This window comes from Streptomyces sp. NPDC005195, from assembly GCF_040608315.1.
Taxonomy (GTDB): Bacteria; Actinomycetota; Actinomycetes; order Streptomycetales; family Streptomycetaceae; genus Streptomyces; species Streptomyces kaempferi.
Genome location: NZ_JBEXHZ010000012.1, coordinates 115,344 through 171,480 on the forward strand (window position 1 = coordinate 115,344; position 56,137 = coordinate 171,480).

Consider the following 56,137-nt stretch of genomic DNA (forward strand, 5'->3'; position numbering starts at 1 on the left):
CCACCGTCTCGCTCGTCGGCAGGCCGACCACCGCTCCGTGACCGCCCGGGATGAACACCGCGAGATAGTCCGAGTCGTCCCCGAGACCGTGGGCGACGACCTCGGAGAGCCTCCTGGGCTGCTTGAGCCGCGGTTTCAGGGCCGCGTACGTGGCCATCACCGCTTCGTCCTCGCGCGGCATGGCCCACAGTTCGAGCTTCGCGGGGTAGCCCGCCACGGTGGCGACATCGACGTCGAAGCCCGCTTCCATCATATGGTGAAGCGGGAGAAGCATCTCGACCGGATGGTTTCCGGTGGAGAACATCTTCCCGTTCTCCACCAGTACGTAGCGTTCCCCGGCCGCGATCATGAGCACCTTCCACTTTCCCTCCGTGTAGGCGCCCTTGTGTCGCACTCCGTCGAAATCGGTCTTCGGCGACGTGTACTTGCTCAGTGAATAAGGTGAAGGGAAGAACGCGTTCTCCTCCGCCGGATCCGGCGTGGGGTCCCTGCTCAGATCTCCTACGGCGTGAGACATGCGAACACCTTCTTTTCAGCCCGGCTCGTCGGTGACCACGAAGGGGGTGCGCGACCGGAGAAAATGGCGTGACTGCGACGTCGAGTTGAGTCACCCCATGCTACTGCGACCGGCACGTCCCGGCAGGTTGTGGCCGAAGCCCGAGGTGAATGCCCGAAGTGAATGCCGGAGGTGAATGCCGGAGGTGAATGCCCGAGGTGGATGCCGTAGGTGAATGGCGAAGTGAATGTCCGAGCTGCAAAGTGTCTATGGTGAATGTCGAAGGCGGGAGTCTTTTTCGCTCTTTCCCGAACCGCCGCTCGACCGCTCAGTCCGGCGACGCGGCGACCCGTACGCGATCGCTGTCCTTCTCGGAGAGGAACAGGGCCAGTTCCCTTCCCTCCTCGACGACGCCGGCGAGCTCGGCGCGGGAGAGACGGCGCAGCGGGGTGACGACCACGGCGCGGATGTCGGCGCCGGCCTTCCAGGTCGCGGCGACCCGCCCGTCGACCAGTACGACACGTTCACCGGCGACCGAAAGACCGCGGTGGGCGTCGTCGATGATCCGGCCGCGGTCGTGGTAGCCGAGGATCGCGTTGTCGAACGCCGGCAGGAACCGTACCGGGGCGGGTGTGTCGGGGTCGGGGCGGGGCGCACCGGGGAGGTCCAGCAGCTCCCGGCCGCGCTCGTCGCGGAAGGCGACCAGTTCCCCGCGGACCGCGGCCACCGCGGCCGGCAGCCCGGCCAGACCGCACCAGGCGCGCAGATCGGCCGAGGCCGCGGGACCGAAGGCGGCCAGGTAGCGGCGTACCAGTGCCTGGCCGACCGGATCGGCGCCGTCACCGGCGGGCGGGTCGATCTCCCGGCCCAGCCAGGAGGAGAGCGGGAGGTTGCGCACCCCCGCCTTGGTCCGCCACAGCCCCCGGGGCGGCAACTGCGCCATCGGGACGAGCGCGGCGACCAGCATCTCGCCCAGCGCCCGCTGCCCCGGTTCCGGCCAGCGTCCGGCGAGCGTCCGCGCGAGCTCGGCCATCGACCGGGGTTCGCCGTCGGCCATCACCGCCCGCCCCGCCGCGGCGAGTTCGTCGAGGTCCGTACCGCCGAGCTCGCGACGGTAGGTCCCGAGCACCCGCTGCCGCAGCATGGTGTCGTGGCGCCCCCGCCATGCGAGGGCGTCTTCGGCGGTGACGAGGTGAACGGTGCGGCGCATGAGGTGGGTCCGCACCACGCTCCGCCGGACCAGCAGGTCCGAGAGCACCACCGGGTCGAACGCCCGCAGCCGCGACCAGAGCCCGACGAAGGGTTCCTGCGGTTCCTGGGCCTGGAGGCCGCAGAGATGCGCTACGGCGTCGAGAACCGGCATGCCGGCGCGATCGAGCAGCAACTGCCGGGCGAGCGTGGCCCGGTTGAGAGCCCGGCTGTCGAGCACGGTCATCGCCACTCCTTTCGGTTCTGTGTGTTCCGTGCGCCGGCCGGACCGCCGGACACCGCCGCTCCGTGCGAGTACTGCTGGAGGGCGCAGGAGATGCCCGTTGGTCCAGGCGTTGCCCGTCGGTCCGGACGCCCCCCGACCGCGCCGGTGACGGCTGCCACCGGCGCGGATGTGCCCCTTCGTCAGGGTCGTCCGACCCGCGGCGCCCGGCGAAGCCGATGGCCCGGTCCGCCAGGGATCCGGCGCCGGTCAGGTCGACTTCTGTCCGTCGAGCGTCTCGCGCAGGATGTCCGCGTGCCCGGCGTGCTGGGCGGTCTCGGCGATGACGTGCGTCAGCACCCGGCGCACACTCCACACCGCTCCCGGCTCGTTCCAGGGCGCCTCCGGCAGCGGATGCGTCACCGACAGGTCGGGTACGGAGGCGACGGTCTTCTCGGTCCGGGCGGCGACCTCCTCGTAGTTCTGGACGATCCCGGCCAGCGTCTCGCCGGGCAGCATCAGGAAGTTGTTCTGGTGGTCGATCGCCCACCGCGGGAACTCACGGGCGGTTCCGGCCGCGAAGTCGGCCCAGGTGACCCCCTCGGGCAGGTCGAAACACATCGCCGAGGGGCCCTCGACCGCGAACCGCATCCACGCGTCCTCGATGGACGCGACGTGCTTGATCAGGCCGCCCAGGCACAGCGTGCTGACCGTCGGCCGTTCACCGGCCTGCCCGTCGTCGAGACCGCGTGTCGTGTTCGTCAAGGCGGAGCGCACGCTCGCGAGTTCGGCGAGCAGGTCGGTCCGCTCGCCGTCGAGGGGCGCGGAGGAGGTGGTCGTGACGTTCACAGTGATCGGGTCCTTCCGGTCGTTCTCGTTGTCCGGCACAGGACCACAGTCCCAGGGGAAGCGGTCAGGTCGTGTCCTCTACTCGGGGCAACATGGGCGGCATGCCGAAGACCTCAGCGCGACTGCTGACCCTGCTGTCCCTGCTTCAGGCACGCCGCGACTGGCCGGGGCAGACGCTGGCCGAACGGCTGGAGGTCAGCCCGCGCACCGTGCGCCGCGACATCGACCGCCTGCGCGGCCTCGGCTACCCCGTGGCGGCCACGAAGGGTCCTGAGGGGGGCTACCGCCTCGACGCCGGTACGGAACTGCCGCCGCTGCTGTTCGACGACGACCAGGCCGTCGCCCTCGCCGTCGCGCTCCAGACCGTCGGCACGACCGGTGCCGGCGTCGAGGAGGCCGCGGTGCGCGCGCTGAACACCGTCCGGCAGGTCATGCCCGCCCGGCTGCGCCGGCGCGTCGACGCCCTCCGGGTCACCGCCGTCGAGGGCAGGGGAACCGGTCCGGACACGTCGGCCGACGCCCGGGTGCTCGCGACGCTCGGCGCGGCCGTCCAGAGCCGCGAGGTGCTGCGCTTCGACTACACCGTCGCCGCCGCACCGGGAACGGCCGGGGCCGACCCCGGCGCGGCCCGCCCCCGCCGGGCGGAGCCCCACCACCTGGTCACCCGGGGCGGACGCTGGTACCTCGTCGCGTGGGACCTCGACCGGAACGACTGGCGTACCTTCCGCGTCGACCGGATCACCCCGCGCACCCCCACCGGGCCCCGGTTCACCCCGCGTGAGCTGCCCGGAGGGGAGGTGGCGGCCTTCGTCGCGGGCAGGTTCCAGGGCTCGGACGGTTCCGCCGGCCCGCCCTGCACCGGCGAGGTGATCCTCGACCTGCCCGCGTCCGTCGTGTCCACGTACACCCGCGACGGAGTCGTCGAGGAACTCGGCCCGGACCGCTGCCGACTCGTCCTGGGCGCGTGGTCGTGGCCCGGACTGGCCGCCGCCCTCTGCGGGTTCGACACCGGCATCGAGGTCGTCGGGCCGGCCGGGCTCCGGGACGCCTTCGCGCTCCTGGCCCGCCGCTGTGCCGCCGCCGCGGCGAACGGATCCGCCGGGCCCGCCACGCCGCCGGCGAACCGGTGACCGACGCGCACAGCGACCGACGGGATCAGACGGGACCAAGGCGCGGCGGGACGCCGGTCCACGGCACGACGGGCACGACGCAGCGCACATGACCCGGCCCAGGTGCCGCTACTCGTCGGGCTCCTCCCGCAGGAGTGCGTCCAGGTCCGCGTCGAATCCCTCGGTGCTCGGGAACATCCGGTCCAGGGCCTCGGGCGGCACGTCCTTGTGGCCGTCGGTGCCGAGCAGCGGCTGTTCGGTCCAGATGCACTTACCCGTCGGCGTGTACCGCGTGCCCCAGCGCTGGGAGAGCGCGGTGATCAGTTGCAGGCCGCGCCCGCCTTCGTCGGTGTCGGTCGCGCGGCGGATCCGGGGCATCGTCAGACTGCCGTCGAAGACCTCGCAGATCAGCCCGGCGCTGCGGAGCAGACGCAGACGCAGCGGGCCCTTGGCATGGCGTACGACGTTGCCCACCAGCTCGCTGGCGAGGAGCTCCGTGGTGGGTGTCAGGCTGTCCAGCCCCCAGCGGGTGAGCTGCTCCCGGACGTGACGGCGGGCCTGACCGGCCGCCCGCGGGTCCTCGGGGAGGGGCCAGGAGGCCATGCGGTCGCCGGTCAGGGCGTGCAGGCGGGCCACGAGCACCGCCGCGTCGTCGGCCGCCTGGTGCTCGGCGGGCAGCAGGCCGGTCGTCAGGATGTCGCAGAGACGGTCGAGGTCCGTGTCGGTGCCGTTCTTGCGGACCGTGCGGAGCAGTTCGGCGAGCTCCGCCATGCCCTCGTCGATGTCCCGCTTCGCCGACTCGACGAGACCGTCGGTGTAGAGCACGAGCAGGCTCCCCTCGGGCACGGGCAGCTCGACCGTCTCGAAGGGCGGCTCCGCCGCGCCCAGTGGCGGGTCCGTGGCGAGCTCCGGGAAGTGCACGGTGCCGTCGGGGTGGACCAGCGCGGGCGGCGGGTGCCCGGCGCGGGCGATGGAGCAGATCTGGGTGGTGGAGTCGTAGAGCGCGTACAGGCAGGTGACGTACGAGCCCTCGCCCATGCCGCCGACGATGTCGTTGAGGCGGCTCATGATCTCGTCGGGGGGCAGTTCGAGGTCGGCCAGGGTGTGCACGGCGGTGCGCAGCCGTCCCATGGTGGCCGCCTCGGGAAGGCCGTGGCCCATGACGTCGCCGACGACGAGGGCGACCTGGCCGCCGGAGAGCGGGATGACGTCGTACCAGTCGCCGCCCACGTCCATGCCCTGTCCGGCGGGGAGGTAGCGGGCGGCGGCCGTGCACGCGGGCAGGCTGGGGAGGTCCTGGGGGAGGAGGCTGCGCTGGAGTTCGCGGGAGCGGGTGTGCTCGGCGTCGTAGAGGCGGGCCCGCTCCAGGGCCTGGGCGACAAGCGCGCTGATGGTCGCCAGCAGGGTGCGTTCCTCGTCGGTGAGGAGCCGCGGACGGTCGAAGGACAGGACACACACGCCGAAGGTGTGACCGGAAGCCGTCAGCGGCAGGAACGCCCACGCCTCCTTGTCGGTGCGGTCGGCCCGGTGGGCCAGCGAGGGCGCGTGCGCGGTCAGCTCCTGCACCGAGGCCAGGAACAGGGGCCGGCCGGACGCGATCGCGTCCCAGGACGGGTCGCCGGGCGTCCGCGGGCGGTTGTCGAGGAGGTCGAGGAAGTCGGCCGTGTACCCGACCGCTCCGACGTTGCGGAGCAGGCCGTTCTCGACGGCCTGGACGAGCAGGCCGGCGGCCGCGAAGGGGGGCAGGACCCGCCGGGCGACGGCGTCCACCACATCGCGTGAGGTCGTCGCCTTGGCGAGTGCGGCGGTCAGCTCGCCAATCCGGGCCGACCGGGCGGACGCGGCGAGCTCGGCGGCCAGGCGTTCCTCCTCCATGCGCCGTCTCTCGGTGACATCGGTGAAGTAGAGGGTGCGGCCGTCGGGCCCCGGGACGAGGCGCACCTGGTAGCGGCGCCCGTTGTCCACCATGCGCAGGTCGAAGCTGGCGGGTTTCTCCTCGGCGGCGGCCTCGCGGCACTGGCGCTCCAGTCCGGGGACCTGTTCTGCGGCGGGCAGGTCCCACAGGACGCGTCCGAACAGCTCCTCCTCGGAGAAGCCCAGCGTGCGTTCGGCCTCCAGGTTGGCGAAGGTGATCCGCCACTCGTCGTCCACCGCCAGGAAGCCGTCGCTCATGTGGCGCAGGGCCCGGCTGAGCGCGTCACGGGCGGAGCGGGACTCGTCGCTGGTCCATCCCAGGCCGCCCATCCGGAGCGGTTCGCCGTTCTCGTCGTACGTGGCGCCGGCGCGGGTCTGGGTCCAGCCCCAGGTGCCGTCCCGTTTGCGCACCCGGTACTCGGCCTCGAACACGCCGTGGTCCCGGATCGCCCGCTCCGCCGCCGCGAGGGTCGGTGCCAGATCGTCGGGGTGGACGATCCGCATCCAGTTCTCGATCCTGCCGGTGAAGTCCGCCGGCAGGGTGCCGTAGAGCTCCAGGGCCTCCTCGTCCCAGATCAGATCGCCGGTCCGGATGTCCCAGTCCCACGCTCCGACGCTGACCTCCTTCAGCGCCTCCCGCAGACGCTCCCTGTTCAGCTCCGGGTGCGAGGGTCCGGACGGCGGCGGTGCCTGTACCATGCGCTCCTCGGCCCAGCTGACGACGGCCCTGAGGAACTCCCACTGCTCGGCGGTGGGCTCCCCGGCGTCGCCCATCAGCACGGTCAGCGCGCCGATGCCGCGGTCCGTGCCGAACAGCGGCACGGCGGCCAGGCCGGTGCCGGGCCAGACGGCCTCGGCGGGCTCCGTCGGGGGGCTGCCGGGCCCGGCGGGACCGGCGGGCGGCACGGCGGTGGGCAGGGGCACCCACACGCCACTGCCCCGCTGCAGGGCGCGGGCCGGGGCGAGCGGACCCTCCTGGTCGACGATCTCCCAGGCCTGGATGAGGGCGGGCGGGAGACCGGCTGACGACACCATGCGCAGCATCGACATGGGGCCACGCAGATGGATCGTTCCGCCCAGGGCGCCCAGCTCTCCCAGCGCGTGCTGGAGCGCCAACCGGAAGATGTCACTCTCCGTGACTCCGGGGGCCACTGTACGCAGCAGAGCCAGCCGTGCGTTCATGGTGGAAACCCTATCGTCCACGTTTCGCCCGAAACCGTGCCTCGCAGGATTCTCACGCCGCGTCGCCGTACGCGCCACCCGAGCCTCAACGGCGCGGCGACCGGAACGAGTTCGTTCCGGTCGCCGAGGGCCTCGGAACGCTGTACGCGGGTGGCGCCGTCGGCGTACCGGACCCGCGTCCCCGCCCCGTTCCCCCGAGGGCGCGAGCCGGGCGCGGAACGCCGGAACGGGGCGGCAGGGGGAACGGGGCGGCAGGGGGCGCTGATCTCCGGCGGACAGTGGCATGATCGCGCGCGGCATGCGACGGTGGCGCGATGACGACGAACGACTACGACCGCGTACGCCTCGGTATCGAGGCCATGACCGCCTATGTCTCCGGCGACAACCTCATGACGAAGTACATGATGGAGCGCGCCGAGTCGGACGGGAACCTCGACCAGGTCGCCGACGGTGTGACGGGACTGTGCGCTCTGCTTCTGCGTCAACTCGCCGAGATGACGGGCAAGCAGGAACTGGAGATCCTCCAGGAGATCGCCCGGGGCCTCAATCGCACCGAGCAGCGCGAGCAGTAGCCACCCGCCGGCCCGCTCGGGGGCGGCCGTCGGACGTGGTGCGGCGGCGGCCCCCGTTCGCGGTGCGCCGGTCCGTCCGGGACGTTCCCCGGCTCATTCGGAGGCCGGGAAGTCCACGCCGCGGGAGACGGCCTCGCGTGCGCGGATGCCGGCGAGAGTCGCGTCGAGCCGCTCGACCACGGCGTCGTATCCGGCGCCGCCCAGGACGAGGTGGTGCGGCGGCTCCTTCTCGTCGAGGGCCTCGACGACGGCACGGACACCGAGGACGGGATCGCCCGGCTGGTTCCCGTTCTCGGTGATCATGAAGTCCCGTACGGACTCCACCATCGGCCGGTAGGCGTCCACGGTCTCGGCCACCGGCTCGTCCGCGAAACCGGCGTAGGCCCGGGTGCGGAAGGCGCCCGGCTCCACGGCGAGGACCCGGATGCCCAGCGGCGCGACCTCTTCGCGCAGCACCTCGGTGAGCCCTTCGAGCGCGAACTTGGTGGCGGTGTAGTGGCCGAAGCCGGTGACTCCCCTCAGGCCCGCCACGGAGGACATGTTGACGATCCATCCGCTGCGCCGGGCACGCATGCCGGGCAGAACGGCGCGCAGGACGGCCACGACGGCGAAGAAGTTCAGTTCGAAGGTGCGCCGGACGGCGTCGTCGGTCATGCCCTCGACGGACCCGTACCAGCCCCGTCCTGCGTTGTTGACCAGGACGTCGATGCCGCCGAAGCGCGCCTCCGCCGCCGTGACGGCGTCCTCGATCTGCTGGGCGTCGGTGACGTCCAGCGGCAGGACCAGCACCCTGTCGCCGTGGGGTACGGCCCACTCCCTGAGCAGTTCCGGCCTGCGTGCTGTGAGGACGACGTTGTCGCCGCGTTCCAGGGCCGCGTCCGCGTAGGCCGAACCGAAACCGCCAGGGGTACCCCCGGTGATGAACCACGTCTTCATGGCCTGCTTCCCTCGGCTTCCTTCTCGTTCCTTCTGCTGCGTTCTTCGTCGTACTGCTTGGTTCCGGCTCGTTCCGGCGCGTTCGTTCTCACGCGTTCGGCGTGGTGAGCACGCATTCGCGCGCGGGTCGGCGGCGGACGTGGTGGCTCAGGCCTCGATGACGAGCCGCTCGACGAGTCCGTCGCGCAGGGTGAACCGGAAGTGCAGGTCGACGACCCCGCCGGGGAAGTCGCCTTCCAGTCGCTGGGTGACCGTGTACTCCCGGTCGGAGGTCTCGTGGACCGCGACGGGTTCGATCGTGTAGCTGTACTCGCCGGCGGTGCGGTTCATCCACCGTTCGATGGCGTCGATGCCGCTGTGGGTCGCCCCGTCGTCGGTCACCGTCGCGTCCGGGGTGAAGTTCGCGAGCTCCGCCGCGGTGTCGTGCAGACGATGGGCGGCCAGATAGCGGGTGACGGCCTGGGGGAGGGCGTCGAGTGTGACGGGTCGCATGGGAGGTTCCTCGGGGTTCGGGTGGGCGTGGCTGCCGTTGGACACGGCGCGTCGCGCGTCGAGTCACTGCTAAATCAGAAGTGACTGACTTCGACTGTAGCAGTTACTACTGCTAAGGTAGGCCCCTGTAGGCGTCGGAACGGAAGGGGGCGCGCGTGCCGGCCCGAATTCGCCTGGAAGACCGCGAGTGCCCGCTGTCCCGGACCGTCCAGCACGTGGGCGAGTGGTGGACGCTGCTGATCCTGCACGACGCGTTCGACGGCTTCACCAGGTTCGACCAGTTCCAGGAGAACCTCGGTATCTCGTCCAGCATGCTGACGAGCAGGCTCAAATCCCTGGTGGCCGAAGGACTCTTCGAGCGTCGCCTGTACCAGACCCACCCGGACCGCTACGAGTACGTCCTCACGGAGTACGGCCGCTCACTGCGCTCGGTCGTCGTCGCCCTCGCCGCCTGGGGCAACTCCCGGCTCGACGCGGACGAGCGGGCCATGATCCTGGTCGACGCACGGACGGGCGCCGAGGTGGATCCCGTGGTCGTCGACCGGACGACGGGTCGGCGTGTCGACACGGACGAGTTCGTCTTCACGGCCGGCCCGGCCGCGAGCGAGGCCATGCGGACCCGCTACGCGGATCCGGTGAACGGCGCCTGAGCGTCCCCGTCGGTCACCTTCACCTCTCCGGTGAAGCCCTGGTCAGGACTGCGTGAGCAGGGTGAACTCCGCGCGGCCGCGGACTTCACCGTTGACCTGGAGTTCCAGGGCGTGCGCACCCGGATGGAAGACCCGGGTGGTGATCCTCCGGAACGAGTGCCGACGACTGAGGGAGACGCGTTCGCCTGCCTCCAGTGTCCTGGTGGTGAGCTTGAAGACCTTGGGCGCGGTGCTGCCGTTCGCCTTCTGGTAGTGGATCACGTAGTCGATCACCAGCTTGGCGGGCGCCGCCCCCTCGTTGGCGACGTCGAACGCGAAAGTGATCTCGTCGCCCACGGTCACCCGGTCCTCGCCCAGCTGCGGGCCGAAGACGGCGACCTCCGTCGCGGGCTCGAAGCCCATCAGGGCCAGCGCCCCGGGATGCCCCTTCTTCACTGCCGTGCGCAGCGCGTGTCGTACGACTCGGGGCGTGTGCTCGTCCGGCGCCGCGCTCCACCCGGCCGCGATCTCGACGGCGAGGTCGGGTACGGCGTGGCTGATGTCGTTCACGTGGTTGGCCACGGAGCGCCGCACGTACTCGGACGGATCGCGGTAGAGCGCGTCGAGGAGGGGACGGGTGACTTCGGGGCTGTCCAGGAGTGCGGGTACGCGGACCGCCCACGGCAGCCGGGGCCGCGTTCCCTCGCTCGCCAGGCGCCGCACGTGCTCGTCCGGATGGCCGGTCCACCGCCGGACGACACGGAGACTCCGCTCGAGATCGGCTCTGAGCATCCGCCGGATCGCGAACTCCGCGGTCAGCCGGGGGGTCAGGTCCGCCAGCAGGCGCAGCGCCGCCTCGAAGGCGTCCGGATCGTCGTCCTCGAGGGCGCGCGTGACGACGGCTTCCGTCACCGGCCAGATCATCCACCCGGTGAACCCGGGATCGGTGAGCGCGGTGCGAACGACGGCCTGTGTCGCGGCGTAACCCTCGGGGAGGTGCGCCGTCAGGACATCTCGCAGCAGATCGCTGCGTTCACGCAGGGCCAGTCCGTCGAGCCTCGCCCCGCACTCGCGTACGGCCTGCCCGTCGTGTGGCCGGCCGGCCCTGTCGAGGCAGTCGGCGAGACCGGCCACCGCCGCCGCTCCCAGCAGTTCCTCGGCCAGCGGCACGTGACGCTCCTTGGTCTCCGCGCACGCGGAACTCGGTGGGACGTTTCGGGAGGAGCTCCTGGTGCGGGGTGCGGGGTGCGGACCGTGCCGGTGCGCGGCCTCCGAGCCGGTTACTTCTAGATTAGCAGTAACCGGTGACGGGGGCCGGGCCGAGGCCCGCACCGTGACAGGCCGGTGGGCCACCAGCACCTCACCAACTGCGTGAACCAGCCCGTCACCGCCCGCGGCGGGACGCGATCAGGCAGGCTGCCACAGCTCGACCCGATTGCCCTCGGGATCGGTGACCCAGCCGAACCGGCCGACACCTTCCATGTCCTGCGTCTCGTCGGCCACGTCCGCTCCCTCGGCCCGCAACTGCGCGAGCATCGCGTCCAGGTCGCGGACGCGGAAGTTGAGCATGGCCTGCTGGGCGCGGGACCCGAAGTAGTCCGTCCCGGACTCGAACGTCGCGAACACCGTCGGCCCGTCTCCCTGACGCCACAGGCCGTGCTCGTCGGCGTCCAGGCCCAGACAGTCGCGATACCAGGCGCTCAGGGCCGCCGGGTCCGCGGCCCTCATGAAGTACCCACCGATTCCCAGCACACGTTCCATGCCGCCATCTTGCCAGGGCGCCGATCCGGCGGGCCGGCCACCACACCCATGTCCGCCCTTCACCCCACCGTCGGTCTCCCCCTCCCCCTCTCCCGAGGGCGGGGACTCGTCAGTGGTGTCGTCACGGCGTGCCGCGCGGACTCTCCTTCAGGGGGTGGGAGCGACGCAGAGGGTGGGATCGACGGCGCCGGGAGCGGGCCGCCGACGGCTCCCCTTTCATCGGGTCCCATCGGGTCCCATCGGATCTCGTCGGGTCTCATCGGTGTTCATCGGTGTTCATCGGGATTTCCCCGGGGCCCGACGCCATGCGCCGCCATTCGGGTGAAGCGCGCGTTACTCCAACGGTGCGGGAGGCCAATGAGGAGCGGCTTGTCGTACGGTGCCGTGGTGTCCAAGCGGCCGATTCGGAGTGGCAGCCTGACGGCCGACGAATGAGACTGAAGCCCGCGGTTTCGTGATCACGTAAGAGAGTACGGTCTCGTGGCTCGGAAACGGCTCGGCCGGGCCATTCGCCGGAGCGTGAGGACACCGGACCGGCCGCCCGCGGCAATCGGGAGCCGAAATGTCTTCTCAGGAGGTCGAATGGTGGAGCAGTCCTCCGAGGTCTTCATAGTCGGACCGGACGAAGCAGCCGCCGCCAGGCCGAGCGGTGCCGACCCGACGACGGCCGAGACCGAGAGGAAACTCGCGGAAGTACTGGCGGGCGTCGTCTCCGCTGAACACGTTCCGGTCGACAGCCACTTCTTCGACGACCTCGGTGCCAACTCGCTGGTCATGGCCCAGTTCTGTGCACGGGTCAGGAAGCGGCCGGATCTGCCGTCCGCGTCGATGAAGGACATCTACCGGTACCCCACGATCCGAAGCCTCGCGACGGCTCTCGCGGAGGTCGTCCCCGCCCCCGCCGACGCGTCGCTCCCCGCGGCGCCGTCCGTACCGGCACCGTCGCCGACCCCGGTGCCGCGGCCGAGCACGTCGCGCTACGTCCTGTGCGGGACCGCGCAATTGCTGATTTTCCTCGGATACTCCTTCTTCAGTGGCCTGGTCGCCGCCCGCGGCTACGAATGGATCGCCGCCGGATCGGGCCTGGCCGACGTCTACACGCGGTCGTTCCTGTTCGGCGGCCTCGGATTCCTCGCGCTGTGCGGATTCCCGATCGTCGCCAAATGGATTCTCATCGGCCGCTGGAAGCCGCGTGAATTCCCCGTCTGGGGTCTGACCTATCTGCGTTTCTGGCTCGTCAAGGTGCTGCTCCACGCCAATCCGATGATCTTCTTTGTTGGTAATCCGCTGTACGTGCTGTATCTGCGCGCACTCGGCGCGCGCATCGGCAGCGGGGTCACGATCCTCTCCCGCTCGGTCCCCGTCTGCACCGACCTGCTCACGATCGGCTCCGGGACGGTGATCCGCAAGGACTCGTTCTTCCTCTGCTACCGGGCGCACTCGGGGCGGATCGAGACCGGCCGGGTCACCCTCGGCCGGGATGTGTTCGTCGGCGAGAAGACCGTCCTCGACATCGACACGGCGATGGGCGACGGAGCCCAGCTCGGCCACTCGTCCGCCCTGTACCGCGGCCAGGTCGTCCCGGACGGTGAGCGCCGGCACGGCTCCCCTGCGGAACCCACGCGGATCGACCACGTGCGAGTCGCGCCGGCGGCCTGCGGCACCCCGAGCCGGGCCTGGTTCGGGATCGCGAGCCTGCTCCAGCTGTTCTTCCTGTACCTCCCGCTGGCCGTCGGCGGGCTGTACATGCTGTTCACCCAGATCCCGGCGCTCGGCCGAAGGCTGGACTCGGCCACGCCCGCGATCACGTCGTCGGGCTTCCTCGTCGACGCCCTGATCCTGTCCGTCGCGCTGTTCTTCGGCTTCGTGGTCCTGGGCCTCGTCGCCCTGTTCACCCTGCCGCGCCTGCTGAGTCTGGCCATCGAGCCCGACCGGGTCTATCCGCTGTACGGCTTCCACTACGCGCTGCACCGGGCGACGACGACCTTGACGAACATCAGGTTCTTCGCCTGGCTCTTCGGCGACAGCTCGTACATCGTGCCCTACCTGCGCGGCCTCGGTTACGACCTTTCGGAGGTCGAGCAGACCGGGTCGAACTTCGGCTCGGAGATGCAGCACGAGACCCCGCTCCTGGCGACCGTCGGCAGCGGGACGATGATCGCCGACGGTCTCTCGCTCATCAACGCGGACTTCTCGAGCACGTCCTTCCGGGTGTCCCGGGCCACGATCGGGCCGCGCAACTTCCTCGGCAACAACATCGCCTATCCCGCCGGAGGCCGGACGGGGGAGAACTGCCTGCTCGCCACGAAGGTGATGGTTCCCCTGGACGGCGAGGTCCGTACGGGTGTCGGACTGCTCGGTTCACCGTGTTTCGAGATCCCCCGCTCGGTGGAGCGCGACTCCCGGTTCGACCACCTCAGGACCGGTGGGGAACTGCACCGCAACCTCGCCGCGAAGAACCGCTACAACCTCCGCACGATGGCGCTCTTCCTGTTCCTGCGCTGGCTGCACACCCTGGCGCTCACGGCGTTCGCTCTCGCCTCCGTCAGCCTGTACGGAGTCCTCGGGCACCTCGTGATCGGCGCGTACGTGGCCATCACCCTGACGTTCACCGCCCTGTACTTCGCCCTGGTGGAACGTTGCGTCGCCCGGTTCCGCGGGCTGAGCCCGCGACTGTGCTCCATCTACGACCCGTACTTCTGGTGGCACGAACGCCTGTGGAAAGTGCCGGACCACTACCTCAACATGTTCAACGGGACCCCCTTCAAGAACGTGATCTGGCGGCTGCTGGGCGTGCGTATCGGACGACGGGTCTTCGACGACGGCTGCTATCTGACGGAGCGGACGCTCGCCGCGATCGGGGACGACTGCACGCTCAGCGCCGGCAGCAAGATCCAGTGCCACTCGCAGGAGGACGGCACGTTCAAGTCCGACCGCACCACCCTCGGCGCCGGCTGCACCCTCGGGGTCGGCTCCCATGTGCACTACGGCGTGACGATGGGTGACGGCGCCGTGCTGGCACCCGACTCCTTCCTCATGAAGGGCGAGGAGGTCCCCTCGTCCGCGCACTGGGGAGGAAACCCCGCCGTGGAGACCACGACCGCCCCGTCGCACCCCGACGGCACCGGTGCGGCGGCGGGAACGTACTCGGCCGGCAGCGACGCGGCTACGGCGAGTTGAGGAAGGCCATTCGATGGGAGCGAACGTGGAGGCGGACCGGGAGTACTGGAGCCGTGTACTGGCCGCCGGGGGGTTCACCCCGGCCCCACGGTGGTCGCGCGAGCCGGTCACCGGTGTGGCCGAGTACGAGGCGGTGGTGCCGGGCGACGTGATGGAGGCGGTGCGCGGCCTGGCGCGCGATGTGGGCGCGCCGGTGAGTTCGGTGCTGCTGGCCGCGCACGCGAAGGTACTGGCCGCGCTGTCCGGCGAGCGGGACGTGGTGACGGGATACACCGCCGCGGGGACGGACGCCGGTCCGCTGCCCTGCCGGCTGACCGTCGCCCCGCAGTCGTGGCGCCGGCTCCTGGTGAGCGTCCGTGGGGCCGAGGCCGACCTGCTGGCGCACCGGGACTTCGCCGTGGAGGCGCTGCGCCGGGAGTCGGGGACGACCGGGCCGCCGTACGAGATCACGTTCGACCCCGCCGGGACCTCCGGCGTACTGCCCGAGGACGTGGTGCTGGACGTCGGCTGGTGCGAGCGCGGCGCGGACCCGGTGCTGCGGCTGCGGTACCGCACCGAGGTGCTGGACGCCGAGTGCGCGGCCCGGATCGCCGGCCACCACCTCACCGCGCTCACACTGATGGCCGCCGACGCGGACGCCGATCACGCGCGGCAGAGTCTGCTGTCGCCCGAGGAGGTGCGGTACCAGCTCCAGGCCCTGGCCGGACCGCGCCGGCCGCTGCCCGAAGGACGGGTGCACGAGCTGTTCGAGCAGCGGGTGCGCATGCACCCGGAGACGGTGGCGGCGGTCCACGGCGAGCGGGCGTGGACGTACGGGGAGCTCAACGCGCGCGCGAACCGGCTCGCGCGGGCCCTGCTGGCGCGCGGACTGGACCGCGAGGAGCCGGTGGCCGTCGTCACCGAACGCAACCTCGACTGGCTGGCCGCCGTGCTGGCGGTGTTCAAGGCCGGCGGCGTCTATCTGCCGATCGAGCCCCACTTCCCCGCGGGACGCATCGAGGCGACCCTGTCGCGTGCCGGATGCCGGCTCGTGCTGACCGAGTCCGGCTCCACCGGCACGCTCGACCGGGCGCTGGGCGCGCTTCCGGGCGTCGCGCGACTGACGGCCGGGACGGCGTACGAGGAACAGCACGACGACAGTGACCTCGGGGTGAAGGTGACGGCCGGTCAGCTGGCCTACATCTACTTCACCTCCGGCTCCACCGGCGAGCCCAAGGGCGCGATGTGCGAGCACGCGGGCATGCTCAACCACCTCTACGCCAAGATCGACGACCTCGGGATCGACCAGGACCGGGTGGTGGCGCAGACGGCCCCCCAGTGCTTCGACATCTCGCTGTGGCAACTGCTGGCCGCGCTGCTGGTGGGCGGCCGGACGCTGCTCGTCGGACAGCAGGTGATCGTCGACGTGGAGCGGTTCGTCGACACGCTGGTCCAGGGCCGGGTGGGGGTGGCGCAGGTCGTGCCCTCCTACCTGGAGGTGGTGGTGTCGTACCTGGAACAGCACCCCCGTGAACTGCCCGACCTGACCCGGGTGTCGGTGACCGGAGAGGCACTGAAGCGGGAACTGGTCCAGCGCTGGTTCGCGATCCAGCCGGGGATCGGGCTCGTCAACGCCTACGGGCTGACCGAGACCTCGGACGACACCAACCACGAGATCATGGACGGCGTCCCGGACCGAGTGCTGCTCGGGCGCGCGGTCAACAACGTGCACGTCTACGTCGTCGACGAACACCTGGCACTGGTGCCGCTCGGTGCCCCGGGCCTGATCGCGTTCTCCGGGGTCTGCGTGGGCCGGGGATACGTCAACGACCCCGAGCGGACCCGCGAGGCGTACCGGAAGGATCCCTACCGGTCGGGGGAGCGGCTCTATCTGGGCGGCGACCGGGGACGCTGGCAGCCGGGCGGCTCGCTGGAGTTCCTCGGCCGCCGGGACAACCAGGTCAAGATCCGAGGCTTCCGCATCGAGATCGGCGAGATCGAGAACACCTTGCTGCGGGTGCCCGGTGTCCGGGACGGCGCGGTGGTGGTCGCCGAGTCGGCCGGCGGCACGCACCTGATCGCCTACTACTGCGGCCGGTCCCTTCCCGTGGACGTGCTGCGCGAGGCGCTGGGCGCCGTACTGCCCGCCTACATGATCCCCTCCGCCTTCCACCGGCGGGAGAGCCTGCCCCTGACCGCCAACGGGAAGACCGACACAATGGCCCTGACCGCGCTGGCCGAACTGACCGCGAAGGGTGCCGCCGACGGCCGCGAGGGAGAGAGCGGGAGCGCTCCGCACACCCCGGCCGAACGGAAACTGGCCGGTGTGTGGGCCGAGTTGCTGGGCGTACCCGAGCACAGCGTCGGCCGGCGGGACCACTTCTTCGACGCCGGGGGCACCTCACTGACGGCCGTGAGACTCACCGTCGCCCTGGACCGCGCGGTGTCCCTCAAGGACATCACCTCGCACCCGGTGCTCGCCGACCTCGCCGCGCTCCTCGACGGCGCCGCGGGGCGGCGCCACGAACTGCTGCAGCCGCTCGTGGAATCGGACGGCCCCTCGGAGTGGGCCCTGGTGTGCTTCCCCCACGCGGGCGGCAACGCGGTCAACTTCCGGCCGATGGCCGACGCTCTGGCGGCCACGGGCCACGGACCCTCGGTCTACGCCGTCGACCCGCCCGGTCACGACCCGGCCGCCCACGAGGAGCCGTTCGCGCCGCTGGCACTGGTGGCGCGGCAGGTCGTCGGCGAGATCGTCGGGCGCGGCCTGGCCCGGGTCGTGCTCTGGGGTCACTCCTCGGGCGCCGCTCCCGCGCTGGAGACGGCGCGGCTGCTGCGGGAACGGGGAGTGGACGTGCCCCGGGTGTTCCTGGGCGCCCAGCTCCTGGGCACCGCCGACGACCGGCGTGCGGCCCTCATCGAACTGGCGGGGCGGAGCAACGCCGAGATCGCCGCCGGGCTGAGTTCGGACAGCGGGTACACCGAGCTCGGCGAGCTGGACGCGGTCCAGGCCGAACAGGTCGGTGCCGCCTACCGGAACGACTGCGTGGCCGCCCACCGCTATCTCACCGACGCCCTGGAGAGCCCTCCGGCGGTCAGGCTCTCCATGCCGGTCACCGTGGTCGTCGCCGCCGACGACGACCACACGGCGGGGTTCGCCGACCGGTACCGCGACTGGCAGCTCCTGGCCGAACAGGTGGAACTGCGCGAACTCGCCGACGGCGGCCACTACTTCCCGCGCACCCGGCCGGACGCGGCCGCACAGGCGGTCCTGGACGCCGCCGAACTGCTCACCTCCCCCTCACCCACGTGAGCGGATCTCACCCACCTGAGCGGCCGCACCCCCGTGAGCGGCAACCGAAAGGAATCCCGATGTCGTCCTCGTTCCTGGCAGCCCTGCCCGAGGTGGAACTGCACCCCGGCAAGCCGCCGATCCTGCATGTCGACGCCCCCGGTGACGCGCCCGCCTGGGCGGCCGAGAACCGCGAGGCGCTGCGCGGACAGGTCACGGAGCACGGCGCACTGCTCGTCCGGGGTCTGGGACTGCGGGCGGCGGAGCAGGTCGGCGCCGTCTTCAGGGGACTGGGCGGCGATCCGATGGAGGACAGGGAGGCGTTCGCCCCCCGGCAGGTCCGCGGGCCCGGGCTGTACTCCTCCTCCACCTGGCCTGCCAACCAGCCGATGTGCATGCACCACGAGCTGAGCTACCGGCTGGAGTTCCCCGGCCTGATGCTCTTCGCCTGCCTGAGCGCACCCGGCCAGGGCGGAGCGACCGCGGTGGCCGACGCCGAGCGGGTGCTCGAGGCGCTGCCCGCCGCGCTGACCGAGCGATTCGAGCGCGAGGGCTGGCTGCTCACACGCAGTTACAACGACGAGATCGGCGCGTCCCTGACCGAGTCGTTCGGTACCGACGACCACGCCGCCATCGAGCGCTACTGCCGCGACCACGCCATCGACTTCACCTGGGAGCCCGACGGGTCCCTGCGGACGCGGCAGCGCCGCGACGCCGTCGTGCGGCACCCGCTCACCGGCAGGCGCTGCTGGTTCAACCAGATCGCCTTCCTCAACGAGTTCACGCTGGCCCCCGAGGTGCGCGAGTACCTGGTGGACGTCTACGGGCAGGACGGGCTGCCCTTCAACACCCGCTTCGGAGACGGTTCCCCGATCGGCGAGGACGTCGTCCAGCTCATCAACGCCACCTACGAGGACCACACCCGACGTGAGCCCTGGCAGGCAGGCGACATGCTGCTGGTCGACAACGTACGGGCCGCGCACAGCCGGGAGGCCTTCACCGGGGAACGCGAGGTGCTGGTCGCGATGGCCGAGCCCCAGCGGGCCGCCGACCGCCGCCCCACCCCCGAGGGAGGCCCGCGATGACCGTCCTGCCCTCTCCTCTCACCGAGGCGGCCACTCCCCGGTACACCCCGGCGCCCACCTTCGCGGTGATCTCCGGCGCTCAGGTGCAGCAGGCACTCGGCGGGCGCGAGCGACAACTCGTGGAACTCGTCGAGGCCGCCTACCGGCTGCACGGCGCGGGCGACTCGGTCAACCCGCCCTCGTACTTCCTGCGCTTCCCCGACCGCCCGGCGGACCGGATCATCGCGCTGCCCGCGTCCATCGGCGGCCCGATCCGGGTGGACGGGATGAAATGGATCTCCAGCTTCCCGGGCAACGTCCAGGCGGGCATCCCCCGGGCCTCCGCGGTCCTCGTCCTCAACGACCACGACACCGGCTACGCCTTCGCCTGCCTGGAAAGCTCCGTCATCAGCGCCACCAGGACAGCGGCGTCCGCCGCGCTGGCGGCCGACCGGCTCAGCCGCGGCCGCCCCCGTCCCACCCGGGTCGGATTCGTCGGCACCGGTCTCATCGCCCGCTACATCCACACCTTCCTGGCCGGCACCGGCTGGCTCTTCGACACCGTGGGTGTGCATGACCTGTCGGCCGACAGCGCCGCGGGTTTCTCCGGATATCTGCGGGAGGCCGGAACCACCGGACACGCCCCTCGGATCACGGTGCACGACAGCGCCGAGGAGCTGATCCGCGCCAGCGACCTGGTGGTCTTCGCGACGGTCGCGGGCGAACCCCACGTCACGGACCCGGACTGGTTCTCCCACCATCCCCTGGTGCTGAACGTGTCGCTGCGCGACCTCGCCCCCGAGATCCTGCTCGCCGCCGCCAACATCGTCGACGACGTCGAGCACTGCCTGAAGGCCGACACCTCGCCCCACCTGGCCGAACAGCTCACCGGCGGCCGGGACTTCCTGGACGGCACCCTCGATGACGTCCTGACCGGACGGGTGACCCCGCCGGCCGACCGGACCGTGATCTTCTCGCCCTTCGGACTCGGTGTCCTCGACCTCGCCGTCGGCAAGTACGTCTACGACGAAGTGGCCCGAAAGGGGGACCTCCGGCTCGTCGACGACTTCTTCCACGACCTGCGTCGGTACGGCTGAAGCGGAACCACTTCAGCTCTGGCATCAGGAGGCCCACCGTGCCCGTCATCTCCGCTCCCCACGCCTTCAACGAAAGCCAGCTCTACGTCGACCTCCAGTCGATCTTCGGGCGCTCGCTGTATCTGAAGTGCGAAGGCTTCAACTTCGCCGGCTCCATCAAGTTGAAAGCCGCGAACGAGATGGTGGAGAGCGCCGAGCGCGAAGGGATCCTGAAGCCGGACTCGATCCTGGTGGAGTCGTCGTCCGGGAACCTGGGCGTGGCGCTGAGCATGATCGCCGCGAGCAAGGGCTACCAGTTCCTGTGCGTCACGGACTCCCGGTGCAACCTCTCGACCCGTCTGCTGATGGAGGCGCTCGGCAGCGAGGTGCACGTCATCTCGGAGCTGGACGCCAACGCGGGTTTCCTCGGCGCGCGGATCGACTACGTCCGCGCGCTGTGCGCGTCCGACGACCGTTACGTGTGGCTCAGCCAGTACACCAACCCGGGCAACTGGCAGGCTCACTACCGCACGACGGCGCCGGAGATCGCCAGCCACTTCCCGGGCCTGGACGTTCTGTTCGTCGGGGCGGGTACCACCGGGACCCTGATGGGCTGCGCGCGCTTCTTCCGGAAGTGGCACCGGCCGGTGCGGATCGTCGCCGTCGACAGCGTCGGCTCGGTGGCCTTCGGCGGCAAACCGGGCCGCCGGATGATCCCGGGCCTGGGCATGAGCATGCGGCCGCCCCTGCTCGACGAGTCCCTCGTGGACGAGGTGATCCGGGTCGAGGAGGCGGACACCATCCGTACGTGCCACCGGCTGGCCCGCCGCGGCTTCCTGTTCGGCGGGTCCACCGGGACGGTGGTCAGCGGTGCCATGGACTGGCTGAACCGGCAGGACACGCCCGGTATCACCGCGGTGGCCATCTCTCCCGACCTCGGCGAGCGCTACCTCGACACCATCTACCAGACCAACTGGCTGCAGGATCTCTACGGCGAGAGCATTCTGGACCCCGAGCAGGTGGCCGTCGGCCGACGCACGGAACGGCCCACGCCGGACCCACCCGACACGCCGGAAACGCCGGAAACGCCGCACCGGAGCCGCTGAACGCCGCGTCAGTCCCCGGTCCCCGGCCGCGTGAACCGTCGGGCGCCGGGCCGGGCACAGCCCGCCCGACGGCAGGGAGCCGGCTCGCGGGCCGCGGTCGTGCGACGCGGCGAACCCGAGGCGGAGACACTACTTCGACCGAGCCCACTTCGGCCACGAATTCCGGGCGTTCACCGGGCTCACGCCGACGCGGTACGTCGAAGTCCGGCAGCGGTTCCTGCGCGAACATCCCGGGCACGTGCTGGACAGCGGGCCCCTGCCGGCCGATTGATCTCTTTCAAGAGCGACAGCTCACGACACGCTAATTTGGGGGCACCCCGAAGCAGAGGAGAGCCCCGTGGGCAAGGTGGTCATGTACAGCTCGGTGTCGGTGGACGGCTTCGTCGCGGACGAGAACGACCAGCCCGGACCGTTGTTCGACTGGTTGTCCAGCGGTGACGTCCCGTTGGACGGGAGCGGCGAGCTGAAGGTGTCGCAGACGTCCTACGACTACACCCGGCCTTACTGGGACCAGATCGGGGTGACGGTCGTAGGCCGCCACGTCTTCGACCTGACGGACGGCTGGGACGGGAAGCCCCCGGGCGGGATCGACCACGTGGTCGTCGTGACGCACCGGCCGGAGCCCGAGGGCTGGGACCCCGAGGCGCCGTTTCACTTCGTCGACGGCGTCGAGGCAGCCGTGGCCAAGGCGCAAGGGCTCGCGGGTGACCGCATGGTCGAGGTCGCCGCCGGCGACGTGGGTGGCCAGGTGCTCGCGGCCGGTCTGGTCGACGAGGTGCGCATGGACGTCGTACCCGTGGTGTTCGGGTCCGGCAAGCGCTACTTCGGGTCGGTCCACGCGCAGCACCTGTTGGAGGATCCTGACGTGGTGATCCAGGGCAACCGGGTGCTCCACCTGCGCTATCGGGTGCGCCGTTGACCGATCTGAGCGGGCACGCGAAGAAGTCCACTGCGAACGGTGACACACGATCGCGCCTCCGGCCGCGCTCGCGCATCGCCGTCTCCGGTCGGGCAGCCGACGCCGATCCGCCCCGTACCGTCTCCGCGCCGGTCAGCCGGGCTTCTCGCCGGTCTCGCAGACCTGGCGGGCGATCTCGCGCAGTTTGACGTTGCGGTCCTGTGACGCCTTCTTGAGCACCTTGAAGGCCGCGTTCTCGGGCAGCCCGTAGCGCTCCATGAGAATGCCCATCGCCTCGCCGATCTCGTGACGGGTCTCCAGGGCGTCGCCGAGTTGTTGGTGGGTGCGGGCCGCCGAGAAGGCCACGGCCGCGTGCGAGGCGAGGATCCAGCCGGCCCGCCGGGCGGCCTCGCCGAAAGCGCGGGGCCGGTGGGAGTACAGGTTGAGGGCGCCCAGTTCGTCGTCCTCGGTGAAGAGGAGGAAGCCCATCACGCTCCCCATGCCCAGTTTCCTCAACTCGGAGGCGAAGCGGGACCAGCGTTCGTGCGGCCTGCTCAAGTCCTCGATGACATAGATCTGCTGACGGTCGGTCACGGCGTCGAAGCAGGGGCCCTCCCGCAGGTCCTGCTGGACCCGGTCCGCGCGGCGCACCACGTCGCTCGTCGCCGCCAGGGCGTGCACCTCGCCCCGTCGCACGGTGAGGATTCCGGCGTCGTCGCAGCCGTTGATCAGCACCGTCGCGTGCTCCACTATGCGGTCCAGGGTGTCCTGGACCGAGTCCTGGGCCAGCAGATCGCGCGCCATTTCCGCCAGGGCGACGGCGAACTGTTCCCAGACCTCGCCGGGCTCATGTGACATCTGCCACCTGCTCTGCTGTCGAAGCCGCGTCGTCGCCCACCAGGGCTCCCATTTTGCCACCCGCGCCTCCTCGTCGCGCCCCACGGGCGCCCCCGGAGGGCGGGCCCGCGCACGGCCGACGCTGTCATTTCGCGTTCAAGCAAAGCTGTCCCGGCAAGACCCTGTGTTTCACCCGTGGATCAACGGTGACCCGAAGGGGGACCGAAGTCCGACGAACGACACCACCGTGATCGCAGGAGGTTCCCATGGACAACTGGCGCGAATCGGCGGCATGCCGCACCGTCGACCCCGACCTCTTCTTCCCCATCGGCAGCACGGGCCCCGCGCTTCCGCAGGTCGAGGAGGCGAAGGCCGTCTGCCGGCGGTGCCCCGTCCGTGACGAGTGCCTGCGCTGGGCGCTCGACACGGGCCAGACCATCGGCGTCTGGGGCGGGACGAGCGAGAACGAACGGCGCGCGCTGAAGCGGCGCACGGTCGGCCGCGCCGCCAGGGATGCCGGAACCTAGTCAGTGCCGGCGTACTGAACGAGTGGGACCGGCGCGTGGGCAGGAGCGCACGAAAGGTGGCGTCCGCGTGATGTGGAGCAAGAGGAGAGATCCCGCCGAAGAGTCCGGGGCAGACGTGATGGAAAGTGATCCGAGCGGGGACAAGCGGCCGTCGGACGAGGAGTTGGAGAGCCTCGCCGTCGTCTTTCCCGGTCAGTTGCGCGACGTGACCGACGCCCGCCTCTCGGCGGAGGGCTATCTGCGGGTCCTCGCGCGGGCGTCACCGCCCTCGTCGCCCGAGTACTGGGACGACGTCCTGCTGGTGGTGACGGAGCTGGCCGCCAACACGATCCAGTACGCTCCCGGCCCCTTCGAACTGCGGGTACGCCCCACCGGCGACGGAGTGCAGGTGACACTGCGCGACAGCAGCACCACGCCGCCCGCGCCCCGCCGCATGAACCCGTCCCGGGGCGCGGGCGGCATCGGCTGGCACCTCCTCCACGCGCTCTGTCATCGGGTGAGCGTCGTGATACGCCCCGACGGGAAGGACGTGCACGCCCTCCTGCCCTGGTGACCACCCGGTCCCGGCGCATTCGGGGGGCGAGCGCCCACCTCCGGGCGTACCGCGGGCCGCTCCCCGTACCGTCCCGTCGCTCCCGGCAGGTGTCGGTTTTCCAGTCGGGGGCACACGGAACCGCTGTAGGACAGATCAGTTCCGTACACCTGAACGAGGTGGAGCAGTGAGCCAGGAGCAGGACCGAGCGTCAGCACGGGGCGACGTGACGGACGACGAGGTGCGTGAGCCCTCCGAGGAGGAACGTGCCGCCTGGGCGCGCGTGTGCCGCACGGCCACCGGTATGCGGCACCACGAGGCGAAGGCCGCGCTGGAGGCCGCCCGGGAGACGGTCCGGAGCGACACGCTCACCGACCAGGAGGCGCTGATCGCGGGCGCGGAGGTCGAGGAGTGGGAGCGGATCACCGAGGCGCTCGCCGACCACGCGGGGGCGTACGACCCCGACCACGACCCCTTCGTCCAGGGCGAACTGACCGCTCGCGCGCATCGGACGGCGACGGCGCCCCGCCGTCGGTGAACCGGCTCCGCGAGCGCCGCCTTCGCGTTGTCAGTGCCGTCCGCAACAATGCCGAGCAGCAACGAAGATCGTTTCCGCTCCCCGCGGGACGTGATCGCACCCGTCCGTCGAGAGGCCGCCCGCACATGACGACCGCCCCACACCGCCGCGCCGTGCCGAGCCCGGAACGGAGGCCGCGGACGATGCTCCGAGCTCTCCCGGGCCCCGCCGCTCCCCTCGGCCCCGACGGTGGCGAGGTGCTGCGTCTCATCACCGCGCAGCGTGCTCCCGTCTGCCTCACGGTGCAGGCCAGCGGGCGACGCCGGTACGGCTACTGGCAGCCCATGGATGCGGGCGCCGGGCGTGGAGGGTGTTACGTCGCCCTGCCCACCGACGAGTGCGACGCGTTGCACGCGGCGGGCCGGATCGTGCTGGGGGACGCGGTGGTGGACCCGGGCAAGACCACCTATCCGGTACGTCCCGTCGTGCGGGGCGCGTCCTCCTCTTCGCCCGGTGTGCCCCGGCAGGCCCTCACCGCGTGAGGGCCCCGAGGAAGGGTCACGACGTCGTGGGGCGGCCGCGCACCCACATCGGTACGGCGAACCAGCAGATCAGGTACCAGACGACGATCCCCGTGACGAGCCAGGGCACATAGGCGTCGTGGGTGGCGACCCGCAGGATCAGCAGGAGCGACGCGGTCATCGTCGCGAGCAGCAGCACGAGCCCCGCGAGCGTCATCCGTGACGCCCATACGACCGCCTGCTCCTTCACCCGTCTGCCGGCGACGATCCGGTGCAGGGACACCGGGCCGATCAGCGCTCCGGTGGCGGCGGCTCCGAGAACGACCGTGACGATGTAGATCGTTCTGTCCGCCTGTTCCAATTGCGTGTACCGGGGCGTGAAGACGACCGTGAGCAGAAATCCGAACAGGATCTGCACCCCCGTCTGGGCGACCCGGATCTCTTGGAGGAGGTCACCCCATGTGCGGTCGGCCCTCTCCTCCCCGGTTTCCTCACGCCCTGTGTCGCCCCGTACGCGCTCCGCGTCGCGGCGGGCTTCGTCATGTGCCGACTCCGACAATGTTCCTCCCGGGTGACCCCGGACGACCGGGCGACGGTTTCGGTGGATCCCATGTCCTCGAATACCTGAAAGAAAGGTGCGCGCTTTCGGCTCCGGCCCGTCCGGGCCGCGAACAATTCTCTTTACCGGGGAGAGAGCGGTACGACGGCCGTGATGCGCTTTCCTCCCGCCCGAAGATACGAGATCATGATGTCGCGGGCCAGCAGGCAGATGATCGGCCAGCCATGGCCGCCGATCTGCAGGGTGCCCGGACCGTCGGCGCGCCGTACGGGTGTCGGCACGTCCTCGCTGCGGTCGCTCACGGACAGACGCACCTCGCGCTCGCCCGGTATCACCTCGAACGCCGTGACCCCGCCGCCGTGCAGCATCGCGTTGGTGGTGAGTTCGGAGGCGACGAGCAGGACGTCACCGACGGCTGTCGCGTCGGCCGTCGCTCCGGCTCCGCGGGATCGTCGCGCGCTGTCGAGCGCCTGCCGTACGGCCTCGCGCACCTCGGCTGGACTGCGCGGTCCGGGGGAGTGCGACTCGGGCGGATCGGCCAGTGGGTCGTTGGAGGGCGCCCGGTACTCTCCGCGCATTTCCTCACTCCTTACTCGAAAAGAAGCGGGCCCGCCGCATGAGCGTGCGGCGGGCCCGATGCGGCGCGTGACGCTCAGTGCCGGAAAATGTCCTTCATCTTCTCCTTGGCCTGACGGGTGTCACCCTTCGCCTTTTCCGCCCTGCCTTCGGCGGTCATACGCTCGTTGCCGACGGTGCGGCCGACGGTTTCCTTGGCCTTGCCCTTGGCCTGTTCCGTCTTCGCCTGTGCCTTCTGGTTCTTGGTCACCGCAGATCACGTCCTTACCGCATTGACTGTGCGATCCACTATTACGGCTGACCTGAGAGGGCCGTCCCAAACCCGCCTGACTGGAAATGAGGGACGTTTCCCCTCGAAGAGTCGACTCCCCGGTCGTGACTCGACTCGCGTGCCGCGGCCACGGCGAGTCACGGGCGGCATGTCAGGACGGTTTCCGGACCCGTCGGCGCGGGCCCTCGCGAAGCGCCCCCCGGCCCAAGGTCGGCGCCGCCCTCCAGGCACGGCCCAGTGACCGATCTCTTCCGGCGCGAGCGTCCGTCCCACCATCCCCCCGCATGGGTACGGCCCAGCGCGGCCCCCGCTGCCCTGCCCGCGTCACCGCCCCTTCCCGCGCCGCGCCGCCGGGCCCCGTCATCGCGCGCAACCCTCCACCCCCCTCGGGCGTGACAAGGAGGTGAGGGCAGGGCCCCTCAAGTCACCGATGTGGAGGGGGAAATGCGCGATGCACGCGTCTTCGACGATTTCTACGCCGGCCATGTGCACCGGCTCACGGGGCAGATGTACGCGATGACCGGCAGCCTCGCCGAGGCCGAGGATCTGGTGCAGGAGGCCTTCGCCCGGGCCTGGCAGAACTGGGAGAAGGTGTCCGGCTACGCGGACCCGGCGGCCTGGGTGCGTTCGGTGGCCTGCCGCATCAGGGTCAGCGTCTGGCGGAAGGCGGTCAACCGGGTCACGGCCCACCGCCGTCACGGCGTGTCCGACGATGTCCCCGGCGTCGGCCCCGACTATGTCGCGATCGTCGGGGCGTTGCGGCGCATCCCGTATGAGCAGCGCCGGGCGATCGTGCTGCATCACCTGGTCGGGTTGTCGGTCGAGGAGACCGCGCGTGAGACCGGAGTCGCAGCGGGCACGGTCAAGGCCCGGCTGTCGCGCGGGCGTCAGCTGATGGCTCCCTATCTGTCCGACATCGCGGGTGACGGTCCGCGCGTGGCCGGCCGCCGGCCCCGATCGCGGCCGGCGGCCGCGGCACCTCGCGACGCATCCGCGGCCGCGGCTGATGCCGTCGGTTCAGCCGACCGGGAGGTGCACCACCATGACTGAGGACTTCGAGGCCGTTCTCCGCCGAGGATCCGAGGAGCTTGCCGCGCGGACCAGCGCCCGTCCCGCCGCCGTGGTCCGGGCTCGCGGTGACGAGCTGCGTCGCCGTCACCGGTTGGCTGTCGCGGCACTGACCGTCGCCCTGGTCGCCTCGGTGGCCGGCGGAACCTTCGCCGTCACCGCGTACTCCCGCCGGGCGTCTCCGCCGGCGGCGGTCGTCACTCCGGCCACACCTGCCCCGACTCCGTCGACGTCCGCGTCGCCGTGCCGTTCCCTGGTGGTGCCGCAGGAGGTCAAGGACGCGGTGACCCTGGCGTATCGGCGAGCGCAGCCCGGGCTGACGCACTTCGCCCCGGTCAAGGGCACGTTCTATTACGGCGAGTGCGACGGCGTCTTCTACGCGGGGACCTCCTTCACCCCGACGGCCGGTGCCACCGAAGGCGAGCTGGTCCAACTCCAGGACGCCGGGGGCGCGGAGAAGTACTTCACCAAGGCCGAGGACGGCGCGTGGACCTTTGTGGCCAGTGACGGGCTCCCGCGCGATCCCCGGGGCTGTGCCGCCCGCCACGAGATCCCGGCTCGGCTGGCCGAACTCTGGGGCAACTGCCTTGCGCGGCCCTGACCTCCGGTCACCTACGACGGGCCGAGCCTCCCGTGACGAGGCAATCCCTCCGAGGGGCGGGGCTCGCACCGACCCGGTTCGGTCTGTACACCTGGTCGGCGTTCACGGTGTGGCGGTCGCGCCGGGCTCGGTCCTAGGGATGCCGCCGAGGGACGTACGGCGCCAGGCCGAGGGTGGGAACGCCGCCGCACTCCACTCCCTCGGTCACGACGCCGGGCAGTCCCTTGCGCCATCGCTCGGCGATCTTGGCGAGCCGGGCCGCGTCGAGAGGGTTCCGCCCGAGCCCGATCGCGTAGGCCGCCGACGACGGACCCGCCTCGAAGGGGTGGGGCCAGGCGTGGGCATCGGCGGTCCCGGCGTCCTCCAGAGCGGTGAGCAGGGCCCGTACGCGCCCGCGCACGCGACCCTGGATCTCGTCGAACTCCTCCGTCCCGGCGGCACGTACACGCACCACCAGCCATCCGGCGTGCCGGCGGTGCAGAGGTGGGGGAGACAGCAGTTCGGGCAGAGGATCGGTGCCGGTGCGCGCGGCCGTTTCCAGGATGTCCCAGGCGCGGTACAGCTCGTCCGCCAGGAGGTCGAGGAAGCCGGGGCCGACCTGTGTCGTGCAGGAGCGGACCGGCTCGGTGGGGGTCATGACCGACAGCGCGGAACACGGCTGTGTGAAGGCGCCGTCCGTGCGGCCGTGGACGTCGGATTCGTGGCCGACCGGCTCGAGACTGACGGGTTCGAGGCCGACGGGTTCGACACCGGCGGGTTCGAGGCGGACCGGTTCACGCCAGTCCCAGGCGGCCCAGGTCCCGAAGAAGTCCCGGAGAAGTCCGGCCGGGGACAGGACGTCAGCCTCGCGGGTCGTACGGGCGGCGAGCACGGACCAGGCGAGGCCCGGCAGCCCGCCGAACGGTGCCGAGTCGAGACCGCGCGCCTTCGCCCAGGCCTTGACCTCCGCGGCCAGCCGGGCGAACGCGGCGTGCCGGCCGCCGACCGCGCTCCGCACGGCGTCCGCGTCGCTGACCGCGCTGAGGGCGGTCGCGGCCGGCGCGCCCAGATCGGCGCGGTGGTCCACCGCCTCGGCGGGAGCCAGGGAGCCGGTGGCGATCACGCCCAGGTCGACACCGAGTCCGCCGACGCTCAGCCGCAGCCCCGGCACCCGGGCGCCGGTCACCTGCCGTACCCGGGTGGCGTCCGTAAGGGCACTGGTAACCCGTGCCCGGATGTCCGCCATGTCGACGACGCCCGGCAGGGCCGCGACCAGGTCCAGATCGGCTCCGGGCAGCGCGCCGCCCATGCGCCGGGACCCCACGACATGCACGGTTCCTTCGCCGAGGGCGTCGGCCAGGCACCGTGCGGTCCGCTCGGCGCGATCGTCCGGGGGCACGGCGGCGGTGGAGGCGGTGGCCGGGTCGGGCAGCCACCGCACCTCACCCGTGCCCAGCGCGACCGTCGCCCGCGGACACATCGGTTCGTCGCCCCGACGGGAGAGCAGGACGAGGTGCCCGACCCGGGCCGGGACGGCGGAGCCGAGCCGCGCGGCGCAGACGGCGGCGACAGCCCGCGGGTCCCGGACACGGCCCAGGGTCAGATGCGGGGTGAATCCCTCGGCACGGCCCCGGCACCGTGGGAACCGCTGTTCCAGCGCGGCGCGCAACCGTGCCCACGGCTCCGGGCCGGCCCCGGCCGGGTCGAGCCACACCGTGGCGTCGTCCCGGTGCCCGAAGGTGTGCACGCCGTCGAGCCGGATGTCGAAGGGCGGTGACGTGGCCGCCGCCCGGGACAGCAGCGGGACGGCCCGTTCGAACGCGGATTCGGGGACGAAGCCGAAGAGCAGGTTGACGTGCGGCGGCCAGCGACGGGCCTGCGGGTCGTACGCCCGCCGGAGTTCCTGGATCACCGGCCACTGATCCTCGGGCGGCAGCCACGCCACCGCCGTCCGGGAGGTCGGAGCGACGTCGAGGGCGTCGCCGGCGGCGAAGATGTCGGGCGTGTGGTGGGCACCGGCGGAGCCGGGGCCGGAAGCGGAGGCGGGATCCGGCACGGATCCGGCGCCGTCGCGGGCCGTGGTGACGCCCGCGCCGTCCAGGCTCACGACCGCCTCCACGCCGAAGTGGTCGGAGATGTACAGCCCGCCGGGACCGGGGGAGTCGCCCCGCAGGCCCGCGTACGCCGGGCGGAGCGCGCGGCCCCGCAGCAGGATCCGGTCGAGCCGGGAGGAACGGCCGGAGCGCGAGGAGACCGCGGCCAGCGGATTGACGGCGGGGTCGAAGGTGGGGCTCCGGTCGGCGGGCCCGCGCACCTCGGTCCAGGCGTCGCGCAGCCGGAGGGCGGCGGCGGGTCCGGCCGGGCCGTCGTCGCCGTCGTTGAAGTCGCCGAGCAGCATCAGCGGACCGTCCACGTCGGCAAGTCCCTCGGCGATGCGCGCGAGTTCGGCCTCACGGCGGGCCGGGCCGTTGTCGGAGTGGTCGCTGCTGAGGTGCGTGGCGGCGACCACGAGCGGGCCGGACGCCGTCTCCAGGGTGAGGGCGGTGATGCCCTTGTGCGGCCCGAGCGCGTGATGGGCGGCCTCGCGCACGGGCAACCGGCTGAGCAGCAGCAGTCCGGTGTCGTCGACCCGTTTCCCGCGGGGGTCGCTGCCCACCGTGTAGGCGGCGCGGATCCAGGGGGCCCGCAGCAGCAGGTCGAGCAGCCCGGCCTCGACCTCCTGGAGCGCGATGACGTCGGCGTCGGCGTCCTCCAGGGCCGCGAGCAGCAGGGGCCGGCGGCGTTCGGTGTCGATGCGGTCGCTGTCGTAGCGGTCCCACAGCGTGTTCCAGGTCAGCACCCGCACACGGGTGGCGTCCGCCGGCGCCCCCGTACGGTCGGGGGTACGCCACCGTGCCGCCGCGTCGTCCCACACGTGCGGCGTGTCGGCCGTGAAGAATGGGGCCCGCAGCAGGCGCGGGTCCCGCACCCGGCCGGCGGTCGACATGTCGATCCGGTCGACGCCGGTGGCCCGGTCCCACACCACCTCGCCGTCCGCCTCGACGAACAGCACCCGGTGCCAGGGGATGTCACCCCCCGGCACGAAGGCGGGCAGCGGAACGCGCTCGGGGGCTGCCCCGCGCTGGTTGACACCCAGCACGAACCGCGCCGGGTCGAAGCGGGGGTCCCAGCGGACCCGGTGGTAGATCTCGTCGCTGGTGCGCATCACCGCTCGCCCCCGTCCTGAGTGCCGTCGACCAGTGTGCCGTCGACGTCGTCCACGGTCCCGCCCGTGCCGACGTACCACGTGCGGTGGGCCTGGCCGGGGTAGGGCGGGTCGAACCGGCGCAGTTGTGTGTCGAGCACCTCGGGCGGCACCGGGTGCGCCCGCTCGGCGTTGCGCCCGCTCAGTTCGTCGTCCGTGGCCAGCACGACCACCTGGGTGATCAGCGCGTCACGGCGGTGCGCCACGGCGTCCACCAGGGAACGCTGGTGCCGGCCGAGCGAGGTGGCGTCCCACACCACGGTCGCGGGACCGGCCGCGAGCGCGGAGTCCAGCCGTCGCAGGCCCTCGCGCAGGACGTCCGCGTTGGCCCGCTGGTCGGAGCGTGCGCCGCGCGCCGAGCGCAGGTCGTCCAGGCAGACACGGGTGTCGATCCCGGTCAGTCCGGCGGCGAACGTGCTCTTGCCGCTGCCCGACGGACCCACCAAGTGGATCAGCCGGGGGAACGCGCCGCTCCGCAGCCGCCAGGTCGCCGCCACGGCCGCCTCCGCGGTGACCACGTGCCCCGCGGCGTACGACGCCCGTGCCTGCGCCCAGCAGCGGTCGGCCGCATCGGCGTCCCCGAGGCCGGTGAGGGCACGGCACAGACTCGCGCGCAGCCGCTCGAACGGTTCCTCCGCGAGGAGCCCAGCCTCCTCCGCGTGGAGCGCCGACCAGTCGACCTGCTCGCGCGCCGCGGCACCCTCGGTGGCGGCGACGGCCGCGGCGACCGCGTGCAGCACGCCCAGGTCGGCCGCGACGGCCATGCGTCCCAGTCCGGCACGCCGTTCCTCGTCGGGGTAGGGGCGGCGCAGCAGGGACTGCAGCCCGACCAGGTCCGCTACCCGCCGTGCCGACGGCATGCCGAGCGGTCCGGCCAGCCGGGGAGCCAGCCGGGCACGACGCCGGCCGTGCAGCAGGGCGGCGAGCACGCCCGTCAGCCGGGCGTCCCCGGTCCGCCCCAGCACGTCGAGCCTGGCGGACACCTCCGCGACGAGGGCATCGCCGGCGGATGTCTCCCCGGCCGTCCCCGAACCCGCTGGTCCCGCCTCCGACCCCGTTCCCGTCGCCGCCGCGAGTGCCTGGGCGTCGGGGGCCGCGCCCGACCGTACGTCCCACAGTGCGGCGGCCGTGCCCCGCCCGTTGGCCACCACTTCGGCGTGCATCCAGTGCGTGTCGGTCCGCACATGCCCGGGCCGCACCCACTTGGCCACCCGGCGGCCGAACTCCTCGTGTCCGAAGCCCTCGACGGTCCGTACGACGTACCCCTCCTGCCGGGCGGGATCCAGCCGCAGGACGCGCAGAGCCCGTACGGCCCGCTCGTCGAGGACGCCCCGCCACAGCACCCGCGGCACCGGGACGCCCAGCCGCCGCAGGAACCGCACCGTCCGGTCCCAGCCCAGGCACCGGTCACCGTCCCAGACGGAGAACCCGTAGAACCAGCTGTCGAGTCCGGTGTACGCGATCGAGTGCCGCGCGTACAGGTTCTCACCGCACACCCGCCACCCCGGCGGAAGGGCCGCGCCGATCCGTCCCTGCAGAGCCTTCACCCACGCCCGCGACGGATGGTGCGCCGAGTCGAGTGACCGGGCGTGCAGCCCGTCGGCGTACAGGGTGGTGTTCTCCCCGTCGAGCTTCTCGGTGACCACCACCTCCAGGTCCCGCAGGCCCGCCAGGTCCACCGCCCGCACGTCGTCCGAGGTCGCCCCCGGTGACCACGGCAGATGCGGGGTGCGCGGGTAGTGCACACGCGCACCCCCGCCGGGCAGGCCTGAACGGTCGGACCCCATGGTGCTCTGTCCCCCAGTGAAAAACGGCGCGGCCCCGGTCACGGCACGGGTCCGGAAATGAGAGCGCCGACTGTAATCGCCCGGGGCTGCGACGGCCCCCGGTTTTCCGGTCCGTGCGGTCCCAGCGGGGGCGAGCAAGAGCGAGCAAGGGCGGGCAGGGGGGAGCCAGGGACGGCAAGAGAGGACAAGGGGGGACAGCGGAGGGACAAGGGAGGGGGGCAACGGAAGGGAGTGGACCGGGACGCTTCCCGGCTCTGCTTCAATGATGAGGACATGATCGGACTTTTCTCTCGACGTCTCGACCGGCGGCCACCGTCCGCGCAGCCCCGGCGTGCCCGGCAGCTGCTGATCAGCGGCCAGTTCCTCAGGTTCGCCGTGGTCGGCGTGGCCAACACCGCGGTGTACTACGGCTTCTACCTCACGCTGCTGACGGTCCTTCCCTACCTGGTCGCCCATCTCGTGGCGTTCGCCGGGGCCACGGTCGTCTCGTTCTTCCTCAACGCGCGTTTCACCTACCGGACGCGTCCCACCCTGCGGAAGTTCGTGCGCTTCCCCCTCGCCACCGCCACGAACCTCGTCGTCTCCACGCTCGCCCTGCACTTCCTGGTCGAGGTGGGCCACTGCGGGTCCCGGACCGCGGCGCTGCTCGCCTCGGCGGTGGCCGTGCCGTTCACGTTCCTCGCCAGCCGGGCGATCATGATTCCGTCGTCCTGACGCGGAATGTCCCGGCCGTGGACGGGTACGCGCGACGGGAACCGCGCCCGGGACGGATCACGTGCCGGGCGGTCCGTCCGCTACTCATGGGGATCTGCCATGGACACACCCTCGAACGACCACCACCGGCCCACGCCCGCGACCCCGGCCCAGCGGGCCCTGGACACCCTCGCGGAGAACACCCGCGACGTGGCAGCACTTGACACGCTGGCCGACAGCGAGGTGCTGGTTCCCGTGCCGGACGACGCGAGCGACCAGGACGCCACCGATCCCGCGGCCGTGGCGCTGCCGGTGCTCGACCAGCCGGGCGGGGAGCAGGTGGTGCCGGTGTTCACCTCGGAGCTGGAGATGGCCGGGCTGCTGCCCTTCGTTTCCCGCTACCGGATGGTTCCCCTGGGCGCGCTGGCCTCGCAGTGGCCGTCCGGCGATCTGGCGCTCACCATCGACGCGAGTTCACCGCACGGTCTGACGCTCACCTCCGAGGGCGTCCGCACGCTCCTGGCCCGCCCGGCCGTCTGATCCGGAGCGACGCGGCGACGGGCCCTCGACGAGATGCCGGTCGGGGGCCCGCCCTCCGTCGCCATGACCACCGCCGGGCCGCGGGCGGACGCACCCGGCATCGGTAGGCACCGGTAACTGGAGACACCGGGATCCGCAGGCACCGGTTCCCGCAGGCACCGGCATCCGCAGGCACCGGCATCCGCAGGCATCCGAGCCGCCGCGCGGGCCGGCCCGTACCGGGCGTGACAATGGCCGCATGAACTGGATCTCGGGCGTCGCCGGCGGGCTGCTTCTCGTCCTGGTGCTCGCCAGCATCCTGCGCACCCTCGTGGTGCCGCGGGGGCTCTACTCCTCGCTGGTGATCCGCTGGTGGCGCGGGCTGCGTCTGCTCCTGCGCCTGGCGGCCCCCGGCGGCGGCTACGACGCCATCGACCGCGCACAGACCTGGCTGGCCCCGCTCATACTGGTCGGCATGCTCGCGAGCTGGCTCGGCGGCGCCCTGCTCGGCTTCGGACTGCTGCTGCACGCCCTCTCCGCGCTCACCTGGAGCCAGTCCGTGCGAGAGGCCGGATCGAGCCTGTTCACGCTCGGTTTCGCCAGCGGTGACCGTCTGCACCTGTCCGTCGTCGACTTCCTCGCGGCGGCCACGGGACCGGTCGTGATCGCCCTCCAGATCGCGTACCTGCCCACCCTGTACGCGGCCTACAACCGCCGCGAGCTGGAGGTGACCCTGCTCCAGTCGCGCGCCGGGGAACCCGCCTGGGGACCGGAGATCCTGGCCCGGCAGTGGCTGGTCGACACCGAGATCGCGCTCCCCGAGCTGTACCGCTCCTGGGAGCGGCTCGCCTCGGACATCGGCGAGAGCCACTCCACGTACCCGGTCCTGCTGGCGTTCCGTTCCCCGCGGCCGTACCGCAGCTGGATCGTCGGTCTGGTCTCCGTGATGGACGCGGCCGCCCTGCACCTTGCCCTCACCCCGGGCAGCGCTCCGCCCGAAGCCCGGCTGGTCCTGCGCGCGGGCTTCACCGCACTGCGGGACATCGCGCGCTCCCTGCGCTTCGCGTACGACGCGGACCCCGCCCCGGACACCCCGATCCGGTTGTCCTTCGCGGAGTTCGACGCGGCGGTGTCCATGGTGCGGGCAGCGGGCTTCCCCGCCGGTCGGACAGCGCGGGAGGCATGGCCCCATTTCCAGGGCTGGCGGGTCAACTACGAGGCGATCGCCTATGAGTTGTGCCGGCGCGGCGACGCGGTCCCCGCGCTGTGGACCGGACCACGGGACTTCGCCACCACGCCCATCCCGCCGGCCCGGCCGGTGGACCGCCGCCCGGGCGCCGGAGACGCGGCACTGCCCCCGGCCACCCCGTAGTCCGGGCCGGGTACGGAGCGGGTCCGCGACAGGCGGCCCTCAGCCGGCCAGCGTGCGGGCGAGGACGGCGCGCTGCAGCGGGCGCACCTCGGCGTGCAGGTCACGGCCCTCGCGGGTGAGCGCGACCCACACTCCGCGCCGGTCCTCCGCACACACCGTGCGCTGGACCAGTCCGTCCTTCTCCAGCCGCCCGATCAGGCGGGACAGGGCGCTCTGGCTCAGATGGACGCGGTCGGCGATGTTCTGCACCCGGCACTGCTCGCCCGCGTGCGAGAGCTCTCCGGAGGCGAGGATGTCCAGCACCTCGAAGTCGCTGGCGCCCAGACCGTGCGGATGCAGCGCACGGTCGATCTCGCACATGGTGCGCGCGTGCACCGACAGGATGTCCCGCCACCGGTCCTCGAGCCGGACCTCATCCGCCGTGTTCGCTGCCATGTCTGCACGGTAACAGAGCCGCCGCTGTTCATTGAGCGTGCAACCAGTGCGGTTGCATCTTTATCGTCGGGACCGGCCCGGGGCTAGGCGCCGGGGGCGTCCTGGAGGAGCCCGACGAGGTTGCCGTCCGGGTCCTTGACCGAGGCGATCAGCCTGCCGCCGCCCACGTCCTGGACGTCCTGCAGTGTCTCGGCCCCGCCCTCCAGAAGCCCGGCGAGCGAGGCCCGGATGTCGTCGACGTGCCAGAACGGAACCGGTCCGGTCATTCCCTTGGCGTGACCGTTGGGGTCGAGCCCCACGTCCTGGCCGGCGTCCTTGAACCCGACGTAGTACGCGGTGTCCGCGTACGGTTCCGCCCCGAGCAGTCCACTGAACAGGGCCTTCGCCCGTGCGAGGTCCTTGACGGGGTAGACGATGGTCTTCAGGCCGGCGGTCATGGCGGCTCCTTCGTGATGGGTGTCGTTGCTGTCCGGCCGACGGACTGCGCCGGCTCCTCCACGCTAGGACGGGGGACTGCCCGACGGCTTCTCGAATCCTGACCATCTCGCTCCCCTCGTGGGGATCCGCACCGCTCCGGGCCGCACCGCGCGGACGGGCCCTGGTGCGGTGACGCGCGGTACCGCATCGCCGAGTGCGGGTCTCCGGGGTCCGGCGTCTGTTGGAGAAGGGCCGGCGGGGGTACGGAGGCGGACATGACGCACTCTCCGAAGCCAGCCCGCCCCACGGCCCTCGTACCGCGCCACTGCGTGTCCCTCGGCGGTCACGGTCCCGAGGACGTGGTGGCCGACCCGCACGGCCGGGTCCTCACCGCCGTCGAGGACGGCCGTGTCCTGCGGGTCGAGGGACTCGCCGACCCCGCGCGCACCCGGGTCCAGGTGATCGCGCGGACCGGAGGCCGGCCCCTCGGGCTCGAACTCCTCCCGGACGGTGACCTGTTGGTCTGTGACGCCCGCCGAGGGCTGCTCGGCGTCCGTGTCCGCGACGGCGCCGTCCGCGTCCTCGCGGACACGCTGGCCGGCGCACCCCTGCGCTTCTGCAGCAACGTGATCGCGCTCTCCGACGGCACCGTCTACTTCACCGTCTCCAGCCGCCGGTACCCGCTCGACCGGTGGATCGGGGATCTGGTCGAACACACCGGCACGGGCATGCTGCTGCGTCTGGCGCCCGGCGCCACGGAACCCGAGGTGGTCCTGGAGGGACTGCAGTTCGCCAACGGTCTCGCGGCGGCCGCCGACGAGTCCTTTCTGGTCGTCGCGGAGACCGGCGCCCGGCGTCTGACCCGGGTCCGGCTCACCGGATCCGCCGCGGGCCGTGCCGACACCCTCGCCGAGGATCTGCCGGGTCAGCCGGACAACGTCTGGCGCGAGCCCGGCGGCCCGCTCTGGGTGGCCCTGGCCGGGCCCCGCGTCCCCGCCCTGGAACTCCTGCACCGCCGCGGTCCCGCCCTGCGGCACGCGGCGGCCCGCGTCGCGGTGCGCGCGCCGTTCCGGCCGCCGGGCACCACCGGGGTCCTCGCGGTGGACGACGAGGGCCGCGTCGTCCACCGTCTGGAGCGCCGGCACGCACGGTTCCGCATGGTCACCAGCGTGTGCGTGGCGGACGGCCGTCTGGTCCTGGGAAGCATCTGGGAGCGGGGGATCGCGGTCTGCGACCTGCCGCCGGACGCCCGTCCCGCGTGACCGGTCCGGGTGTGCGGGGCCACCGTCACCGGCGGTACGCTGTTCACCGGCCGCGATCTTGCGTCGCGGCGCGGCGGTGGGGCCCGCCGTACCCGAACCGCGGCTCGGCCGCCGCCAACGGTCCCTACTTGCGATGACGTGTGCCCGCTGGGGCCCGGCGAGTAGGAGAAGTGCGTCCATGACAGTCCCGCACCCCGAGCGAGTCGGCACCCCCGACGCTCCCGTACGTCCGCCCGCCCGCCGCGCGTCCTCCTGGGACGGCCAGGGGCCGGTGGTGGCGATGGTCGCGCTCGGCGGAGCGCTCGGCGCCACCGCCCGGTACGGGGCGGCCCGGCTGTGGCCGGTGGAGACCGGCGGCTTCCCCTGGACCACGTTCTGGGTGAACGTCGTCGGCTGCGCCGTGATCGGCGTCTTCATGGTCGTCATCACCGACGTGTGGGCGGCCCACCGCCTGGTGCGGCCCTTCTTCGGCACCGGGGTGCTCGGCGGTTTCACCACCTTCTCGACCTACGCCGTCGACATCCGAGGACTTCTCGACGGGGGTCACCCCGCGACCGGGTTCGCCTATCTCGCGGGGACCCTGTTCGCCGCGCTCACGGCGGTATGGCTCGCGGTCGCGGTGACCCGCCGCGCGCTGGCGGGGAGGCGGCGATGACCCGGCTGACCGGCAGCGCCCTACGTGTGACGATCTTCATCGGCGAGAACGACGTCTGGCACCACAGGCCGCTCTACACGGAGATCGTGCACCGCGCCCGCGCGGCGGGTCTGGCCGGGGCCAGCGTCTTCCGCGGGATCGAGGGCTTCGGCGCCTCCTCGCTGATCCACACCTCACGGCTGCTGTCGCTGAGCGAGGACCTCCCGGTGGCGATCGTCCTCGTGGACACCGGGGAACGCGTCCGCGCCTTCCTCCCGCAGCTCGACGAACTCGTCGGGGAGGGGCTGGTGATCCTCGACGACTGCGAGGTCGTCCGGTACACGGGCCGCGACGCAGATTCCGACAATACGGGCAGGGAAGGTAAGAAGTAGTTGTGAACTGGCTGCTGGTGATCGTCGGCGCGATGCTCGGCGCGCCCCTGCGCTACCTGACCGACCGCGCGGTACAGACCCGGCACGACACCGTCTTCCCGTGGGGCACGTTCGCGGTGAACGTGGTCGGCTGTCTGGTTCTCGGCCTGCTGACCGGCGCGGTCGCCGCGGGCGCCGCCGGCCAACACCTTCAGCTCTTCCTCGGTACCGGTCTGTGCGGGGCACTGACCACGTACTCCACGTTCTCGTACGAGACACTACGGCTGACCGAGACCGGAGCGGGGTTCTACGCTGCGGCGAACGTGATCGTGAGCGTGGCGGCCGGGCTCGGCGCGGCATTCGCGGGGGTTTCGCTCGCGCAAGCCGTGTGGGCCTAGACCTTGCGCGTGACCCGGGCATAGTAAGACTGTCTACAGCACTGTCGACCAACTCCTCAGAACTGGATTCCATGAGCGTCATCAACGTCGGTCAGGCCGTCGTCCTCGGAGTCGTCGAGGGAGTGACCGAATTCCTCCCCGTCTCCTCCACCGGCCATCTCAAGATCACCGAGGGGCTGATGAACATCCCCGTCGACGACAACGCCGTCGTCGGGTTCTCCGCGGTCATCCAGGTCGGCGCCATCGCCGCCGTGCTCGTGTATTTCTTCAAGGACATCGTGCGGATCGTCTCCGCCTGGGGGCGCGGACTGCGCGACAAGGAGGAGCGTCACCACCACGACTACAAGTTCGCCTGGTGGGTGATCTACGCGACCATCCCGATCGTGGTCGTCGGCCTGGCCGCGAAGAAGCTCATCGAGGGGCCGCTGGCCTCGCTGTGGGTGGTCGCGGCCTCACTGATCGTCGGCAGTGGTGTGATGTGGGTGGCCGACCAGATGGGCCGGCACAAGCGCGGCGAGGACGACACCTCGTTCAAGGACGCGATGCTGGTGGGCAGTTCGCAGATCCTGGCGCTGCTCTTCCCCGGCTTCTCGCGCTCCGGCGCCACGATGTCGACCGCGCTCATCCTCGACCTGGACCGGGTGGCCGCGACCCGGCTCTCCTTCTTCCTCGGCATCCCGGCGCTGACCGGCGCCGGGATCTACGAGCTGAAGGACGCCCTGGGCACCGGGGTGGGTGCCGCGCCGCTGGCCGTCGGCACGATCGTGTCGTTCGTGGTCGCCTACGGCTCGATCGCCTGGCTGCTGAAGTTCGTCGCCAAGCACTCCTTCAACGCCTTCGTGATCTACCGGATCGTGATCGGGGTGGCGCTGCTCGGACTGCTCGCCACGGGCACCCTCAGCAGCTGACCACCGTGGGGTGTGAGGCCGCGCCGTCATCTCCGCGACCTCACACCCCGAAGGTGGCGCCAAGGGGCCTCACCGCCGGACAGGGCGTCACCGAACCCGGCCCGGGACAGGGGCCGTTGCCCGCCGGCCGGCCGGTGAGGGCGCCCGGTCCGGACCGCCCGCGGGCAGCGGCACCCCTCGGGGCGGCCCGAGCCGAACGAGCATCCGGACCGGCCGGGCGGCACAATGGTGATCATGTCCGCGTCGCTGTCGTCCCCGACGTTCCTGCCGGTCCTGGAACGCATCGCCACCGAGATCGAACAGACACCCGGCCGCGGGCGGCCCGCCGACTACATCCCGGCCCTGGCCGCCTGCGACCCCCGCCGCTTCGGCATGGCCGTGGCGGAACTCGACGGCACGGTGTACGGGGTCGGGGACTGGCGGCAGCCGTTCTCCACCCAGTCCATCACCAAGGTCTTCACCCTCGCCCTCGACCTGGCCCGCGAGGGCGACGAGCTGTGGGAGCACGTAGGCCGCGAACCCTCGGGCAACCCCTTCAACTCGCTGGTGCAGCTGGAATACGAGAACGGCATCCCGCGCAACCCCTTCATCAACGCCGGTGCCCTCGTCGTCACCGACCGGCTGCAGACCCGGACCGGCGACGCGGCGGGCACCCTGCTCGGGTTCCTGCGCGCCGAGAGCGGCAACGCCGCCCTCACCTTCGACAAGGACGTGGCCGCCTCGGAGGCCCGGCACGGCGACCGCAACGCGGCCCTCGGTCACTTCATGGCGTCGTACGGCAACATCGACAACCCGGTGCCCGTCCTCCTCGACCAGTACTTCCGCCAGTGCTCGATCGAGGCGTCCTGCGCCGACCTCGCGCTCGCCACCGGCTTCCTGGCCCGGCACGGCATCCGGGCGGACGGCTCCCGGCTGCTCACCCGCAGCCAGGCCAAACAGGTCAACGCGGTGATGCTCACCTGCGGCACCTACGACGCGGCAGGCGAGTTCGCCTACCGGGTCGGTCTGCCCGGCAAGAGCGGCGTCGGCGGCGGCATCATCGCGGTGGTCCCGGGCCGATGCACCCTGTGCGTCTGGGGACCGGGCCTGGACGAGCGGGGGAACTCGGTCGCCGGGGTGGCGGCCCTCGACCGCTTCACCACACTCACCGGTCTGTCGGTGTTCTGAGTTCTGAGTTCCGCGTCCGGGGTTTCGCGTTCCGGCGGCGCGGCCCGCGAGGAACGGCACCCCCGCCCTCACCGGAAACCCACGGGAAACCCGCGACTGGCCGCGACGCACCCGCACGCCACGCGGAGGTAACTCGACCGCCCCCGTCCGGAGGGCATCACGTCGCTTTCCGGCCACCCGCCCTTGACACGCTTTCCAAGTGTTGGCCAAGGCTTACCCCGTCGATCTCCGCCGCTGCCAGGCTCTGGGCCTGGCAGGCACCGCCTTCCTCGCCCTGGGCGGTGAGACCGCCGGCGCCCTGCCCGCGCACGATCTGCTCGCCCCCGGCTCCAGCCGCGCGGTACTCGGGCTGGTCGGGGTGTACTTCGGCGTCGTTCTGCTGATCGCCGCGTGGGCCCTGCTCGGCACGGTCGTACGCGGACCCGAACCGCCCACCCCGCGCGCCCTGCTGCTGGTGCTGGCCGCGTGGGCGGCCCCGCTGCTGCTCGCCCCGCCGCTGTTCAGCAGGGACGTGTACAGCTATCTCGCCCAGGGCGCCATGGTCGACGCGCACATCGACGTCTACGCGCACGGGCCCGCACAACTCGGCGGCCCGCTCGCCGACGAGGTGGCACCGGTGTGGCAGCAGACCACCACGCCGTACGGCCCGGTGTTCCTCGCCGTCGCCTCCGCGCTGTCCGGCCTGACCCGCGGCGAGATACCGGCCGGGCTGCTCGGCATGCGCCTGGTCGCCCTGCTCGGTGTCGCGCTGATGGCGGCGGCGCTGCCCCGGCTGGCCCGGCACAGCGGTGCCGATCCGGCCGCGGCGCTGTGGCTCGGCGCGCTCAACCCGCTCGTCCTGCTGCACCTGGTGGCCGGCGCGCACAACGACGCCATCATGCTCGGGCTGCTCGGGGTCGGCCTGGTCGCCGCGCGCGGCCGGTGGCACGTCGTGGGCGTCGTCCTCATCACCCTCGCCGCCCTGGTCAAGGCACCCGCCGTGCTCGGCCTGCTGGCGGTCGTGGCACTGCGCGGGCGGCGCGGCGCGGTGCGGACCGTCCTGACCACCGCGGGCGTCGCCCTCGCCACCACCGTCGTTGCCACCGCGGCCGCCGGGACCGGATACGGCTGGATAGCCGCCCTGAAGACGCCGGTCTCCCCGCACAACTGGTCGCTCACCAGCCTGCTCGGCCGGGGCACCGCCGCCGTGCTGGGGGACCTAGGCAGCGGTCTCGCACCGCTCGCCATGCCCGCCTGGCACGCGACCGGACTGGTCGTGACCGTGCTCGTCGTCCTGTTCATCTGGCTGCGCCTGCGGCCGGGCCCCATCTACGCGCTGGGGCTCAGCCTGGGCGCGGTCGCCGTGTTCGGCCCGGCGATCCGCCCCTGGTACGCCCTGTGGGGACTGTTCCTCATCGCCGCGGCGGCACCGAGCGGTACGGTGCGCCACCGCGTCGCGGCCGCCAGCGGAGTGCTCGCGCTCGCCGTGCTGCCGAGCGGAGCGCCCGCGGACGTCGGCCAGGTGGTGCTGGCCGTCTCCGGCGGAGCGCTCGCCCTCGTCGTCCTCTGGCAGGCCCGCCAGGCGGCCGTGACCGAGCAGCGGCCCCCGATGCTGGGAGGGACCGCGTGAGGGCCCCGGAGACCGGCGGCCGGCGACTGCTCCTCGTCTGCGTACTCGCCACCGTCGTGGCCGTGTTCACCGCCACCGTGCCACTGCTGCGCGACTGGTTCGACCTGCGCGTGTACTACGGCACCGTCGACGCCTGGACCCATCAGGGCGGCGGCATCTACGACTACCTGCTGCCGGGGACGACGTACGGGTTCACCTATCCGCCGTTCGCGGCCCTCACCATGCTGCCGATGGCACTGGTGGGAGAGCGCACGGCGATCGCGCTCGCGCTGCTTCTCAACCTCGTGGCGCTGGCCGCCGTGGTGTGGATCCTCGTAGGGCCGGCGCTGCGCCGCTACGGCTGGTTCGGCTTCGCCCTCGCCGGCTGTGCGCTCGCCCTGTTCGAGCCCGTCCGCGACACCTTCAGCTTCGGGCAGGTGAACCTGTTGCTGCTGGCCCTCGTGCTGAGCGACGCGTGGCTGCTGTCCACCGGCCGGGGCCGCCGGGCGGGCGTCGGCATCGGACTGGCCGCGGCCGTCAAGCTCACCCCCGCGATCTTCATCGGCCTGCTGCTGCTCGCGCGGCGCTGGCGGGCGGCCGGGGTCGCGACGGCCGTCACCGCGGGCGCCACCGCCCTGGCGGCGTGGGTGGCGCCGGGCCCGTCGCGTGTGTACTGGACCGAGGCGCTGTGGGACACCGGCCGCATCGGGCGTCTCGACTACGTCTCCAACCAGTCGCTCCAGGGCGTCCTGGCCCGGCTCGAGGCACCGGGCGAACCGAGCCGGGCCGCCTGGGCGACGGCGGTCCTGCTGGCCCTGAGCGTGTGGGCGTGGCGGACCTCGCGGGCTGTGTCGGACGAGGACTGGACGGGCGCGTTCGCCCTCACCGGACTCGCCGCCTGCCTGGTCAGTCCGATCACCTGGGTGCACCACCTGGTCTGGCTGCTGCCGTCCTTCGCCGTGCTGCTGCACCGGCACCGTACGCGGGTCGCGGCCGTGCTGTACGCGGTCCTGTGCAGCAGCGTGGTGTGGCTGTGGTTCGACGACGCCTCCGGCCTCGACGGATTCCTCGGCAGCAACGCCTATACGTGGATCACGCTGGGCCTGCTGCTGTGGCTGCCGGTGGGTCAGCCGCGACCGGCCCGGCCGTTCCTCAGCCGCAGGGCGAAGGCCACTCCGCCCGCGCCGAGTCCGGCCGCGCCCAGGATCCCGGCCGTCTCCGGCCAGCCGACGTCGGCGCCGTCGTTCTCCGGGAGCATGGGAGGCGCGGGCACGGCCGGCGCCGGCAGCGCGGGGGTCCGGGCCGCGAGGATCGACCCGACGGGATCGACGTGTCCGGCGGACGCGAAGCCCCAGTCGAGCAGCGCCCGCGCCTCCTCGTACACCGTCAAGCCGCCGCCCGCCTGAGGGTTCATCACCGTGACCACGAGGGTGCGCCCGCCCCGTCGCGCGGCCGCGACGAGCGTGTTGCCCGCCTGGGTGGTGTAGCCGTTCTTGACCCCGAGCAGGCCCGGGTACGGCTGCACCCCGTCGGCTCCGGTCAGCAGCCGGTTGGTGTTCTCGATCCGGTACGGGAAGTCGGCGCCGGGGAAGGTGGCCTGGGCGGTGGCGCAGTACCGCGCGAACTCAGGGTTGCGCAGTCCGGCCCGTCCGAAGACGGCGAGGTCGTACGCCGACGAGACCTGACCGGGTGTGTCGTAGCCGTCGGGCGAGACGACGTCGGTGTCGCGGGCGCCCAGCTCGCGTGCCTTGGCCTGCATCTGGCCTGCGGTCTTCCGCCAGCCGCCGTTCATCGCGGCCAGCACGTGCACGGCGTCGCTGCCGGAGTTGAGGAAGACGCCGCGCCACAGGTCGGCGACCCGGTAGGTGCGCCCCGCGGCGACGCCCACCAGGCTGCTGCCTTCCCCGATGCCCTCCAGCTCCGCCCCTTTGACGGTGTGCCGGATGGTGCCGGGCAGCGTCGGGAGCACGGTGAGCGCGAACAGGGTCTTGAGGGTGCTGGCGGGCGCGAGTCTGCGGTGCGCGTTGTGCGCCGCGAGCACGTCACCGGTGCGGGCGTCGGCCACCAGCCACGAGAGCGCGGACACGTCGGGGACCGTGGGCGCCCCGGCCCGTGGCAGTACCCGGGTTCCGGGGTCCTGGAGTGACGGCGGCTCGGAGGGTTTGGGGCTCGACAGAACCGGGGCGGGACTCCTGCCGGAGCCCGAGTGCGCCAGGGCCGTGCTCGGGGCGAGGGCCAGCGTGCCGGCCACGCAGACGACGGAGCAGGAGACGGCGGCGCGAGAGACAGCGGCGCGAGAGACAGCGGCCCAGGGTGCGAATCCGATAGTCATACCGAAAACGTAGGAACGGAGTCGCTCTGCGCGGGGATGCCGGGCCAGAGCGAGCGGATCGAGCACCCGGATGCCGCACGCGGACGCGTCCGGGAGGGGGTTCAGGCCGTCGGAAGGGTGGGCTGGACCTGGCGCAGGAAAGCCGCGTTGTCCGGGGTGGCGCGCATCCGCTCCAGGAGGGTCTCCAGGGCGGCCTGGCTGTCCCGGGTCTGCAGGGCGCGCCGCAGCCCCCGTACGGCCGACAACTCGTTCGGGGCCAGCAGGAGTTCCTCGCGGCGGGTGCCCGACGGGGTGACGTCGACGGCCGGGAAGATCCGCCGGGAGGCGGTCAGGCGGTCGAGGCGCAGCTCCATGTTGCCGGTGCCCTTGAGCTCCTCGAAGAAGAAGTCGTCGGCGCGGGAGCCGGTCTCGACCAGGGCGGTGGCCAGGATGGTGAGCGAGCCGCCCTCCTCGGCGAGGCGCGCGGCGCCGAAGAGCTTCTTGGGGCCGTGCAGCGCGGCCGCGTCGACGCCGCCGCTGAGGGTGCGGCCCCCGGCGGCGGCCGCGTTGTTGTGGGCCCGGCACAGCCGGGTGAGGGAGTCCATCAGGATGACGACGTCCTCGCCCTGTTCGACGAGCCGCTTGGCACGTTCGACGACGAGTTCCGCGAGCGCGATGTGCTGTTTCGGCGTCTGGTCGAAGGTCGAGGCGTAGACCTCGCCCCGGACGGAGCGCCGCATGTCGGTGACCTCTTCGGGCCGCTCGTCGAGCAGGACCACCATCAGACGGCATTCGGGATGGTTGCCCGCGACGGCGGCGGCGATCTGCTGGAGCAGTACCGTCTTGCCGGTCTTGGGCGGGGCGACGATCAGTCCGCGCTGGCCCTTGCCGACGGGCGAGACGAGGTCCATGACGCGTCCGGCCATACCGCTCGCCGGGTGTTCCAGACGGAGCCGGTCGCGGGGGTGCAGCGGGGTGAGGTCGCGGAAGTGGGGGCGGCGGCGCAGCTCCTCCGGTGCCCGGCCGTTGATCCTTTCGATCTCGGTGAGGGCACGGGGGCCGCCGCTCAGGCCTTCGACGGTGTCGCCCTTGCGCAGGCCGTGACGGCGGATCAGCGCGGCGGACACCTGGACGTCGGCCGATGTGGGCAGGCAGGTGCCGGTGCCGCGCAGGTATCCCTGGCCGTTGGAGACGATGTCGAGGACACCGGCGGTTCGGGGCGGGAGTTGCTGTCGTACGGGAGGGTGTTCGAGTGTGGTGGTCATGAGAGGGAGTCCTTTCGAGGACGGGTTCATGAGGTCATGAGGAAGGGAGGGGACGTGCCGGGGGAGGGGGTGTGCTCACGCCTCCGTACGGCGGGGGAGACCACCTGAGGAGCCACGTCCGGGCGGGCTCGGAAGGCGGTACCAGAAAGCTGACGGCCGGTCGGACACAACGGGCGGATCAGCGAGAAGAACGAAGATCGGCACCGGCGCCCAGGACGGGGCGTACACAAGTGCTGTACGCACTGTACCACCTGATGGTCAGGTGTCGCTGTGAGGTGTGCCTCAGCGTGCTTCGGCGCACCTCACTCCGCGGTGCGGTGTCCGGCGAGCAGGCCGTAGAGCAGCGGGATGTGTGGCTCGCTCTCCGGCAGCCGCCACCAGCCGGACGGTGTACGGGTCATCCGCGGCCAGCGTGGCCAGGGCAGTTCGTCGCTCTCCCGCAGCCGCAGGATGCCGAACCCCGCTCCGACCAGCGCGTTGACGACGTCACCCAGCCCGTGTGTCCACTCGTAGCTGTCGGTCGAACCCCGCACGGCGGGTCCGTCCGTGTACGTGTACGTGGCGTCCCGGTGCACGGCGTCGCGGCCGCCCAGGTAGTCGTGGCGCAGCAGCAGCCGGCCGTCGTCGCCCGGTGCCGGTTTGGGGCCCAGCGAGTTGAGCAGGGGGTGGAACTCGGCGATGTACAACCGCCCCTGTGGACGCAGCAGCCGGGAGAGCACCGCGGCCCAGCGGTCCAGGTCGGGCAGGTAACACAGGGCGCCCTTGCCGGTGTAGACGACGTCGAACCGCCGCCCCTCCAGGGCCTCGACGGCGTCGTACACGTTGGCCCGTACGTAGGTGACGTCCGCGCCCGCCCGTGCGGCGATGCCGGCCGCGGCCGTCACGGAGGCCTCGGAGATGTCGAGCCCCACGGCGTGCGCGCCCCGCTCGGCGAGGGCGATCGTCTCGGTGCCCAGGTGGCACTGGAGATGGAGCAGATCGAGGCCGGACAGCTCGCCGAGGTCCTCCCACTCGAAGGCGGCGAACCAGCGGGCCGGGTCGAGCGACTCGTGCAGTCCGTAGAAGCGGCTGGCGAGGTGAACGGGGGTCCGCGCGTCCCAGTTGGCCTCGTTGGCCCGCATCATCCGCGTGTGCTCGTCGGTCATGGGCTCGTCGGTCATGGCCCCATCCAACCGTGCGCGGAGGGCGGACGGCGGGAGGAACGCCGCGTCGCCGGAACCGGCCGTGCGCGGAGGGCGGCCTCCGTGCCGGACCCCCGGCCCGGCGGGAACCGCCCGACACTCCAGGTGAGCACGGCACGATGGCCGGAAGAAGTGGCCCAACCGGCCTTCGGACGACTCCCGTTGACCGTACGATCTGCGCGGAACGGCACGTCGTACGACATTCGCCCCCCGTCGTGGTCAGGAGAACCGGTGGACACCTCGCCCCGCACGCCGCACCGTCTGGACCCGGCCGGCGGCTGCCCGCACGCCGACAACGCGCGGCTCCTGGAGCGGGGCGCCGTCGCCGCGGTCGTGCTGCCCGGCGGGGTGGACGGCATGGCGGTGCTCGGCCACGCGGCCTTGAGGGACTTCCTCGCGCACCCCGAAGTCGCCAAGGGGGCCGCACACTTCACCGCGCTGCGGGAGGGCCGGATCGCGCCGGGCTGGCCGCTCGCGACCTTCGCCACCGTGCGCGGGATGACGACCGCGGACGGCGACGACCACCGGCGGCTGCGGTCACTGGTGAGCAAGGCGTTCACCGGCCGCCGGGTGGAAGAACTACGGCCCAGGGTCGAGGAGTTGACAGCCGAGCTGCTGGACGGCCTGGCCCGGGCGGCAGCTCGGGACGGCGGTGTGGCCGATCTGCGGCGGCACTTCGCGATGCCGCTGCCGATGGGGGTCATCGGCGAACTGCTCGGGGTCGACGCCGAGCACCGCGAACGGCTGCACCAGCTGTCGAGCCAGGTCGTCGCCACGGACATCGGCCCCGAGAAGGCACTCGCGGCCAACCGTGAACTGGTGGCCGTGCTGACGGCCGTGGCCGCCGCCCGGGGCGAGCGGCCGGGCGACGACCTCACCAGCGCGCTGATCGCGGCCCGCGACGAGGGCGGCGACCGGCTCAGCCAGGAGGAACTCATCGGCACCCTGGTGCTGATGATCATCGCCGGACACGAGACCACCCTCAACCTCCTCACCAACGCCGTACGGGCGCTGTGCGGTCACCGGGATCAGCTGCGGATGGTCACCGAGGGCGAGGTGAGCTGGGCGGACGTGGTCGAGGAGACACTGCGCTGGGACGCGCCCGTCAGCTATTTCCCCTTCCGCTATCCGGTCCGGGACCTCACGGTCGACGGCACGGTGATCCCCCGGGGCACCCCGGTGCTCGCCGGGTACTCGGCGGCCGGACGGGACCCGGCGGTGCACGGTCCGGACGCCCACCGTTTCGACGTCACCCGGCCGGCCCGGCCCGACGCCGTCCGTCATCTCTCCCTCGGACACGGCGCCCACTACTGCCTCGGCGCCCCGCTCGCGCGCATGGAGGCCACGATCGCGCTGGAGCGGCTGTTCGCCCGCTTCCCCGATCTCGAACCGGCCCTGCCCGAGGCCGGGCTCGTCCGCCACTCCAGTTTCGTCGGCAACAGTGTGCGGGCGCTTCCGGTGCGGCTCGGAGCCCCTCGCGGCTGAACGGGCCTTCCTCCCACGGCGGATCGGGCGCCCCCTCCCGTATGCCGTATGCCGTATGCCGTACGGCCTGTGCCGCCGGCTGTCCGCGAAAGATGTGAGGGGCGTGTCGATTCGGCGCGCTCCCGTTCGTCGGTGGGGTGTAGGAAGCTCTTGAGCACCGGGAGGAACCATGAAGTACATGCTGCTGGTCTGCGGTGACGACACCGCCGACGCCTCCGGCATGGCCCCCGTCGAACCCTGGGTCGAGGAACTGAGCGCCCAACGGGGCGTGCGGCTGCACGGCCACCGCCTGCGCCTGCCCGCCGACGCGGTCACCGTACGGGTGCGCGACGGCGAGGTGCTGCGCACCGACGGACCGTTCGCGGAGACGAAGGAGTACGTCGCCGGATACGACATCCTGGAGTGCGCCACCCTGGAGGAGGCCGTCGAGGCGGCCGCGAAGCACCCCGTGGCGTCCGTCGGCGCCCTGGAGGTCCGCGCGTTCTGGGACGACGAGGACGCCGAGAGGGAGATCCGCCGGCTCGACGCGGAAGTGACCGCCGCCGTCCGCGACCACGACGTCGACCGGGCGATGGCCTGCTACGCGCCGGACGTCGAGGTCTTCCATCCCGGGAGCGGTGGCGAACAGAGCGGGGTCGGAGCCCTGCGCAAGGCGGTGGAGCTCTGGTTCTCCGCGGTGGACGGGCCGGTCGAGCGCGAGGTGCTCGGCCTCCGGATCCGGGTCGACGAGAGCATCGCGTTCGGCCATGCGCTCGTACGGACGCGCGCCGCGCTCGCCGACGGCGGGAAACTGGACACCACGGAGCGGGTGACCACCGGCTACCGACTGGCCGGCGACCGCTGGCGGATCGTCCACCAGCACATGTCGGGCCCGGGCGACGCATCCGCCGTCACACGGAACGAGGAGGGCCGGTCATGAAGTACGTCCTGTTCATCTGCACCCCTGTCGGCGGTGAGGAGCTGAGCCCCGAGGAGACCGCCGACGACCCCCGCTTCACCTCCTACATCGAGGAGGTGCGCAGCCGCGACCTGGTCAAGGGCGGCGCGCGGCTGCGGCCGTCCACCGACGCCACCACCGTCCGTGTCCAGGGCGACGAGGTCCTGCTCAGCGACGGGCCGTTCATGGAGTCGAAGGAGTACATCGCGGGCATCGACATCATCGAGGTGGCCGACCTCGACGAGGCCATCGCGCTCGCGTCACGGCATCCGGCGGCGCTGGCCGGCGGATCGGTGGAGGTACGGCCGGTCTGGGAGTGAACGGGAACCCGGGAGCGGAGGACGTCGAGGGCGCGGTCGCCTCGGCCTTCCGCGAGGAATGGGGCCAGGTCGTCGCCACCCTGATCCGGGTGACCGGCGACTGGGACCTCGCCGAGGAGTGCGCGCAGGACGCCTTCGCCCAGGCCCTGGACCGGTGGCGGCGCGACGGAGTCCCGCGCCGCCCCGGCGCCTGGCTGACCACGACCGCGCGCCATCGCGCCCTGGACGTGCTGCGCCGGGAGGCGGTGGGCGCGGAGAAACTGCGGGAGGTGGCGGTACTGGCGCGGCACGAGGGACCGTACGACCCGGAACACGAAGAGGACGCCGGAGTGGTGGACGACCGGCTGCGGCTGATCTTCACCTGCTGTCACCCCGCGCTGCCCATCGAGGCCAGGGTGGCCCTCACCCTCCGGACGCTGGCCGGGCTCACCACGTCCGAGATCGCCCGCGCCTTCCTCGTCCCCGAGGCGACGATGGCACAGCGGCTGGTGCGGGCCAAGCGGAAGATCCGCAACGCCGGGATCCCGTACCGTGTTCCGCCCGCGCATCTGCTGCCCGAACGCACCACCGGCGTCCTCGGCGTGGTCTACCTGCTCTTCAACGAGGGGTACGCCGCCACGTCCGGCGCGGATCTGGTGCGTACGAGCCTGTGCGCGGAGGCGGTCCGGCTCGCCCGGGTACTGGCCCTGCTCATGCCCGACGAACCCGAAGTGCTCGGCCTGCTGGCCCTGTTGCTGCTGCACGACTCCCGCCGGGCCACCCGGGTGGACGCGGCCGGTGAACTGGTGACGCTGGAGGACCAGGACCGTACGGCGTGGGACCGGGCCGCTGTCGACGAGGGCGCCGCCCTGCTGGAGACCGCCCTGCGCCGCGGGCGTCCGGGGCCCTACCAGATCCAGGCCGCGATCGCCGCCTGCCACACCACCGCCGCGACGGCCGAGGAGACGGACTGGGCCGACATCGCGGCGCTGTACGGGGAGCTGGCGCGTCTCGTACCCTCCGCGGTGGTGCGGCTCAACCGTGCGGTGGCGGTGGGCATGGCCGAAGCCCCGGCGGCGGGGCTGGCGCTGGTGGCGGAAGTCGAGCGGACGGGCGAGCTGGACGATTACCACCTGCTGGCCGCCACCCGGGCGGACCTGCTGCGCAGGACGGGGCGTTCGGCGGAGGCGGCCGAGGCGTACACCAGGGCGCTGGAACTGGTCGAGAACGCGGCCGAGCGGCGTTTTCTGGAGAGGCGCCTCGCGGAGTGCCGATCCGTGTAGCCCGGTTCGCCGGAGCTCCGCCCCGGCCGGATCCCCTTGCGACGGGGGCCCGGCCGGGGCGCCCTCGGCTCACCCGTCGAGTTCGAAGACCCCGTACGCGAAACCGTCGGCGGTGACGGAGGAGCCGTTCAGGTGGACACCGGAGGTCTCCAGCGGCCGGGCGCCACGGATACCGTCGAGCGTGCAAGTCCCGCTGCTCCGGGCCGGATTGAGGACAACGAGATAGCGGCCGCCGCGCACGTGGACGAACGGGTATCCGGCGTGCAGCACCTCCACCGAGCCGTCCGGGCCGAGCTCGGGGGCGACGGAGCGCAGGGCGATGAGGCGGCGCACCAGGTGCAGGAGCGAGTTCTCGTCGGCGCGCTGCGCGGCGACGGTGGGACGGGTCGGTGACGGGTCGAGGGGGAGGTAGAGGCGGTCCGCCGGAGCCGTGGAGAAGCCGGCGTTCGGGCCGTCGTCCCACTGCATCGGGGTACGCGAACCCGCGCGGTTGTAGCGCGGACCGAGCACACTGCCTTCCTTGTCGGGCAGATCAGGGACGTAGCGCATGCCGATCTCGTCGCCGTAGTAGATCGCCGGGAGGGTCGGCCAGGTGAGCTGGAAGGCGAAGGCGACCGGAAGCTGTTCGGCCGTGCGGGGACCGCAGCTGAGGCGGGAGAAGTCGTGGTTGGCGGTGGGCAGGGAGATGAAGCCGCTCGCGCCGAGCGTGCCGGACGCCCGGCGCCAGGCCTCGACGAAGGGCTCGGGCGAGCCCAGGCCACTCGGGTCGAAGAAGCAGTCGAGCGGGTCCCAGGCCTCGTTGACCGTCCCCGTGCCGTTGCTCCACAGCGACCGCAGCGCCAGACCGTCGGTGTCGCCGCCGAACTGCAGGAAGAAGTCGGCGTGGAAGCCCGCGGGAACGGAGACCTCCGGCTCGCCCCACTCCGAGAGCAGCACCGCGTCCGGATGCGCGTCGTCCAGCCAGTGGCGCAACTCGCCCCAGACCGCTGCGGTTTCGCGCCTCCCGGGGTCGTCCTTGACGAGCGACGCGGCCATGTCGACGCGGAAGCCGGACAGACCGAGGCCCAGCCAGTGATCCATGATCGTGCGCAGGGCCGCCCGGTTGGCACGCGGGCCCTCGGCATTCACCGGTCCGCGCCATGGCTCCGCCGGATTCCCGCGCGCGTAGCCGAAGTTGAGGGCGGGCTGGAAGGCGAAGAAGTTGGGGAGATAGGCCCCCGGCCGCGTGCCGGGGGAGGGGACGAAGCCGTCCGGGCGGCCCTCGGGCGCCCAGATGTAGCGGTCGTCGGCCGGGTCGTCGGCGGCGGCCGTGAACCAGGGGTGCTCGTCGGAGGTGTGGCCGGCCACCAGGTCCAGCAGGACCCGGATGCCGCGCCGGGACGCCTGGTCCACCAGCTCGGCGAGGTCGTCGCAGGAGCCGTGGCGGGGGGCCACGGCCAGGTAGTCGCGGATGTCGTATCCGGCGTCGCGGAACGGCGACACGAAGCACGGGTTGAGCCACACGGTGTTGACGCCCAGCCACGCGAGGTGGTCGAGGCGCTCGGTGATCCCGTGGAAGTCACCGATGCCGTCGCCGTTCGAGTCGGCGAAGGACTGCGGGTAGATCTGGTAGAAGACGGCGTCGGCCAGCCAGCCGGGGGCGGGACGGAACGAAGTCATGAAGGGGACCTTAGGTCAGCGCAGCGGGCACGCGCTGCCCCTGAGCTGTCGGCTGTTCGGCCGTCGTTCCTCGCTCCGAGCCGAACCCGCCGGGCGCCGGAACGCGGTCCGGACCGGGCCCGCCGGCTCCGCCGCGGGTCCGGCCGGCTCGGCGAGGTCGTCTGGTGGGGTCTTACGCGCGGCGAGCGGTGCCGAAGCGGCGCTGGTAGGCCCCGGGACTGAGGGACAACTCCCGGGCGAAGACCCGACGCAGACTCTCGTAACCGGGAAATCCGGCCAGAGCCGCCGCCTGTGTCGCGGTGTGGCCCTGGTCGAGCAGAGCCTTCGCGATGTCGAACCGGATCGACTCGACGTACCGGGCCGGTGTCGTGGACATCTCCTCCCGGAACAGCCGCGTCAGATGGCGGGGGCTGAGGTTGAGGTGCCTGGCGAGTTCATCGACGGAGTGGCTCCCGCCAGGATCACCCGTCACCAGGTCGACAATGCCCCGAAGGGCCGGGGACCGGGGAGGGGGGCCCTGAAGGGGCGCGGAGAACTGTGACTGGCCGCCGGCACGTCGCAGATAGACCACCAGGGCGCGGGCGACGTCCCGGCCCAGGTCGGGGCCGTGGTCCTCCTCGACGAGCGCCAGCGCCAGATCGATGCCGGCACTGACACCCGCCGAGGTGTACGTGGTTCCGTCACGCACGTAGATGGAGTCGGGTTCGACGCGGGTCTTCGGGTACCGGGCGGCGAGTTCCCCCGCGACCTTCCAGTGCGTGGTCGCGCGCTTGCCGTCCAGGAGGCCGGCGGCACCGAGGACGAACGCCCCCGAGCAGACGGACGCCACCCGACCGGACCGGACCGCCAGAGCCCCCGCGGCCTCGGCCAGATCGCGGGTGACGGGCGTCCTCGGGTAGATGTCCCCGCCTGGCACCACGAATGTGTCGGGGGCAGGCTCGGAGGTGGGGTCGCCGTCGACGGCGACACGTATGCCGGTGGACGAGGCGACGTCGGCCCCGGTGGTCGACAGCAGGGCGATGCGGTAGTCGGCACCCAGTCGATTCGCTTCGGCGAACACCTCTGCGGGACCGGCGACATCCAGCAGTTTGACCCCGTCGTAGACGAGGATCACGACGCGGTGCGGGGCGAGGGTCACGGTCCCGTTCCTTCGGTGTCCGGATTCAAGTGGTTCCTGGCCGTACCGATGCGGCGGCCCCGGCCATGTGGTCGGCACCGTAGAAGGCGGAAGGACCGGCTACTCGTCACACACCACATCGGAAAGCGTGGACATCATGAACGACATCATCGCAGAGGTGGAAATTCCCGAGACCGCGGCAGTGGCGGAAGCCACCGATTTCCTCAGGGAAACGACCGGGCCGCTCATCTTCCATCACTCTCGGCGTGTTTTCCTCTTCGGCAGCCTTCACGCGCAGAAGCTCGGCCTCCAGCCCGATCCGGAACTTCTCTACATCTCCGCCATGTTTCACGACACGGGCCTTTTGACCCCGTTCTCGGGCGAGGAGCAGCGCTTCGAGCTCGACGGCGCCGACCACGCGCGCAGGTTCCTGCTCGACCGCGGGTTCCCCGCCGGCGCCGCCGAGGTCGTCTGGACGACGATCGCGCTCCACACGACGCCGGGGATTCCCGGCCGGATGGGCCCGGAGACGGCTGCCATGAACTACGGAGTTCTCACCGACGTGGTGGGCTGGGGGCTGGACGGACTGGACGGCGCTCAGGTGGAGGAGATCGTCGCCGCCCATCCGCGCGGAGAATTCAAGACGGAATTCCTGCGGGCATGTGTCGACGGGCTCAGGAATCGTCCCGACACCACCTACGGGACCGTCAACTCGGACGTGCTGGAACACTTCGTACCGGGTTTCCGCCGCACGACCATGGTCGAGCGCATCATGGACGCGCCCTGGGCGAAGTGAATGCGAAGAAGCCAGGAGCGGGCCGATGGTCTTCTCCGCCGCCCATGTCGTCAGTCACGTCGCGCTGAGCCCGCCGGGGTCACTGATCGCCCACTGATCGCCCTCGTCCACGCGGGCCGGTCCCGTGACCAGGGATCCACCGGCCCCGAGACCGGTGCCGAAAACCAGAGAGGAACGTTGATGAAAGCCATCGTCGTCCGAGACCGCGACGCGGCCACCCGTGGCCTGACCTTGACGGACCTGCCCCATCCCCACGCCGCCGAGAACGACGTCATCGTGCGGGTGCATGCCGCGGGATTCACCCGCGGAGAGCTCGACTGGCCCGGGACCTGGTCCGATCGCGCCGGCCGCGACCGCACTCCGAGCGTGCCCGGACACGAGGTCTCGGGCGTCGTGGCGGAGCTCGGATACGGAACCACCGGTCTCACCGTCGGCCAGCGGGTCTTCGGGCTGACCGACTGGACCCGCGACGGCTCGCTGGCCGAGTACGTCGCCGTCGAGGCCCGCAACCTCGCCCCGCTGCCCGCCGACGTCGACCACGCGTCGGCGGCCGCGCTGCCGATCTCCGGACTGACCGCCTGGCAGGGTCTGTTCGATCACGCGCACGTCATGACCGGCCAGACCGTCCTGATCCACGGCGCCGCGGGCGGCGTCGGTTCGCTCGCGGCGCAGCTCGCACGCGAGGCGGGAGCCCGCGTGGTCGGCACCGGCCGGTCCGCCGACCGGGAGACCGTCCTCGCGCTGGGCGCGCACGCCTTCCTGGACCTGGAGACCGACCGCCTGGAGGACGCCGACCAGGTCGACGTGGTGTTCGACGTGATCGGCGGTGACATCCTCGACCGCTCGGCCGCGCTCGTACGCGGCGGCGGCACACTCGTCACGATCACCCGGCCTCCTTCCGTCCGGCCCGAGGACGGGCGGGCGATCTTCTTCGTCGTGGAACCCGACCGCGCGCGCCTCACGGACCTCGCCCAGCGGCTCCGCGACGGACGACTCGGCGTACGGATCGGCGAGGTGCGGCCGCTGTCCGAGGCGGCCGCCGTCTTCGCCCCCGGGAGGCGCGTCCCCGGCCGGA

General features: G+C 71.9%; 52 protein-coding genes and 1 pseudogene (2 of these 53 only partly in view). 32 read left to right on the forward strand and 21 right to left on the reverse strand.

Going from position 1 to position 56,137, the window contains the following annotated elements; genetic code table 11:
* The 3 genes from hchA to ABZV34_RS16105 form a co-directional block, all read right to left on the reverse strand.
* Positions 1-517, reverse strand: the 5' portion of a protein-coding gene (gene hchA / locus ABZV34_RS16095; protein WP_356275943.1) for a glyoxalase III HchA. Its footprint begins 365 nt before the window's first position; 517 of the gene's 882 nt are visible here — the first part of the coding sequence; its start codon is at positions 515-517; its stop codon lies off the left edge, out of view.
* Between the two features lie 307 nt (positions 518-824).
* Complete coding sequence (locus ABZV34_RS16100; protein WP_356275946.1) at positions 825-1,931, reverse strand: winged helix DNA-binding domain-containing protein; 1,107 nt, start codon at positions 1,929-1,931, stop codon at positions 825-827.
* Positions 1,932-2,177: 246 nt separating this feature from the next.
* Entirely contained in the window at positions 2,178-2,756 is a 579-nt protein-coding gene (locus tag ABZV34_RS16105) for a DinB family protein (RefSeq protein WP_356276145.1), read from the reverse strand.
* A 101-nt stretch (positions 2,757-2,857) separates the two neighbouring features.
* On the opposite strand from ABZV34_RS16105, the gene ABZV34_RS16110 reads away from it, so the two are divergent.
* Positions 2,858-3,886: a YafY family protein gene (locus tag ABZV34_RS16110; protein ID WP_356275949.1), complete on the forward strand. Its 1,029-nt coding sequence runs from the start codon at positions 2,858-2,860 to the stop codon at positions 3,884-3,886.
* Between the two features lie 108 nt (positions 3,887-3,994).
* On the opposite strand, the gene ABZV34_RS16115 is transcribed toward ABZV34_RS16110, so the two are convergent.
* Complete coding sequence (locus ABZV34_RS16115; protein WP_356275952.1) at positions 3,995-6,961, reverse strand: SpoIIE family protein phosphatase; 2,967 nt, start codon at positions 6,959-6,961, stop codon at positions 3,995-3,997.
* A gap of 314 nt (positions 6,962-7,275) precedes the next feature.
* On the opposite strand from ABZV34_RS16115, the gene ABZV34_RS16120 reads away from it, so the two are divergent.
* On the forward strand, positions 7,276-7,533 hold the full coding sequence (locus ABZV34_RS16120; RefSeq protein WP_168526471.1) for a hypothetical protein: 258 nt from the start codon (positions 7,276-7,278) through the stop codon (positions 7,531-7,533).
* A 93-nt stretch (positions 7,534-7,626) separates the two neighbouring features.
* Here the strand turns inward: ABZV34_RS16120 and ABZV34_RS16125 are convergent, their stop codons facing one another.
* Both ABZV34_RS16125 and ABZV34_RS16130 read right to left on the reverse strand, forming a co-directional pair.
* Positions 7,627-8,469 carry an SDR family NAD(P)-dependent oxidoreductase gene (locus ABZV34_RS16125; RefSeq protein WP_356275955.1) on the reverse strand — a complete coding sequence of 281 codons (843 nt, stop codon included), beginning with the start codon at positions 8,467-8,469 and terminating at the stop codon, positions 7,627-7,629.
* Between the two features lie 147 nt (positions 8,470-8,616).
* Positions 8,617-8,961, reverse strand: a complete 345-nt coding sequence (locus tag ABZV34_RS16130; RefSeq protein WP_356275958.1) for a nuclear transport factor 2 family protein — start codon at positions 8,959-8,961, stop codon at positions 8,617-8,619.
* Positions 8,962-9,116: 155 nt separating this feature from the next.
* Between ABZV34_RS16130 and ABZV34_RS16135 the strand changes: the two genes are divergently transcribed.
* Entirely contained in the window at positions 9,117-9,611 is a 495-nt protein-coding gene (locus ABZV34_RS16135; RefSeq protein WP_356275961.1) for a helix-turn-helix domain-containing protein, read from the forward strand.
* A 42-nt stretch (positions 9,612-9,653) separates the two neighbouring features.
* Here the strand turns inward: ABZV34_RS16135 and ABZV34_RS16140 are convergent, their stop codons facing one another.
* Positions 9,654-10,760, reverse strand: a complete 1,107-nt coding sequence (locus tag ABZV34_RS16140) for a DNA alkylation repair protein (protein ID WP_356275964.1) — start codon at positions 10,758-10,760, stop codon at positions 9,654-9,656.
* Between the two features lie 237 nt (positions 10,761-10,997).
* Positions 10,998-11,351 carry a VOC family protein gene (locus ABZV34_RS16145; protein WP_356275967.1) on the reverse strand — a complete coding sequence of 118 codons (354 nt, stop codon included), beginning with the start codon at positions 11,349-11,351 and terminating at the stop codon, positions 10,998-11,000.
* A gap of 582 nt (positions 11,352-11,933) precedes the next feature.
* Between ABZV34_RS16145 and ABZV34_RS16150 the strand changes: the two genes are divergently transcribed.
* From ABZV34_RS16150 to ABZV34_RS16175, 6 genes are all read left to right on the forward strand, one after another.
* Positions 11,934-14,531 (forward strand): Pls/PosA family non-ribosomal peptide synthetase, encoded by a 2,598-nt coding sequence (locus ABZV34_RS16150; RefSeq protein WP_356275970.1) that lies wholly within the window; start codon positions 11,934-11,936, stop codon positions 14,529-14,531.
* 13 nt (positions 14,532-14,544) lie between these two features.
* Complete coding sequence (locus ABZV34_RS16155) at positions 14,545-17,823, forward strand: amino acid adenylation domain-containing protein (RefSeq protein WP_356275973.1); 3,279 nt, start codon at positions 14,545-14,547, stop codon at positions 17,821-17,823.
* A gap of 59 nt (positions 17,824-17,882) precedes the next feature.
* On the forward strand, positions 17,883-18,887 hold the full coding sequence (locus tag ABZV34_RS16160; RefSeq protein ID WP_356275976.1) for a TauD/TfdA family dioxygenase: 1,005 nt from the start codon (positions 17,883-17,885) through the stop codon (positions 18,885-18,887).
* Complete coding sequence (gene sbnB / locus ABZV34_RS16165) at positions 18,884-19,963, forward strand: 2,3-diaminopropionate biosynthesis protein SbnB (RefSeq protein WP_356275979.1); 1,080 nt, start codon at positions 18,884-18,886, stop codon at positions 19,961-19,963. The genes ABZV34_RS16160 and sbnB overlap by 4 nt, the downstream gene beginning before the upstream one ends.
* Positions 19,964-20,001: 38 nt before the next feature.
* Positions 20,002-21,048, forward strand: coding sequence for a 2,3-diaminopropionate biosynthesis protein SbnA (sbnA, locus tag ABZV34_RS16170; protein ID WP_356275982.1), 1,047 nt, complete (start codon positions 20,002-20,004; stop codon positions 21,046-21,048).
* Positions 21,049-21,385: 337 nt separating this feature from the next.
* On the forward strand, positions 21,386-21,967 hold the full coding sequence (locus tag ABZV34_RS16175; RefSeq protein WP_356275985.1) for a dihydrofolate reductase family protein: 582 nt from the start codon (positions 21,386-21,388) through the stop codon (positions 21,965-21,967).
* A gap of 132 nt (positions 21,968-22,099) precedes the next feature.
* Here the strand turns inward: ABZV34_RS16175 and ABZV34_RS16180 are convergent, their stop codons facing one another.
* Entirely contained in the window at positions 22,100-22,804 is a 705-nt protein-coding gene (locus ABZV34_RS16180) for a GAF and ANTAR domain-containing protein (protein ID WP_356275988.1), read from the reverse strand.
* A 245-nt stretch (positions 22,805-23,049) separates the two neighbouring features.
* Here ABZV34_RS16180 and ABZV34_RS16185 point away from each other — a divergent pair, with 245 nt between their 5' ends.
* From ABZV34_RS16185 to ABZV34_RS16200, 4 genes are all read left to right on the forward strand, one after another.
* Positions 23,050-23,310, forward strand: coding sequence for a WhiB family transcriptional regulator (locus ABZV34_RS16185; protein WP_356275991.1), 261 nt, complete (start codon positions 23,050-23,052; stop codon positions 23,308-23,310).
* A gap of 118 nt (positions 23,311-23,428) precedes the next feature.
* Positions 23,429-23,863 (forward strand): ATP-binding protein, encoded by a 435-nt coding sequence (locus tag ABZV34_RS16190; RefSeq protein ID WP_356276148.1) that lies wholly within the window; start codon positions 23,429-23,431, stop codon positions 23,861-23,863.
* 166 nt (positions 23,864-24,029) lie between these two features.
* On the forward strand, positions 24,030-24,380 hold the full coding sequence (locus tag ABZV34_RS16195) for a hypothetical protein (protein WP_356275994.1): 351 nt from the start codon (positions 24,030-24,032) through the stop codon (positions 24,378-24,380).
* A 182-nt stretch (positions 24,381-24,562) separates the two neighbouring features.
* On the forward strand, positions 24,563-24,901 hold the full coding sequence (locus ABZV34_RS16200) for a hypothetical protein (protein ID WP_356275996.1): 339 nt from the start codon (positions 24,563-24,565) through the stop codon (positions 24,899-24,901).
* 16 nt (positions 24,902-24,917) lie between these two features.
* On the opposite strand, the gene ABZV34_RS16205 is transcribed toward ABZV34_RS16200, so the two are convergent.
* From ABZV34_RS16205 to ABZV34_RS16215, 3 genes are all read right to left on the reverse strand, one after another.
* Entirely contained in the window at positions 24,918-25,439 is a 522-nt protein-coding gene (locus tag ABZV34_RS16205; RefSeq protein WP_356275999.1) for a DUF6328 family protein, read from the reverse strand.
* A gap of 122 nt (positions 25,440-25,561) precedes the next feature.
* Positions 25,562-26,017 (reverse strand): ATP-binding protein, encoded by a 456-nt coding sequence (locus ABZV34_RS16210; protein ID WP_356276002.1) that lies wholly within the window; start codon positions 26,015-26,017, stop codon positions 25,562-25,564.
* Between the two features lie 74 nt (positions 26,018-26,091).
* Positions 26,092-26,265, reverse strand: coding sequence for a CsbD family protein (locus ABZV34_RS16215; protein ID WP_153292281.1), 174 nt, complete (start codon positions 26,263-26,265; stop codon positions 26,092-26,094).
* A gap of 465 nt (positions 26,266-26,730) precedes the next feature.
* Here ABZV34_RS16215 and ABZV34_RS16220 point away from each other — a divergent pair, with 465 nt between their 5' ends.
* Together ABZV34_RS16220 and ABZV34_RS16225 are read left to right on the forward strand one after the other, a co-directional pair.
* On the forward strand, positions 26,731-27,336 hold the full coding sequence (locus ABZV34_RS16220; RefSeq protein WP_356276005.1) for a SigE family RNA polymerase sigma factor: 606 nt from the start codon (positions 26,731-26,733) through the stop codon (positions 27,334-27,336).
* Complete coding sequence (locus ABZV34_RS16225) at positions 27,329-27,955, forward strand: hypothetical protein (protein ID WP_356276008.1); 627 nt, start codon at positions 27,329-27,331, stop codon at positions 27,953-27,955. The genes ABZV34_RS16220 and ABZV34_RS16225 overlap by 8 nt, the downstream gene beginning before the upstream one ends.
* Before the next feature lie 133 nt (positions 27,956-28,088).
* Here ABZV34_RS16225 and ABZV34_RS16230 read toward each other — a convergent pair whose 3' ends face one another.
* Entirely contained in the window at positions 28,089-31,139 is a 3,051-nt protein-coding gene (locus tag ABZV34_RS16230) for a poly(A) polymerase (protein WP_356276151.1), read from the reverse strand.
* Complete coding sequence (locus ABZV34_RS16235) at positions 31,139-32,965, reverse strand: RNA ligase family protein (RefSeq protein ID WP_356276011.1); 1,827 nt, start codon at positions 32,963-32,965, stop codon at positions 31,139-31,141. Before ABZV34_RS16235 ends, ABZV34_RS16230 begins: the two co-directional genes overlap by 1 nt.
* Positions 32,966-33,238: 273 nt before the next feature.
* On the opposite strand from ABZV34_RS16235, the gene ABZV34_RS16240 reads away from it, so the two are divergent.
* The 3 genes from ABZV34_RS16240 to ABZV34_RS16250 all read left to right on the forward strand — a co-directional run bounded on the left by ABZV34_RS16240 (position 33,239) and on the right by ABZV34_RS16250 (position 35,549).
* Positions 33,239-33,679, forward strand: a complete 441-nt coding sequence (locus ABZV34_RS16240) for a GtrA family protein (RefSeq protein ID WP_356276014.1) — start codon at positions 33,239-33,241, stop codon at positions 33,677-33,679.
* Positions 33,680-33,778: 99 nt separating this feature from the next.
* Positions 33,779-34,198, forward strand: coding sequence for an SseB family protein (locus ABZV34_RS16245; protein ID WP_356276017.1), 420 nt, complete (start codon positions 33,779-33,781; stop codon positions 34,196-34,198).
* A gap of 238 nt (positions 34,199-34,436) precedes the next feature.
* Entirely contained in the window at positions 34,437-35,549 is a 1,113-nt protein-coding gene (locus ABZV34_RS16250; RefSeq protein ID WP_356276020.1) for a hypothetical protein, read from the forward strand.
* A gap of 39 nt (positions 35,550-35,588) precedes the next feature.
* Here the strand turns inward: ABZV34_RS16250 and ABZV34_RS16255 are convergent, their stop codons facing one another.
* The gene (locus tag ABZV34_RS16255; protein WP_356276023.1) at positions 35,589-35,984 is read right to left on the reverse strand and encodes a MarR family transcriptional regulator; all 396 of its coding nucleotides are present in this window, start codon (positions 35,982-35,984) and stop codon (positions 35,589-35,591) included.
* A gap of 83 nt (positions 35,985-36,067) precedes the next feature.
* Entirely contained in the window at positions 36,068-36,421 is a 354-nt protein-coding gene (locus tag ABZV34_RS16260) for a VOC family protein (protein ID WP_356276026.1), read from the reverse strand.
* A gap of 255 nt (positions 36,422-36,676) precedes the next feature.
* On the opposite strand from ABZV34_RS16260, the gene ABZV34_RS16265 reads away from it, so the two are divergent.
* The 8 genes from ABZV34_RS16265 (at position 36,677) to ABZV34_RS16300 (ending at position 44,135) form a co-directional block, all read left to right on the forward strand.
* Positions 36,677-37,663: an SMP-30/gluconolactonase/LRE family protein gene (locus ABZV34_RS16265; protein ID WP_356276029.1), complete on the forward strand. Its 987-nt coding sequence runs from the start codon at positions 36,677-36,679 to the stop codon at positions 37,661-37,663.
* A 178-nt stretch (positions 37,664-37,841) separates the two neighbouring features.
* Positions 37,842-38,318, forward strand: a complete 477-nt coding sequence (locus ABZV34_RS16270) for a CrcB family protein (RefSeq protein ID WP_356276032.1) — start codon at positions 37,842-37,844, stop codon at positions 38,316-38,318.
* Positions 38,315-38,689: a DUF190 domain-containing protein gene (locus ABZV34_RS16275; RefSeq protein WP_356276035.1), complete on the forward strand. Its 375-nt coding sequence runs from the start codon at positions 38,315-38,317 to the stop codon at positions 38,687-38,689. Before ABZV34_RS16270 ends, ABZV34_RS16275 begins: the two co-directional genes overlap by 4 nt.
* Positions 38,690-38,691: 2 nt before the next feature.
* Positions 38,692-39,066 (forward strand): fluoride efflux transporter CrcB, encoded by a 375-nt coding sequence (crcB, locus tag ABZV34_RS16280; RefSeq protein ID WP_356276038.1) that lies wholly within the window; start codon positions 38,692-38,694, stop codon positions 39,064-39,066.
* A gap of 71 nt (positions 39,067-39,137) precedes the next feature.
* Positions 39,138-39,974 (forward strand): undecaprenyl-diphosphate phosphatase, encoded by an 837-nt coding sequence (locus ABZV34_RS16285; protein WP_356276041.1) that lies wholly within the window; start codon positions 39,138-39,140, stop codon positions 39,972-39,974.
* 225 nt (positions 39,975-40,199) lie between these two features.
* Complete coding sequence (locus tag ABZV34_RS16290; protein WP_356276044.1) at positions 40,200-41,141, forward strand: glutaminase; 942 nt, start codon at positions 40,200-40,202, stop codon at positions 41,139-41,141.
* A gap of 199 nt (positions 41,142-41,340) precedes the next feature.
* A complete protein-coding gene (mptB, locus tag ABZV34_RS16295; RefSeq protein ID WP_356276047.1) occupies positions 41,341-42,750 on the forward strand; it encodes a polyprenol phosphomannose-dependent alpha 1,6 mannosyltransferase MptB in 1,410 nt (469 codons plus the stop codon).
* On the forward strand, positions 42,747-44,135 hold the full coding sequence (locus tag ABZV34_RS16300) for a glycosyltransferase 87 family protein (RefSeq protein WP_356276049.1): 1,389 nt from the start codon (positions 42,747-42,749) through the stop codon (positions 44,133-44,135). The genes mptB and ABZV34_RS16300 overlap by 4 nt, the downstream gene beginning before the upstream one ends.
* 11 nt (positions 44,136-44,146) lie before the next feature.
* On the opposite strand, the pseudogene ABZV34_RS16305 reads toward ABZV34_RS16300, so the two are convergent.
* From ABZV34_RS16305 to ABZV34_RS16315, 3 genes and pseudogenes are all read right to left on the reverse strand, one after another.
* Positions 44,147-45,061 (reverse strand): annotated as a pseudogene (locus ABZV34_RS16305) (D-alanyl-D-alanine carboxypeptidase); the annotation flags it as partial.
* A gap of 101 nt (positions 45,062-45,162) precedes the next feature.
* A complete protein-coding gene (gene rho, locus ABZV34_RS16310; RefSeq protein WP_356276051.1) occupies positions 45,163-46,305 on the reverse strand; it encodes a transcription termination factor Rho in 1,143 nt (380 codons plus the stop codon).
* Between the two features lie 302 nt (positions 46,306-46,607).
* Positions 46,608-47,450 carry a class I SAM-dependent methyltransferase gene (locus ABZV34_RS16315; RefSeq protein WP_356276154.1) on the reverse strand — a complete coding sequence of 281 codons (843 nt, stop codon included), beginning with the start codon at positions 47,448-47,450 and terminating at the stop codon, positions 46,608-46,610.
* Between the two features lie 267 nt (positions 47,451-47,717).
* On the opposite strand from ABZV34_RS16315, the gene ABZV34_RS16320 reads away from it, so the two are divergent.
* The 4 genes from ABZV34_RS16320 (at position 47,718) to ABZV34_RS16335 (ending at position 51,490) form a co-directional block, all read left to right on the forward strand.
* Positions 47,718-48,971 (forward strand): cytochrome P450, encoded by a 1,254-nt coding sequence (locus ABZV34_RS16320; RefSeq protein ID WP_356276053.1) that lies wholly within the window; start codon positions 47,718-47,720, stop codon positions 48,969-48,971.
* A 169-nt stretch (positions 48,972-49,140) separates the two neighbouring features.
* A complete protein-coding gene (locus tag ABZV34_RS16325; RefSeq protein ID WP_356276056.1) occupies positions 49,141-49,890 on the forward strand; it encodes a nuclear transport factor 2 family protein in 750 nt (249 codons plus the stop codon).
* Entirely contained in the window at positions 49,887-50,228 is a 342-nt protein-coding gene (locus tag ABZV34_RS16330) for a YciI family protein (protein WP_356276059.1), read from the forward strand. The genes ABZV34_RS16325 and ABZV34_RS16330 overlap by 4 nt, the downstream gene beginning before the upstream one ends.
* Positions 50,225-51,490 (forward strand): RNA polymerase sigma factor, encoded by a 1,266-nt coding sequence (locus ABZV34_RS16335; protein WP_356276062.1) that lies wholly within the window; start codon positions 50,225-50,227, stop codon positions 51,488-51,490. The genes ABZV34_RS16330 and ABZV34_RS16335 overlap by 4 nt, the downstream gene beginning before the upstream one ends.
* A 69-nt stretch (positions 51,491-51,559) precedes the next feature.
* On the opposite strand, the gene ABZV34_RS16340 is transcribed toward ABZV34_RS16335, so the two are convergent.
* Entirely contained in the window at positions 51,560-53,149 is a 1,590-nt protein-coding gene (locus ABZV34_RS16340) for an alpha-amylase family glycosyl hydrolase (RefSeq protein WP_356276065.1), read from the reverse strand.
* Positions 53,150-53,321: 172 nt separating this feature from the next.
* Positions 53,322-54,287, reverse strand: coding sequence for a GlxA family transcriptional regulator (locus ABZV34_RS16345; RefSeq protein ID WP_356276068.1), 966 nt, complete (start codon positions 54,285-54,287; stop codon positions 53,322-53,324).
* Positions 54,288-54,423: 136 nt separating this feature from the next.
* Between ABZV34_RS16345 and ABZV34_RS16350 the strand changes: the two genes are divergently transcribed.
* Both ABZV34_RS16350 and ABZV34_RS16355 read left to right on the forward strand, forming a co-directional pair.
* Entirely contained in the window at positions 54,424-55,062 is a 639-nt protein-coding gene (locus tag ABZV34_RS16350; RefSeq protein ID WP_356276157.1) for an HD domain-containing protein, read from the forward strand.
* 180 nt (positions 55,063-55,242) lie between these two features.
* Positions 55,243-56,137 carry the 5' portion of an NADP-dependent oxidoreductase gene (locus ABZV34_RS16355; RefSeq protein ID WP_356276071.1) on the forward strand. The gene runs 26 nt beyond the window's last position, so the window shows 895 of its 921 coding nt (coding positions 1-895); the start codon lies at positions 55,243-55,245; its stop codon lies off the right edge, out of view.

Excerpts from the sequence above, each read along its gene's own strand:
- ABZV34_RS16185 (WP_356275991.1), top strand. The coding sequence starts at position 23,050 with ATGGACAACTGGCGCGAATCGGCGGCATGCCGCACCGTCGACCCCGAC.
- ABZV34_RS16340 (WP_356276065.1), bottom strand. The coding sequence starts at position 53,149 with ATGACTTCGTTCCGTCCCGCCCCCGGCTGGCTGGCCGACGCCGTCTTC.
- rho (WP_356276051.1), bottom strand. The coding sequence starts at position 46,305 with ATGACCACCACACTCGAACACCCTCCCGTACGACAGCAACTCCCGCCC.
- ABZV34_RS16245 (WP_356276017.1), top strand. The coding sequence starts at position 33,779 with ATGGACACACCCTCGAACGACCACCACCGGCCCACGCCCGCGACCCCG.
- ABZV34_RS16225 (WP_356276008.1), top strand. The coding sequence starts at position 27,329 with ATGACTGAGGACTTCGAGGCCGTTCTCCGCCGAGGATCCGAGGAGCTT.
- ABZV34_RS16275 (WP_356276035.1), top strand. The coding sequence starts at position 38,315 with ATGACCCGGCTGACCGGCAGCGCCCTACGTGTGACGATCTTCATCGGC.
- ABZV34_RS16120 (WP_168526471.1), top strand. The coding sequence starts at position 7,276 with ATGACGACGAACGACTACGACCGCGTACGCCTCGGTATCGAGGCCATG.
- ABZV34_RS16285 (WP_356276041.1), top strand. The coding sequence starts at position 39,138 with ATGAGCGTCATCAACGTCGGTCAGGCCGTCGTCCTCGGAGTCGTCGAG.
- ABZV34_RS16315 (WP_356276154.1), bottom strand. The coding sequence starts at position 47,450 with ATGACCGACGAGCACACGCGGATGATGCGGGCCAACGAGGCCAACTGG.
- ABZV34_RS16240 (WP_356276014.1), top strand. The coding sequence starts at position 33,239 with ATGATCGGACTTTTCTCTCGACGTCTCGACCGGCGGCCACCGTCCGCG.
- ABZV34_RS16130 (WP_356275958.1), bottom strand. The coding sequence starts at position 8,961 with ATGCGACCCGTCACACTCGACGCCCTCCCCCAGGCCGTCACCCGCTAT.
- ABZV34_RS16200 (WP_356275996.1), top strand. The coding sequence starts at position 24,563 with ATGCTCCGAGCTCTCCCGGGCCCCGCCGCTCCCCTCGGCCCCGACGGT.
- ABZV34_RS16115 (WP_356275952.1), bottom strand. The coding sequence starts at position 6,961 with ATGAACGCACGGCTGGCTCTGCTGCGTACAGTGGCCCCCGGAGTCACG.
- ABZV34_RS16100 (WP_356275946.1), bottom strand. The coding sequence starts at position 1,931 with ATGACCGTGCTCGACAGCCGGGCTCTCAACCGGGCCACGCTCGCCCGG.
- ABZV34_RS16350 (WP_356276157.1), top strand. The coding sequence starts at position 54,424 with ATGAACGACATCATCGCAGAGGTGGAAATTCCCGAGACCGCGGCAGTG.
- ABZV34_RS16290 (WP_356276044.1), top strand. The coding sequence starts at position 40,200 with ATGGTGATCATGTCCGCGTCGCTGTCGTCCCCGACGTTCCTGCCGGTC.
- ABZV34_RS16255 (WP_356276023.1), bottom strand. The coding sequence starts at position 35,984 with ATGGCAGCGAACACGGCGGATGAGGTCCGGCTCGAGGACCGGTGGCGG.
- ABZV34_RS16145 (WP_356275967.1), bottom strand. The coding sequence starts at position 11,351 with ATGGAACGTGTGCTGGGAATCGGTGGGTACTTCATGAGGGCCGCGGAC.
- ABZV34_RS16230 (WP_356276151.1), bottom strand. The coding sequence starts at position 31,139 with ATGCGCACCAGCGACGAGATCTACCACCGGGTCCGCTGGGACCCCCGC.
- ABZV34_RS16260 (WP_356276026.1), bottom strand. The coding sequence starts at position 36,421 with ATGACCGCCGGCCTGAAGACCATCGTCTACCCCGTCAAGGACCTCGCA.
- ABZV34_RS16235 (WP_356276011.1), bottom strand. The coding sequence starts at position 32,965 with ATGGGGTCCGACCGTTCAGGCCTGCCCGGCGGGGGTGCGCGTGTGCAC.
- ABZV34_RS16220 (WP_356276005.1), top strand. The coding sequence starts at position 26,731 with ATGCGCGATGCACGCGTCTTCGACGATTTCTACGCCGGCCATGTGCAC.
- ABZV34_RS16250 (WP_356276020.1), top strand. The coding sequence starts at position 34,437 with ATGAACTGGATCTCGGGCGTCGCCGGCGGGCTGCTTCTCGTCCTGGTG.
- ABZV34_RS16125 (WP_356275955.1), bottom strand. The coding sequence starts at position 8,469 with ATGAAGACGTGGTTCATCACCGGGGGTACCCCTGGCGGTTTCGGTTCG.
- ABZV34_RS16325 (WP_356276056.1), top strand. The coding sequence starts at position 49,141 with ATGAAGTACATGCTGCTGGTCTGCGGTGACGACACCGCCGACGCCTCC.
- ABZV34_RS16150 (WP_356275970.1), top strand. The coding sequence starts at position 11,934 with ATGGTGGAGCAGTCCTCCGAGGTCTTCATAGTCGGACCGGACGAAGCA.
- ABZV34_RS16160 (WP_356275976.1), top strand. The coding sequence starts at position 17,883 with ATGTCGTCCTCGTTCCTGGCAGCCCTGCCCGAGGTGGAACTGCACCCC.
- ABZV34_RS16270 (WP_356276032.1), top strand. The coding sequence starts at position 37,842 with ATGACAGTCCCGCACCCCGAGCGAGTCGGCACCCCCGACGCTCCCGTA.
- sbnB (WP_356275979.1), top strand. The coding sequence starts at position 18,884 with ATGACCGTCCTGCCCTCTCCTCTCACCGAGGCGGCCACTCCCCGGTAC.
- ABZV34_RS16180 (WP_356275988.1), bottom strand. The coding sequence starts at position 22,804 with ATGTCACATGAGCCCGGCGAGGTCTGGGAACAGTTCGCCGTCGCCCTG.
- ABZV34_RS16110 (WP_356275949.1), top strand. The coding sequence starts at position 2,858 with ATGCCGAAGACCTCAGCGCGACTGCTGACCCTGCTGTCCCTGCTTCAG.
- ABZV34_RS16330 (WP_356276059.1), top strand. The coding sequence starts at position 49,887 with ATGAAGTACGTCCTGTTCATCTGCACCCCTGTCGGCGGTGAGGAGCTG.
- ABZV34_RS16190 (WP_356276148.1), top strand. The coding sequence starts at position 23,429 with ATGGAAAGTGATCCGAGCGGGGACAAGCGGCCGTCGGACGAGGAGTTG.
- ABZV34_RS16265 (WP_356276029.1), top strand. The coding sequence starts at position 36,677 with ATGACGCACTCTCCGAAGCCAGCCCGCCCCACGGCCCTCGTACCGCGC.
- ABZV34_RS16155 (WP_356275973.1), top strand. The coding sequence starts at position 14,545 with ATGGGAGCGAACGTGGAGGCGGACCGGGAGTACTGGAGCCGTGTACTG.
- ABZV34_RS16210 (WP_356276002.1), bottom strand. The coding sequence starts at position 26,017 with ATGCGCGGAGAGTACCGGGCGCCCTCCAACGACCCACTGGCCGATCCG.